47 protein-coding genes, 1 pseudogene and 1 riboswitch (2 of these 49 only partly in view) are annotated in these 57,671 nt (G+C 72.4%); of the genes and pseudogenes, 37 read left to right on the top strand and 11 right to left on the bottom strand.

Annotated elements, in window-relative coordinates:
• The 3 genes from ACLF6P_RS28130 to ACLF6P_RS28140 all read left to right on the top strand — a co-directional run.
• Window positions 1-619, top strand: partial view of a class II aldolase/adducin family protein gene (locus tag ACLF6P_RS28130; RefSeq protein WP_415954132.1) — the 3' portion only. It extends 50 nt beyond the left edge of the window; only the last 619 of its 669 coding nucleotides appear in the window; the start codon falls outside the window, past its left edge; its stop codon occupies window positions 617-619.
• Window positions 620-722: 103 nt separating this feature from the next.
• Window positions 723-1,850 carry an alpha/beta hydrolase gene (locus tag ACLF6P_RS28135; RefSeq protein WP_415954134.1) on the top strand — a complete coding sequence of 376 codons (1,128 nt, stop codon included), beginning with the start codon at window positions 723-725 and terminating at the stop codon, window positions 1,848-1,850.
• Between the two features lie 87 nt (window positions 1,851-1,937).
• Window positions 1,938-3,449: a hypothetical protein gene (locus ACLF6P_RS28140; RefSeq protein WP_415954135.1), complete on the top strand. Its 1,512-nt coding sequence runs from the start codon at window positions 1,938-1,940 to the stop codon at window positions 3,447-3,449.
• A gap of 33 nt (window positions 3,450-3,482) precedes the next feature.
• Here the strand turns inward: ACLF6P_RS28140 and ypfJ are convergent, their stop codons facing one another.
• Window positions 3,483-4,370, bottom strand: coding sequence for a KPN_02809 family neutral zinc metallopeptidase (ypfJ, locus tag ACLF6P_RS28145; RefSeq protein ID WP_415954137.1), 888 nt, complete (start codon window positions 4,368-4,370; stop codon window positions 3,483-3,485).
• A 586-nt stretch (window positions 4,371-4,956) separates the two neighbouring features.
• On the opposite strand from ypfJ, the gene ACLF6P_RS28150 reads away from it, so the two are divergent.
• The 14 genes from ACLF6P_RS28150 (at window position 4,957) to cobI (ending at window position 23,406) form a co-directional block, all read left to right on the top strand.
• Window positions 4,957-6,555, top strand: a complete 1,599-nt coding sequence (locus ACLF6P_RS28150) for an ABC-F family ATP-binding cassette domain-containing protein (RefSeq protein ID WP_415954139.1) — start codon at window positions 4,957-4,959, stop codon at window positions 6,553-6,555.
• A gap of 361 nt (window positions 6,556-6,916) precedes the next feature.
• Window positions 6,917-7,135 (top strand): helix-turn-helix domain-containing protein, encoded by a 219-nt coding sequence (locus ACLF6P_RS28155; protein ID WP_415954140.1) that lies wholly within the window; start codon window positions 6,917-6,919, stop codon window positions 7,133-7,135.
• A gap of 131 nt (window positions 7,136-7,266) precedes the next feature.
• Window positions 7,267-8,070 carry an enoyl-CoA hydratase/isomerase family protein gene (locus ACLF6P_RS28160; protein WP_415954141.1) on the top strand — a complete coding sequence of 268 codons (804 nt, stop codon included), beginning with the start codon at window positions 7,267-7,269 and terminating at the stop codon, window positions 8,068-8,070.
• Between the two features lie 163 nt (window positions 8,071-8,233).
• Complete coding sequence (locus ACLF6P_RS28165) at window positions 8,234-9,064, top strand: DUF6286 domain-containing protein (RefSeq protein ID WP_415954143.1); 831 nt, start codon at window positions 8,234-8,236, stop codon at window positions 9,062-9,064.
• A gap of 3 nt (window positions 9,065-9,067) precedes the next feature.
• A complete protein-coding gene (gene amaP / locus ACLF6P_RS28170; RefSeq protein ID WP_415954145.1) occupies window positions 9,068-9,790 on the top strand; it encodes an alkaline shock response membrane anchor protein AmaP in 723 nt (240 codons plus the stop codon).
• 303 nt (window positions 9,791-10,093) lie between these two features.
• Window positions 10,094-11,470 (top strand): inorganic phosphate transporter, encoded by a 1,377-nt coding sequence (locus ACLF6P_RS28175; protein ID WP_415954147.1) that lies wholly within the window; start codon window positions 10,094-10,096, stop codon window positions 11,468-11,470.
• Between the two features lie 33 nt (window positions 11,471-11,503).
• Window positions 11,504-11,725 carry a hypothetical protein gene (locus tag ACLF6P_RS28180; protein WP_415954149.1) on the top strand — a complete coding sequence of 74 codons (222 nt, stop codon included), beginning with the start codon at window positions 11,504-11,506 and terminating at the stop codon, window positions 11,723-11,725.
• A 161-nt stretch (window positions 11,726-11,886) separates the two neighbouring features.
• Window positions 11,887-12,027: riboswitch (cobalamin riboswitch) on the top strand.
• Window positions 12,028-12,163: 136 nt separating this feature from the next.
• Window positions 12,164-13,186, top strand: coding sequence for a cobalamin biosynthesis protein (locus ACLF6P_RS28185; RefSeq protein WP_415954151.1), 1,023 nt, complete (start codon window positions 12,164-12,166; stop codon window positions 13,184-13,186).
• Window positions 13,183-14,715, top strand: coding sequence for a cobyric acid synthase (locus ACLF6P_RS28190; RefSeq protein ID WP_415954152.1), 1,533 nt, complete (start codon window positions 13,183-13,185; stop codon window positions 14,713-14,715). The genes ACLF6P_RS28185 and ACLF6P_RS28190 overlap by 4 nt, the downstream gene beginning before the upstream one ends.
• Window positions 14,712-18,359, top strand: coding sequence for a cobaltochelatase subunit CobN (gene cobN, locus ACLF6P_RS28195; protein ID WP_415954153.1), 3,648 nt, complete (start codon window positions 14,712-14,714; stop codon window positions 18,357-18,359). Before ACLF6P_RS28190 ends, cobN begins: the two co-directional genes overlap by 4 nt.
• A gap of 109 nt (window positions 18,360-18,468) precedes the next feature.
• Window positions 18,469-20,559 (top strand): putative cobaltochelatase, encoded by a 2,091-nt coding sequence (locus ACLF6P_RS28200; protein WP_415954154.1) that lies wholly within the window; start codon window positions 18,469-18,471, stop codon window positions 20,557-20,559.
• Window positions 20,559-21,167, top strand: a complete 609-nt coding sequence (gene cobO, locus ACLF6P_RS28205) for a cob(I)yrinic acid a,c-diamide adenosyltransferase (protein WP_415954155.1) — start codon at window positions 20,559-20,561, stop codon at window positions 21,165-21,167. Before ACLF6P_RS28200 ends, cobO begins: the two co-directional genes overlap by 1 nt.
• Window positions 21,164-22,630 (top strand): cobyrinate a,c-diamide synthase, encoded by a 1,467-nt coding sequence (locus ACLF6P_RS28210; protein WP_415954157.1) that lies wholly within the window; start codon window positions 21,164-21,166, stop codon window positions 22,628-22,630. Before cobO ends, ACLF6P_RS28210 begins: the two co-directional genes overlap by 4 nt.
• Window positions 22,627-23,406: a precorrin-2 C(20)-methyltransferase gene (gene cobI / locus ACLF6P_RS28215; RefSeq protein WP_415954158.1), complete on the top strand. Its 780-nt coding sequence runs from the start codon at window positions 22,627-22,629 to the stop codon at window positions 23,404-23,406. The genes ACLF6P_RS28210 and cobI overlap by 4 nt, the downstream gene beginning before the upstream one ends.
• Before the next feature lie 44 nt (window positions 23,407-23,450).
• Here the strand turns inward: cobI and ACLF6P_RS28220 are convergent, their stop codons facing one another.
• Complete coding sequence (locus tag ACLF6P_RS28220; protein WP_415954159.1) at window positions 23,451-24,173, bottom strand: ZIP family metal transporter; 723 nt, start codon at window positions 24,171-24,173, stop codon at window positions 23,451-23,453.
• Window positions 24,174-24,325: 152 nt separating this feature from the next.
• On the opposite strand from ACLF6P_RS28220, the gene cobM reads away from it, so the two are divergent.
• From cobM to cobC, 6 genes and pseudogenes are all read left to right on the top strand, one after another.
• Window positions 24,326-25,156 (top strand): precorrin-4 C(11)-methyltransferase, encoded by an 831-nt coding sequence (gene cobM, locus ACLF6P_RS28225; protein WP_415954160.1) that lies wholly within the window; start codon window positions 24,326-24,328, stop codon window positions 25,154-25,156.
• A gap of 54 nt (window positions 25,157-25,210) precedes the next feature.
• Window positions 25,211-26,428: pseudogene (gene cbiE, locus ACLF6P_RS28230) on the top strand (precorrin-6y C5,15-methyltransferase (decarboxylating) subunit CbiE); the annotation flags it as partial.
• A 254-nt stretch (window positions 26,429-26,682) separates the two neighbouring features.
• Complete coding sequence (gene cobJ, locus ACLF6P_RS28235) at window positions 26,683-28,641, top strand: precorrin-3B C(17)-methyltransferase (protein WP_415954162.1); 1,959 nt, start codon at window positions 26,683-26,685, stop codon at window positions 28,639-28,641.
• Entirely contained in the window at window positions 28,638-29,327 is a 690-nt protein-coding gene (locus ACLF6P_RS28240) for a precorrin-8X methylmutase (RefSeq protein ID WP_415954163.1), read from the top strand. The genes cobJ and ACLF6P_RS28240 overlap by 4 nt, the downstream gene beginning before the upstream one ends.
• Window positions 29,324-30,238, top strand: coding sequence for a sirohydrochlorin chelatase (locus tag ACLF6P_RS28245; protein ID WP_415954165.1), 915 nt, complete (start codon window positions 29,324-29,326; stop codon window positions 30,236-30,238). The genes ACLF6P_RS28240 and ACLF6P_RS28245 overlap by 4 nt, the downstream gene beginning before the upstream one ends.
• Window positions 30,222-31,301, top strand: a complete 1,080-nt coding sequence (cobC, locus tag ACLF6P_RS28250) for an Rv2231c family pyridoxal phosphate-dependent protein CobC (RefSeq protein WP_415954166.1) — start codon at window positions 30,222-30,224, stop codon at window positions 31,299-31,301. The genes ACLF6P_RS28245 and cobC overlap by 17 nt, the downstream gene beginning before the upstream one ends.
• 206 nt (window positions 31,302-31,507) lie before the next feature.
• Here cobC and ACLF6P_RS28255 read toward each other — a convergent pair whose 3' ends face one another.
• Both ACLF6P_RS28255 and ACLF6P_RS28260 read right to left on the bottom strand, forming a co-directional pair.
• The gene (locus ACLF6P_RS28255) at window positions 31,508-32,479 is read right to left on the bottom strand and encodes an SCO1860 family LAETG-anchored protein (RefSeq protein ID WP_415954167.1); all 972 of its coding nucleotides are present in this window, start codon (window positions 32,477-32,479) and stop codon (window positions 31,508-31,510) included.
• 350 nt (window positions 32,480-32,829) lie between these two features.
• A complete protein-coding gene (locus ACLF6P_RS28260; protein WP_415954168.1) occupies window positions 32,830-33,924 on the bottom strand; it encodes an amidohydrolase family protein in 1,095 nt (364 codons plus the stop codon).
• A 121-nt stretch (window positions 33,925-34,045) separates the two neighbouring features.
• On the opposite strand from ACLF6P_RS28260, the gene ACLF6P_RS28265 reads away from it, so the two are divergent.
• The 5 genes from ACLF6P_RS28265 to thpD all read left to right on the top strand — a co-directional run bounded on the left by ACLF6P_RS28265 (window position 34,046) and on the right by thpD (window position 38,765).
• Window positions 34,046-35,113 (top strand): pyridoxal-phosphate-dependent aminotransferase family protein, encoded by a 1,068-nt coding sequence (locus tag ACLF6P_RS28265; protein ID WP_415954169.1) that lies wholly within the window; start codon window positions 34,046-34,048, stop codon window positions 35,111-35,113.
• 316 nt (window positions 35,114-35,429) lie between these two features.
• A complete protein-coding gene (gene ectA, locus ACLF6P_RS28270; protein WP_415954170.1) occupies window positions 35,430-35,969 on the top strand; it encodes a diaminobutyrate acetyltransferase in 540 nt (179 codons plus the stop codon).
• A gap of 10 nt (window positions 35,970-35,979) precedes the next feature.
• A complete protein-coding gene (gene ectB, locus ACLF6P_RS28275) occupies window positions 35,980-37,248 on the top strand; it encodes a diaminobutyrate--2-oxoglutarate transaminase (RefSeq protein ID WP_415954172.1) in 1,269 nt (422 codons plus the stop codon).
• A 119-nt stretch (window positions 37,249-37,367) separates the two neighbouring features.
• Window positions 37,368-37,772 (top strand): ectoine synthase, encoded by a 405-nt coding sequence (locus ACLF6P_RS28280; RefSeq protein WP_415954173.1) that lies wholly within the window; start codon window positions 37,368-37,370, stop codon window positions 37,770-37,772.
• 96 nt (window positions 37,773-37,868) lie between these two features.
• A complete protein-coding gene (thpD, locus tag ACLF6P_RS28285) occupies window positions 37,869-38,765 on the top strand; it encodes an ectoine hydroxylase (protein ID WP_415954175.1) in 897 nt (298 codons plus the stop codon).
• Between the two features lie 106 nt (window positions 38,766-38,871).
• On the opposite strand, the gene ACLF6P_RS28290 is transcribed toward thpD, so the two are convergent.
• Window positions 38,872-39,948 (bottom strand): aminotransferase class V-fold PLP-dependent enzyme, encoded by a 1,077-nt coding sequence (locus tag ACLF6P_RS28290; RefSeq protein WP_415954176.1) that lies wholly within the window; start codon window positions 39,946-39,948, stop codon window positions 38,872-38,874.
• A 96-nt stretch (window positions 39,949-40,044) separates the two neighbouring features.
• Complete coding sequence (locus ACLF6P_RS28295) at window positions 40,045-40,755, bottom strand: DsbA family oxidoreductase (RefSeq protein ID WP_415954178.1); 711 nt, start codon at window positions 40,753-40,755, stop codon at window positions 40,045-40,047.
• A gap of 254 nt (window positions 40,756-41,009) precedes the next feature.
• Between ACLF6P_RS28295 and ACLF6P_RS28300 the strand changes: the two genes are divergently transcribed.
• The 5 genes from ACLF6P_RS28300 to ACLF6P_RS28320 all read left to right on the top strand — a co-directional run bounded on the left by ACLF6P_RS28300 (window position 41,010) and on the right by ACLF6P_RS28320 (window position 46,299).
• Window positions 41,010-41,507 (top strand): GNAT family N-acetyltransferase, encoded by a 498-nt coding sequence (locus ACLF6P_RS28300; protein WP_415954304.1) that lies wholly within the window; start codon window positions 41,010-41,012, stop codon window positions 41,505-41,507.
• Between the two features lie 146 nt (window positions 41,508-41,653).
• Window positions 41,654-42,715, top strand: a complete 1,062-nt coding sequence (locus ACLF6P_RS28305) for a hypothetical protein (protein ID WP_415954180.1) — start codon at window positions 41,654-41,656, stop codon at window positions 42,713-42,715.
• Complete coding sequence (locus tag ACLF6P_RS28310; protein ID WP_415954182.1) at window positions 42,712-43,992, top strand: sensor histidine kinase; 1,281 nt, start codon at window positions 42,712-42,714, stop codon at window positions 43,990-43,992. Before ACLF6P_RS28305 ends, ACLF6P_RS28310 begins: the two co-directional genes overlap by 4 nt.
• Entirely contained in the window at window positions 43,989-44,747 is a 759-nt protein-coding gene (locus ACLF6P_RS28315) for a response regulator transcription factor (protein ID WP_415954184.1), read from the top strand. The genes ACLF6P_RS28310 and ACLF6P_RS28315 overlap by 4 nt, the downstream gene beginning before the upstream one ends.
• Window positions 44,748-44,850: 103 nt before the next feature.
• Window positions 44,851-46,299: a peptidoglycan D,D-transpeptidase FtsI family protein gene (locus ACLF6P_RS28320; protein WP_415954186.1), complete on the top strand. Its 1,449-nt coding sequence runs from the start codon at window positions 44,851-44,853 to the stop codon at window positions 46,297-46,299.
• Window positions 46,300-46,440: 141 nt separating this feature from the next.
• On the opposite strand, the gene ACLF6P_RS28325 is transcribed toward ACLF6P_RS28320, so the two are convergent.
• Entirely contained in the window at window positions 46,441-47,022 is a 582-nt protein-coding gene (locus ACLF6P_RS28325; protein WP_415954187.1) for a TIGR03086 family metal-binding protein, read from the bottom strand.
• Between the two features lie 312 nt (window positions 47,023-47,334).
• Between ACLF6P_RS28325 and ACLF6P_RS28330 the strand changes: the two genes are divergently transcribed.
• The 3 genes from ACLF6P_RS28330 to ACLF6P_RS28340 are packed head-to-tail and all read left to right on the top strand — an operon-like array spanning window position 47,335 to window position 49,250.
• Window positions 47,335-48,555 carry an MFS transporter gene (locus tag ACLF6P_RS28330; protein WP_415954189.1) on the top strand — a complete coding sequence of 407 codons (1,221 nt, stop codon included), beginning with the start codon at window positions 47,335-47,337 and terminating at the stop codon, window positions 48,553-48,555.
• Window positions 48,556-48,564: 9 nt separating this feature from the next.
• A complete protein-coding gene (locus ACLF6P_RS28335) occupies window positions 48,565-48,786 on the top strand; it encodes a hypothetical protein (RefSeq protein WP_415954191.1) in 222 nt (73 codons plus the stop codon).
• A gap of 44 nt (window positions 48,787-48,830) precedes the next feature.
• Window positions 48,831-49,250, top strand: coding sequence for a VOC family protein (locus tag ACLF6P_RS28340; RefSeq protein WP_415954193.1), 420 nt, complete (start codon window positions 48,831-48,833; stop codon window positions 49,248-49,250).
• A gap of 179 nt (window positions 49,251-49,429) precedes the next feature.
• Here ACLF6P_RS28340 and ACLF6P_RS28345 read toward each other — a convergent pair whose 3' ends face one another.
• The 4 genes from ACLF6P_RS28345 to ACLF6P_RS28360 form a co-directional block, all read right to left on the bottom strand.
• On the bottom strand, window positions 49,430-50,674 hold the full coding sequence (locus ACLF6P_RS28345) for a TerD family protein (RefSeq protein WP_415954306.1): 1,245 nt from the start codon (window positions 50,672-50,674) through the stop codon (window positions 49,430-49,432).
• Window positions 50,675-50,816: 142 nt separating this feature from the next.
• Complete coding sequence (locus tag ACLF6P_RS28350) at window positions 50,817-52,406, bottom strand: TROVE domain-containing protein (RefSeq protein ID WP_415954195.1); 1,590 nt, start codon at window positions 52,404-52,406, stop codon at window positions 50,817-50,819.
• A 350-nt stretch (window positions 52,407-52,756) separates the two neighbouring features.
• A complete protein-coding gene (locus ACLF6P_RS28355; RefSeq protein ID WP_415954196.1) occupies window positions 52,757-54,193 on the bottom strand; it encodes an alkaline phosphatase PhoX in 1,437 nt (478 codons plus the stop codon).
• A 261-nt stretch (window positions 54,194-54,454) separates the two neighbouring features.
• The gene (locus ACLF6P_RS28360) at window positions 54,455-55,909 is read right to left on the bottom strand and encodes a hypothetical protein (RefSeq protein WP_415954198.1); all 1,455 of its coding nucleotides are present in this window, start codon (window positions 55,907-55,909) and stop codon (window positions 54,455-54,457) included.
• Window positions 55,910-56,157: 248 nt separating this feature from the next.
• Here ACLF6P_RS28360 and ACLF6P_RS28365 point away from each other — a divergent pair, with 248 nt between their 5' ends.
• Window positions 56,158-57,671, top strand: partial view of an endonuclease/exonuclease/phosphatase family protein gene (locus tag ACLF6P_RS28365; RefSeq protein WP_415954199.1) — the 5' portion only. It continues 367 nt past the right edge of the window; the window shows 1,514 of its 1,881 coding nt (coding positions 1-1,514); the start codon lies at window positions 56,158-56,160; its stop codon lies beyond the right edge, outside the window.

The following is a 57,671-nucleotide window of genomic DNA, read 5'->3' on the forward strand; positions in this document are numbered from 1 at the left end:
CGCGACCGCCCGCAGATCCGCCGCCGAGGGCCTCGTGGTCGGCACCTCGGGCAATGTGTCGGTACGCGTGGGAGAACTCGTCCTGGTCACGCCGAGCGGTGTCCCGTACGAGCGGCTCGGGCCGAGGGACGCGGTGGGCGTACGCCTCGACGGGGAGCAGGTCCTCGGCGAGCTCACGCCGACCAGCGAGCTTCCGCTGCACCTCACGGTCCACCGGTCCACGGACGCCCGGGCCGTCGTGCACACGCACGCGGTGCACGCCACGGCCGTCTCGACGCTGGTCGACGAGCTGCCGCCCATCCACTACATGACCGCGGCGCTCGGCGGGGTGGTGCGGGTGGCCCCGTACGCGCTGTACGGCTCGGCCGAACTGGCCGAGAACATACGGCTCGCGCTTCGCGACCGCACCGGCTGTCTGCTGCGGAACCACGGCACGGTCACCTACGGGGCAAGCCTCGACCAGGCCTATGACCGCACCGCCCAACTCGAATGGATGTGCCGGCTCTGGCTGACCGCGAGCTCCGTGCCGGGCCGTTCACCGAGCCTGCTCGCCGAAGACGAGCTGCAGGAAGTGGCGCGGAAGCTGCGGGGCTACGGGCAGCCGCAGCGCGGTACCTGAGCGCACCGCGGCCTTCCGCGCGCACCCTGCGGGCGGGCATCCGGCGCCGCGGGTGCCATGGCTCCCACTGGCCGCACGCCCGGCACGCACCGACACTGGACGAGTGCGCCCCGCCACCGCGACGGCAGCAGCCGTCACCGCCCTGATCAGCGCCGGCGCGGCCGCGCTCGCGGCCGGCCGGCTTGCGAGCGATGCCGCCCTGAGGCTCCCGCCCGGCAAACCGCTGCCCGGCACGACCCCGCTCACCGTGCACGCCACGACCACCCGCCAGGTGGCGCTGACCCGCGCCCTGGCCTCGCAGCGTCCCGGTGTGTTCGGGCTGACCGGCCACGGCTGCCACGCGGTCGTCGGACCGGTCGTCGAGGACGCGCCGCACACCGCGGACACGGTCGTACGGCGGCTCGACCGGGTCACGCACGGCAGTCTCGACGCGGGCGCCAGGGTCTGGCTCACGCCGCAGGTCCACCTCGGCGATCCGGGCAGCGCGCTGGGGCTCGAACACGCCGATGTCGACGTTCCCGGTGAGCTGGGCGGGCTGCCCGCGTGGTTCGTGCCGGCGGAGCGGGACACCTGGGTGATCGCCGTGCACGGGCTCGGCGCCACCCGGGAGCATCCGATGGTGGTGATGGACTTCCTGCACGGCATGCGGATCCCCGTGCTCTCGCTCGCGTACCGGGGTGACGTCGGTGCGCCCCGCTCGCCGGACGGGCTCGCCCATCTCGGCGAGACCGAGTGGCGGGACCTGGACGCGGCGCTGCGGTACGCGGTGCGCTACGGGGCCCGGAGGATCGTGGTGCACGGGTGGTCGACCGGGGCCACGATGGCCCTGCTCGCGCTCCGGCACTCCGCGCTGCGGGACCGGATCAGCGGCCTCGTCCTCGACTCGCCCGTGCTCGACTGGGAGGCCACGGTCCGGGCGCTCGCCGCCGCGGGGCGTACTCCGGGGGTACTGCTGCCGCTCGCGGTGCGGGCCGCGCAAGGGCGTACCGGGGTGCACGGGGACCGGGGCGCGGGGGCCGCCGTACCCGAATCGCTGGACGTTCCGGTCCTCGTCTTCCACGGGCCCGACGACGCCGTCGCCCCCTGGGAGGCGAGCCGCGTCTTCGCCGCCCGCCGACCGGACCTGGTCACGCTGCACACCGTGCCGGACGCTTCGCACGGGGCGATGTGGAATGCGGATCCCGCGGGGTACGAGGAAACGATGCGGCGGTTCCTGACGCCGCTGCTGTAGGGGACGCGAACTCGTGTCGAACCGGGCGAAGGCCCCACAGCGCACCCCCGATTGGGATTTCGCGGGCCGAGCGGGAAGACTGCCCCCGTGACGTCCCGTAACCCGCGCGACTCCAGACTCCGACTCGTCCGCCCGCGCTCCCTCGCGCCCGTCCCCACGGCAGCGCCCCCTCGAGCCCGGCGCAGGCCCGCACCCCGGCCGCCCGAGGGCACCCCGGCCCCCGCGGAGCTGGCCCGGATGGCGCGCGAAGGGCTCGCGGCCGCCGCGCGGATCGCCCGCTGGGCCGGTGGCACCGGCAGCGGAGGTCACCCGAACGTGCTGCGCACCGCCCCCGGCGGCCTGCTCACCGAGGAGAGCACCGAACAGGCCGCCGCCGCACTGGACTTGAGCACGCGACAGGTGCGCGCCGACTGGGACACCGCTCGGCTGGCCGGTCTGATCGAGGTCCACGGGGACAGCGCGCGGGCCGGATGGCGGCTGCGGGCCTGGGACCGGGACGACTCGGCGGTGCTGCGCGGCTGGGTCGCCCTCTTCGACGCCTGGTCCCTGGTGCACCCCGCGCCCGCCGGGCTCGCGCCCGCCGTCGTCTCCGAAGTCATCGAGGCCGTACCGCAGTTGCTGTCGGTGCTGCAGCTCTCCCAGGGGCCGGTGCCACTGTCGCAGCTGCTCGATCTGCTCGGCCAGCGGGTCACCGAACTGCGCGACGAACGCTGCGAGATCCCGTACGGCCCACGGCCCGAGCCGGTCCCGGTCGGGACCGGTCTGGCGCCGCTGCTCGACTGGGCGCTGGGCGGGCTCGCCGCCGTCGGCGCCCTGACCCTGGAGGCCGGTCCCGGCTCCGGTCCCGGCCCCGGTCCCGGCTCCGGCTCCGGCTCCGGCAAGGGGTCCGACTCCGGCAAGGGGCCCGACTCCGACGAGGACTTCGGACCCGGCAAGGGCCTCGAATCCCGGCAGGCCACCATGACGCCGCTCGGCAGCTGGGCGGTCTGGGTCAAGCTCGAACAGATCATCGTGGCCGCGCAGAGCCCCGCAGGGAACATCGAGCAGGGCGCCGAGGACATGCTCCGCGGCTGCGCGCGGCTGCGGCCGGGCGTGGCCCGCGACGAATACCGCGCCTGGCTCGCGGCCCGCCCCGTGGGCAGCGCCGTCAGCGAACTCCTCGACGCGGCAAGGGGCGACGACTCACTGCTGCGCGGGCTCGCCTTCGAGGCCCTGCGCGTGGTCGGCGCACCCGCCGAGGCCGAGGTGCGGGCAGCCGCCGACGAGCTGCTGCTGCGCCCGTACGCGCTGATCTGGCTCGCCGAGCAGGAGGGCTGCGATCCCGAGGACGTGCACAGCGTGCTGACCCGCGAGGAATCGACCTGGCTGTGGGTGGACACGGCGGCGGCGGTCGCCGACCACGGCGAGGCGAGTCTGCTCGTACGGCATCTGGAGGCCGCGGTGCAGCCGACGGTGCCGCAGCTGCTCAGCGAGGTCCGCTCGGCCGGGCACCCCCGTACGGTCCAGGTCCTGGTCGCGCTGGCGGCCGCCCACCCGGATCCCGCGCTCGCCAAGGCGGTGCGCCGCGCGGCCTTCCAGGTCCACACCGGCGGGGCGTGAGCCCGCGCGCGTCAGGAGGCGGCTTCGTCCCGGTCACCTGAACGTGTTGCACTGCGCCATGTCGCCCGTGCGGAACCCCTGGTGGAACCACTGCTGCCGCTGCTCGGCCGAACCGTGCGTCCAGTTCTCCGGCTGCACCCGGCCCTGGAAGCGCTCCTGGATCCGGTCGTCGCCCACGGCCGCGGCCGCGCTGAGGCCGTCGCGGATGTCCGCGTCCGTGAGCGAGGTGATGAGCGGCCGGCCCGTGGCCTCGTCCGGGGTGCTCGTCGCGTGCTTGGCCCATACGCCCGCGTAGCAGTCGGCCTGCAGTTCGACGCGGACCGCGTTGCTGTTCGCGCCGGTCCGCCCGTCCTGGGCGCGTTTCAGCGTCCCGGCCAGGTTCTGCACGTGGTGCCCGTATTCGTGCGCCACCACGTAGGCCTGTGCGAAGGGGCCGCCGCTTGCACCGAACTTCGTCCGCAGCTCGTCGAAGAAGCCCAGGTCGAGATAGACCTTGTGGTCCCCGGGGCAGTAGAAGGGCCCGACCGCCGAGGAAGCCGCGCCGCACGCGGTGTCGACCCGGCTGGTGAAGAACACGGTCTGGGCGGTGCTGTAACGGGCCCGGCGGCGCGGGAACTCCTGGCTCCAGTAGTCCTGCAGGCTGTTCACCACCGCGACCATCCGGCAGTCGTCCTTGGTGTTGGCGTCCTGCCCGGTCCGGCAGGTCTGCTGCACCTGGGCGGCACTCGACGCGCTGTCCGAGGGATCCTCGTTGCCGGAGGCCAGGCCGAGGTTCTCGGGTCCCACCCCGAAGAAGAGCCCCATGATCAGCGCGATGATGCCGGCGAAGCCGCCGCCGACAGCCGCCTTGTTCTTCATCCGGCTGCCGCGGACGTCCCGCACCTGGGAGGTGTCCAGATGGGCGTTGTCGTCGAACTGCACGGGCGCACGCTCCTTCTGCCGCGGAATGCCTCCATCCCGGCCACTTCATCCTGGAACGCTCCGCGGTCGGCGGCGCCAGCTGAGGACCGAACGGGCTACGCCGCCGCCCCGGCCGAGCAGGCCCGTGACACCGGTCACATTTGTGCCGCGTACGGGTCGCACCGGCGTGGCATTCTGCCGGCGGGGGCGCAGGTGCCGGGCGTGTCCCGCCCGGCCCGCACCTGGCCCCCGCCTCACCCTCGCCCCGCCCTCGCACCGGCCGCCACACCGGGCCTCAAAAGCAGTTGCATCCCCCCGTTAGAATTGCCGCATGGCCATTCTCCTCGCGCATTAGGCGGCGTCGACACGTCCCTCAGCCCTGTCCTCGCCGTAGGAGGTGTCCGGCGGATCATGCCGACGACGCGGTGGTCTGGTGCGCCCACCTGCTGCGTTGTCGTCAATCGCCGACGCTCCGCGTCGACTCCCTCCTCCGCCTTGCATCTGGACGCACCAGACCACCGCTCACCAGGCCGTTCAAGGCGCCGCAGTCCTACGCCGGCCTGATCCGCCGGACACCCCCTATCCACCCCGCCCAGGAGTCTGCCCCGTGATCACCGCCACCGGCATCGAGCTGCGCGCCGGCGCCCGCATCCTCATCGAGAACGCCAGCTTCCGTGTCGCCAAGGGCGACCGCATCGGCCTCGTCGGGCGCAACGGCGCCGGCAAGACCACCCTCACCAAGTGCCTGGCCGGCGAGGGCATCCCGGCCGCCGGCAGCATCACCCGCTCCGGCGAGGTGGGCTATCTGCCGCAGGACCCTCGCACCGGCGACCTCGACATCCTCGCCCGCGACCGCATCCTCTCGGCCCGCGGCCTCGACACCCTGATCCGCAGGATGCGCGAGAACGAGCAGCGCATCGCCACCGGCCAGGGCTCCACGCGCGACAAAGCGCTGCGCCAGTACGAGCGCCAGGAGACCGAGTTCCTCACCAAGGGCGGTTACGCCGCCGAGGCCGAGGCCGCGACCATCGCCGCCGCGCTCGGGCTGCCGGACCGGGTGCTCGGCCAGCCGCTGCACACGCTCTCCGGCGGTCAGCGCCGTCGTGTGGAGCTCGCGCGGATCCTGTTCTCGGATGCCGACACCCTGCTCCTCGACGAGCCCACGAACCACCTCGACGCCGACTCGATCGTCTGGCTGCGCGAGTACCTGAAGACCTATCGCGGCGGCTTCATCGTGATCTCCCACGATGTCGAGTTGGTGGAGACCGTGGTCAACAAGGTCTTCTATCTGGACGCCAACCGCTCCCAGATCGATGTCTACAACATGGGCTGGAAGCTGTACCAGCAGCAGCGCGAGGCGGACGAGAAGCGCCGCAGGCGGGAGCGGCAGAACGCCGAGAAGAAGGCCGCGGCCCTCAACTCGCAGGCCGACAAGATGCGCGCCAAGGCCACCAAGACGGTCGCCGCGCAGAACATGGCCCGTCGTGCCGAGCGGCTGCTCTCCGGTCTCGAAGCCGTGCGCCAGTCCGACAAGGTCGCCAAGCTGCGCTTCCCCGACCCCTCGCCCTGCGGCAAGACGCCGCTGACGGCGGAGAGCCTGTCGAAGTCGTACGGCTCGCTGGAGATCTTCACCGATGTCGATCTGGCCATCGACAAGGGCTCCCGGGTCGTCATCCTCGGGCTGAACGGTGCGGGCAAGACGACGCTGCTGCGGCTGCTCGCCGGGGTGGAACAGCCCGACACGGGCGAGGTCACTCCCGGCCACGGCCTCAAGCTCGGCTACTACGCGCAGGAGCACGAGACCCTCGATCCGGAGCGCACCGTCCTGGAGAACATGCGCTCGGCGGCGCCCGACCTCGATCTCGTGCAGGTCCGCAAGACGCTCGGCTCGTTCCTGTTCTCCGGCGACGATGTCGACAAGCCCGCCGGGGTCCTCTCCGGCGGCGAGAAGACCCGGCTCGCGCTCGCGACGCTGGTCGTCTCCTCGGCCAATGTGCTGCTGCTCGACGAGCCCACCAACAACCTGGACCCCGCGAGCCGCGAGGAGATCCTCGGCGCGCTGCGCACGTACCAGGGCGCGGTCGTACTCGTCACGCACGACGAGGGCGCGGTGGAGGCGCTGCAGCCGGAGCGGATCATCCTGCTGCCCGACGGTGTCGAGGACCTGTGGGGCGCGGACTACGCGGACCTGGTGGCGCTGGCGTAGCGCGAGGGCTCGTCCGGAACACGATCGGACGAGCCTGATCCACTTCGTCTGGATCATTCTGCTGACGCGTGATCCTTCGTATGAGTGAGATCGCCTAGTACCGCCGTGTGTGGATCACCGGATCGGGGGTTCGTCCGGCCCTGCGAGGCCCGGGTTGACCTTGTGCGCCTTGACCTGCCGGTTCGTTCACGGCCGCGGGTGATCGCGTGAACCGGGGTCGCCGGAATTGTTCCCTCCGATCGTGAGGAACTGTCGGCAGGCATCAATTCCGGCCGGACGGACCTTGCCGAATGGGTGGCCAGGACGCTCGGGAGGGGTGATCATGAGAAGTCCAGAGCGCACTTCCCATGAGGAGGCACGGGTGGCCGAGACTCTGAAGAAGGGCAGCCGGGTTACCGGCGCCGCGCGCGACAAGCTCGCGGCAGACCTGAAGAAAAAGTACGACTCCGGTGCGAGCATCCGGGCGCTGGCCGAGGAGACCGGCCGCTCGTATGGCTTCGTCCACCGGATGCTCAGCGAGTCCGGGGTCACGCTGCGGGGACGCGGCGGGGCGACCCGGGGCAAGAAGACAACTTCCTGACACTCCCGGCGTCCGCCGGAATGCTCATGGTCTTCGTGGCGGCCACCCGGCCGATCCGATGACCGGCCGGGTGGTTACTGTGCAGTCACTTATCGGTTCGCCGTTCTGACCGCACTCCCTCGGAGACCACAATGAGCACGAACGATTCATCTCCCGCCGTCGTCCTCGACAAGGACGGCGTACGGCTCACCATCGACGGCGCGCTCGCCACGGTGACCCTGGCCAACGCGGCCAAGCGCAACGCCCAAAGTCCCGCACTCTGGCGGGCGTTGACCGAGGCCGGCCGGGCCCTGCCGGGCAGCGTGCGGGTGGTGGTCCTGCGTGGCGAGGGCAAGTCGTTCTCCGCCGGTCTCGACCGGCAGGCCTTCACGCCCGAAGGTTTCGAGGGCGAGCCCTCGTTCCTCGAGATGGCACGCGGCGATGACGCGGAGCTCGATGCGCTCATCGCCGAGTACCAGGAGGCGTTCACGTGGTGGCGGCGCAGCGATGTGCTGAGCATCGCCGCCGTCCAGGGCCATGCGATCGGGGCCGGCTTCCAGCTGGCGCTCGCCTGCGACCTGCGGGTCGCGGCCGAGGACGTCCAGTTCGCCATGCGCGAGACCAGCCTCGGGCTCGTCCCCGATCTGACCGGCACGCATCCGCTGGTCTCGCTCGTCGGCTATGCGCGGGCCCTGGAGATCTGCGTCACCGGCCGTTTCGTGCACGCCGAGGAGGCCGAGCGGATCGGCCTCGCCAACCTCGTCGTGCCCGGCGAGGAGCTCGACGACGCCGTACGCGACCTGGCCGGCGCGCTGCTCGCCGCGCCGCGGGCCGCCGCGGTCGAGACGAAGGCACTCCTGCAGGGCGCGGTCGGCAACTCCTACGAGGAGCAGCGCACCGCGGAGCGGGCCGCCCAGGGGCGGCGGCTGCGGGATCTCGCGGGGCTCGGGGACTGAGCACCTGACGCGCCCTCCCCCGTACCACGACGGCTTGTGCCGCGGGTGCGTCTTCCTGCCGCCGAACGGGTAGAGGCGTTGGCGGGGATGGCTGTTCCCGAAGTGACCGTCCGGGTGCAGCGGCTGCGTCCGGAGAGCGGACGCAGGCGGTGGGGAGGACGCGATGAGCGAAGGACCCGAAGGGGACCGGGCGGCGGCGCCCGGTCCCGGCAGCGAGGGCGGGACGCGGAGGCTGCCCGTACTGGAGAAGGCCGCGGAGCCTGAGGCGCGAGAGGCCGCTGCGGCCGGAGCGCGACAGGCCGCTGCGGCCGTAGCGCGTGAGGCCGGGGCGGCCGTGGTGCCGCTCACCGAGGAGCCGGGCACGCTCGACCAGTCGGCGTCCGCCGCACGCTACGGCCGGTTGCGCTCCCCCGCCCGGGACGGGGACGGCGGCCGCCTCTGGTCGGTGCGCCGGATCCCCGCGGGCGTGCTCGCGCTGCTGCTCGCGGCGGGCGCCGGGCTGCTGCTCTACGACCTCGCGTCGGTGCGGGCCGGGCGGACCGCGATGACCTGGCGCAGGGAACTGGCCGAGCAGCTCGCCAGGCGGCCGCTCGACGACGGCTGGGTGCTCGCCGCCGCCTGGCTCGCGGTGCTGCTCGGCGCCGGTCTGCTCGTGTGCGCGGCCGCCCCCGGCCACCGCTCCGCCCTGCCGATGCGCGACGACAGCGGCGAGGTGCGTGCCTGGCTCGACACCGGGGCGGCCGCCCTCGTGCTGCGTGAGCGTGCGCTGGGGGTCGAGGGCGTCCGGTCGGTACGGGTCCGGGTGCGCCGGTCGAAGGTCGACGTGCGAGCCGTTGCGCCCCTGCACGCACTCGACGACGTACGTGCCGATCTCGATGCCGCGCTCGGTGCCGGCCTCGGGTCGCTCGGCCTGGTGGCGGGTCCCGCCCTGTCCGTGACGGTGGCGCGACCGGGCCGGTCCTGGCGGCCGGGGCCGTTCGCGAAGGGGGCGTGAGCGATGCTGCGGATCGTCAACCGCGTGCTGCTCGGTCTCGTCGGGCTGACGCTGCTGGTCGTCGGTGGCGGTGCGCTGGTCGCCGGTCTCGGCGGGCCGATGCCTTCGTGGTGGTTCCACGAGGCCCGGGGCGACGTACTGCTCACCGCATCGGCGCGCGAGCGGTTTCGCGCGGACACCTGGTGGTGGCCCGCGGTGTTCGGTGCGCTCGGGGTGCTGTTCGGGCTCATGGTGTGGTCGCTCGTGGCCCAGATCCGGCGCAACCGGCTCCGGGAGGTGCTCGTGGAGAGCGGTGAAGGGGAGGGTGCGCTGCTGCGGGCGCGGGCCCTCGCCGGCGTACTGGCCGGTGCGGCCGAGGACCTGGAGGGGGTGCGGCGGGCCGATGTGCTGCTCGTCGGGCGGCGCAACGCGCCGCAGGCCCGCGTCCAGCTCGCTCTCGAAGCCCGGGCGAATCCCCGCGCGAGCCTGCACGCACTGACCCACGACGCCCTTGCGACGGCACGGGACTCGGCCGGGCTCCAACGGCTGCCGGCTCAGGTGCGGATGCGGGCGCAGACACGGGGGCGAACGAAGGTTTCGGGACGGGCGGGGGCGTCGGGGCGGGCGACGGCACGCGTGTGGGCGAGGGTGTCGGGACGGGCGAGGGTGTCGGGACGGGCGACGGCACGCCTGCGGGCGAAGGCCCGGATGCGGGCCGTCCGTACGGGATCCCGAGCAGTCGACTGAGGCAACAGGCGTGACAAGGGCCACGTGCGCCCCATGTCGCAGGGCGGTTCCACCGGGCGCCCGGGCACCGCCCGCGAGGTTCCGGAACGCCCTTTGCTCCAGCGCTCCCAAGGGTTCTTCCGCCGCAGGAGACGCCCAGATCAGCGGGGGTCCGGCGTATCCGTGTGATGACTCTCCGTCGGGTATGCCTTGCATCCCCCGTCAGTTCACTTTCCGTTCACCCGACGACCCTACGTTCATGAAGGCTTCGGCAATCTGTCGTGGTCTGAGCAACCGTCCGCAACCTGAAACGGATCGTCGAATATGGCATCTGATGCCACGCTGCTGCTTGCGATAGTGATCGCCGTAGCTCTCGTGTTCGATTTCACGAACGGTTTCCACGACACCGCCAACGCGATGGCGACGACCATCTCGACCGGCGCCATGAAGCCCAAGGCCGCGGTCGCCATGTCCGCCGTCCTGAATCTCGTCGGAGCCTTCCTCTCCGTCGAGGTCGCCAAGACGATCTCCAAAGGCCTCGTGAACGAGGAGGGGATCCAACCCGAAGTGATCCTCGCGGCGCTCGTCGGCGCCATCCTGTGGAATCTCCTCACCTGGCTGGTCGGCCTGCCCTCCAGCTCCTCGCACGCCCTCATGGGCGGCCTGCTCGGCGCCACCATCGCCTCGATCGGCTTCAGCGGGGTCAACGGCGGCGTCGTCGTCACCAAGGTGCTCCTCCCCGCGATCGCCGCGCCCATCGTGGCCGGTCTCGCCGCGATGTACGCCTCCAAGCTGACGTACCGGCTCGGCAGGAACGTCGACGAGAAGACCTCGGCCAAGGGCTACCGCGCCGGCCAGATCGCCTCCGCGGGCCTCGTCTCGCTGGCCCACGGCACCAACGACGCCCAGAAGACGATGGGCATCATCACCCTGGCCCTGGTCACCGGCGGCGCCCTCGCGCCCGGCTCCAACCCGCCGGTCTGGGTGATCGTCTCCGCCGGCCTGGCGATCGCGCTCGGCACCTACCTGGGCGGCTGGCGCATCATCCGCACCATGGGCAAGGGCCTCACCGACCTGCAGCCGCAGCAGGGCTTCAGCGCCCAGACCTCGGCCGCCACGGTCATCCTCGCCTCCTCCAACCTGGGCTTCTCGCTCTCCACCACGCACGTCTGCTCGGGTGCCGTGATGGGCGCGGGTCTCGGCCGCAAGGGCGGCGTCGTGCGCTGGTCCACCGCGACCCGGATGTTCGTCGCCTGGGGCCTGACCCTGCCGGCCGCCGGTCTGGTCGCCGCGGGCGCCGAGTTCGTGGCCCGCCAGGGCGACTGGGGTGTCGCGGTCGTCGCGAGCTTCCTCGTGGCCTCCTGCCTCGCCATCTGGCTGCTCTCGCGCCGCCAGGTGGTCGACCACACCAACGTCAACGACGTGGACGAGGCCACCGAGCCCGCCACCACCGAGTCGGGCGTCGTGACCACCGCGATCGCCGCGGTGACCCCGCCGCCGACCGTCGCCGCGGAGGCCGCGGAGGCCGCCGCCGAGAACTCCATGGCCGCCGGGGCCGGCAGCACCGTCGCCTCCGGCTCCCCCACGACCGACACCTCCGTCGGCTCCCCCGCCGACGACGATGTGCCCGCATCCCAGGCGGCCGTCCCGGCCCCGAAGCCCGCTGCCGAATCCTCGCAGCCGGCCGGCGCGAGCGTCTGAACCGGCTCGCCCGACAGTTAAGGAATCAGCAGCATGAACATCGACTGGGCAGCTCTGGGCTCCGTCTTCGGCGTCAGCCTCGTGGCCACGGTGGCGCTCGTGGGCCTGTTCACCCTGGGCATCCTCGGCCTCTCCAAGCAGGAGGCGGCCTCCGCACAGGGCGGCTCGGCAGCCCTGGCCCGCGCGGGCGCATACGCCTGCTTCGCACTGTGCGTCGCGGCAATCTCGTACGGAATCTTCCTGATCGTCGCCTGAGGCGGTACCGGGTCTCGCCCGCGGCAGCTCACCGCGCCGCCCGAGGCCGCACCGTCGCGCCCCTTGTCCCGCCCGTTCCGGGCCGGTCAGGGGGCGCTCGCGTGTGCGCCGGTGTGTGTCTGCGCACACTCCTTAGCCGCAGGTCAACGCCGAGTTGACGGGTGTTCTCGGTGCGTGGTGGACTGCCGGAGCCATTACGGCAGCAGCAGAGGAAGCCGGTGTGAATCCGGCGCGGTCCCGCCACTGTGACCGGGGAGTCGTTCCCGGGAGCCAGGAACTCTCGCCGCCGTTTCCTTCGAACCAGGGCGCGGACACCCTGAGTGAGGACATGACGCGATGCCCGGCTGCTCTGTTCCGCCGCTTCGACCGACTGCCGCGGGAAGCACACCGAACGCTTCCCGCCCGAGGATTCTTCGAGGCGTGACGGCGGCCTGATCCGTGGGTGCCGATCGCACATTCGCGTACGGCGCCGTGGCCGGCCTGCTCGGCGATCTGCTCCTCGGCGATCCGCGCCGTGGGCATCCGGTCGCCGCGTTCGGGCGCGCCGCGAGCTCCGTCGAGCGTGTCCTGTGGCGTGACCACAAGGCCGCGGGTGTCCTGCACACCGCCGTCTGCGCCGGTGGTGCGGCCGCCCTCGGCGTGCTCGCCTCCGCCGCCGCACGCCGCTCCCCCACCGCCCCCGCGGCTTCCGTCGCGCTGACCGCCACCGCCACCTGGGCGGTCGTGGGCGGCACTTCACTGGAACGTGAAGCGCGGGCCGTGGCCGCCGCGCTGGACGCCGGTGATGTGGCGGCCGCCAGGGAGCGGCTGCCACATCTGTGCGGCCGTGACCCGCAGGCGCTCGACGAGGCGGCGATCGCACGCGCCGTCGTCGAGTCCGTCGCCGAGAACACCTCCGATGCCGTGGTGGGTGCGCTGGTGTGGGGAGCGGTGGCCGGGGTGCCGGGGCTGCTCGGCTTCCGTGCCGTGAACACGCTCGACGCGATGGTCGGCCACAGATCGCCCCGCTACCGCAACTACGGCTGGGCCTCCGCGCGCCTGGACGACGTGGCGGGCTGGCCCGGCGCCCGGCTCACCGCCGTACTCGCCGTGCTCGCGGGCGGCGATCCACGCGGTGCGCTGCGGGCCTGGCGGCAGGACGCGGGGGCACATCCGAGCCCCAACGCAGGCCCGGTGGAGGCCTCTTTCGCGGGCGCGCTCGGCGTACGACTGGGGGGTGTTCTCTCGTACGGGGGTCGAGTGGAGCACCGTCCGGTGCTGAACGACGCCGGGCGCGCCGTCCAGGTGGCGGATGTCGAACGGGCCGTGCGGCTGGCACGCCGGGTCGACTGGCTGGCGTTCGCCGTGTGTGCGGTGGGCAGTGTGACGGCGGGCCGTGTCAGGGGCCGGGTGCTCGCGCGTACGGCGCGGCACCTGCGTCCGGTGCGACACCTGCGTACAGGAAGAAGAGGACGGTCATGAGCGGTGGGTTGCTGGTCGCGGGGACCACGTCGGATGCCGGCAAGAGCGTGGTCACCGCGGGGATCTGCCGCTGGCTGGTGCGGCAGGGGGTGTCGGTCGCGCCGTTCAAGGCGCAGAACATGTCCCTCAACTCCTTTGTGACGCGCGAAGGCGCGGAGATCGGCCGGGCGCAGGCAATGCAGGCACAGGCCGCGCGCGTGGAGCCGACCGCGCTGATGAACCCGGTGCTCCTCAAGCCCGGCAGCGACCGCTCCAGCCAGGTGGTCCTGATGGGCAGGCCGGTGGGCGAGATGAGCGCGCGCGGCTACCACGGGGGGCGGCAGGAGGCTCTGCTCGGGACCGTCACGGACTGCCTCGAGCAGCTGCGGAGTTCGTACGACGCGGTGATCTGCGAAGGCGCGGGCAGCCCGGCGGAGATCAACCTGCGGCGCACGGACATCGTCAACATGGGGATCGCGCGGGCCGCGCGCTTTCCCGTGGTGGTGGTCGGCGACATCGACCGCGGCGGTGTCTTCGCCTCCTTCTTCGGTACGACGGCGCTGCTCGCCAAGGAGGACCAGGAGCTGGTCGCCGGGTATCTGGTGAACAAGTTCCGCGGGGATGTCTCGCTCCTTCAGCCGGGGCTCGACATGCTCAAGGCTCTCACCGGGCGGGCGACTTACGGCGTCCTGCCGTTCGCGCACGGGCTCGGCATCGACGAGGAGGACGGTCTGCGGGTCTCGCTGCGCGGTGCCGTCAGGGAGTCTCAGGTGGCGCCGCCGGTCGGCGAGGAGCTGCTGCGGATCGCGGTGTGCGCGATCCCGCTGATGTCCAACTTCACCGATGTGGACGCGCTCGCGGCGGAGCCAGGCGTGGTCGTGCGGTTCGTGGACCGGCCCGAGGAGATCGACGATGCGGATCTCGTCGTGATCCCGGGAACTCGCGGGACGGTCGCCGCGTTGGATTGGTTGAGACGGCGGGGATTTGAGCGGGCGCTGAAGCGCAGGGCAGCCGAGGGGCGCCCGATTCTGGGGATCTGTGGCGGGTTCCAGATCCTCGGTGAGCATATTGAGGACGAGATCGAGTCCCGCGCGGGAGCGGTGGACGGACTGGGCTTGCTGCCCGTCCGGGTCCGCTTCCGGCGCGAGAAGACGCTGACGCGTCCGGTGGGCAGGGCACTGGGCGAAAACGTCGAAGGCTACGAGATTCATCACGGGGTCGCCGAAGTGCTCGGCGGTGATGCGTTCATCTCTGATGACATTGGACAGAGTTTGGACGGTTGCCGGGCCGGTGCCGTGTGGGGGACGCACTGGCACGGGTCGCTGGAGAGCGATGCGTTCCGGCGGGCGTTCCTGCGCGCGGTCGCGGCGGATGCCGGCCGGCGCTTCGTGCCGGCCGACGACACGAGCTTCGGTGTGCTGCGCGAGGAGCAGTTGGACCGGCTCGGCGACCTCATCGAGGAGCACGCGGACACCTCCGCGCTGCTCAGGCTGATCGAGACCGGTGCGCCGCCCGGTCTTCCTTTCATCGCTCCGGGGGCACCCTCATGACCGTGCTGCTTCTGTCCACCGCCGATACGGACCTTCTGGCGGCGCGTGCGTCCGACGCGCCGTACGTCATCGGCAATCCGACGCGTGTGGACGTGACCGAGGACCTGCCAGGGCTGCTCGACGGCGCGGACATCGCGGTCGTGCGGCTGCTCGGCGGCAAGCGGGCCTGGGAGGACGGGCTCGCGGCGCTGCGCACGGCCGGGATCCCCACCGTGCTGCTCGGCGGGGAGTCCGTGCCGGACGCGGAGCTGATGGCCGAGTCCTCGGTGCCGGCCGGCGTCGTCGCCGAGGCGCTGCGCTACCTCGTCGAGGGAGGCCCCGGCAACCTCGCGGAGCTCGCGCGCTTCCTGTCCGACACGGTGCTGCTGACCGGTGAGGGCTTCGCCGAGCCGCAGAAGATGCCGGAGTTCGGGCTGCACGGCTCGTACCCGCGGCAGGCGGGGCGGCCGACCGTCGGAGTGCTGTTCTACCGGGCACACGAGCTCTCGGGGAACACGGACTTCGTGGACACGCTGTGCGCGGCGATCGAGGCGAAGGGCGCCAACGCGCTGCCGGTGTACTGCGGTTCACTGCGCGGCGCGGATCCTGCGCTGTACGAGCTGATCGGGCAGGCCGACGCGCTGGTCACCACGGTGCTCGCGGCGGGTGGCGCGCATGCGTCGGAGGCCTCGGCGGGCGGGGACGAGGAGGCCTGGGACATCGGTGCGCTCGCCGAGCTGAACATTCCGGTGCTGCAGGGCCTGTGTCTGACCACCTCGCGTGCCGCGTGGGAGGCCTCGGACGCGGCGCTGTCCCCGATGGACGCGGCGATGCAGGTGGCGATCCCGGAGTTCGACGGGCGGCTTGTCACGGTTCCGTTCTCCTTCAAGGAGCAGGGCCCCGACGACGTGCCGGTGTACGCGGCCGATCCGGAGCGGGCGGCAAGGGTCGCCGGGATCGCGGTGCGCCACGCCCGGCTCCGCCACAAGGCCAATGCCGAGAAGAAGCTCGCCCTGGTCTTCACGGCCTACCCGACCAAGCATTCGCGCGTCGGCAATGCGGTCGGCCTGGACACTCCCGCGTCCGCGGTGCGGGTCCTCGACGCTCTGCGGGAGGCCGGGTACGGGGTCGAGGGGTATCCGGCCGAGGGCGATGAGCTGATCCACCGGCTGATCGAGGCCGGCGGGCATGACGTGGAGTGGCTGACCGAGGACCAGCTGGCGGCCGCGCCCGCGCGGGTGCCGCTCGCCGACTACCAGGCGTGGTTCGACGGGCTCGACCCCGAACTGCGCGAGGGGATGGTGGAGGCCTGGGGCGAGCCGCCCGGTTCGCTGTATGTCGACGGGGACGACATCGTCCTCGCCTCCCTGCAGTTCGGGAACGTCGTGGTGATGATCCAGCCGCCGCGCGGCTTCGGGGAGAACCCGATCGCGATCTACCACGACCCGGACATGCCGCCCTCGCACCACTACATGGCGGCCTACCGCTGGCTGGACCGCACCTTCGGCGCCGATGCGATCGTGCACATGGGCAAGCACGGCACGATGGAGTGGCTGCCGGGCAAGGGGCTCGGCCTGAGCGGAAGCTGCGCGCCGGACGCGGTGCTCGGCGAACTGCCGCTGATCTACCCGTTCATCGTCAACGACCCGGGTGAGGGCACCCAGGCCAAGCGCCGCGGGCACGCCACGGTCGTGGACCATCTGGTGCCGCCGATGGCCCGCGCGGACACCTACGGCGATCTGGCGAAGCTGGAGCAGCTGCTCGACGAGTACGCGCTGGTGAGCGATCTCGACCCGGCGAAGGCACCGGCGGTCCGCGCCCAGATCTGGACGCTGGTGAAGGCCGCCGAACTCCACCACGACCTGCATGTCGACGACCAGCCGGACGACGACGCCTTCGACGAGTTCGTCATGCATATCGACGGCTATCTGTGCGAGATCAAGGACGTGCAGATCAGGGACGGACTGCACATCCTCGGGGGCGGTCCGGTCGGTGAGCCGCGGGTCAATCTGGTGCTCGCGGTCCTTCGCGCCTCCCAGGTGTGGGGCGGCACGGCGAACGCGCTGCCGGGCCTGCGGGCCTGTCTGGCCGCGCACTTCGGCCTGGCGGAGCAGGAGCTGCTGGCCGAGCCCGGGGCCGTGGTCAAGGTCGCGGACGGTCTGACGGCGCTCGTGGACGGTCCGGCGAGGACCGGTTCGGATGCGCTGGACCTTCTGGAGCAGCTGTGCAGGCGGCTCGCGGAAGGCATGGAGGAGCGCTCCTGGGCGGCAGCCGAGGCCGCTGTGCTCGTCCGGGAGATCGTCGGCGTCGAGCTGCCGGATGCCGTCGCGGTGCTGCGGTTCGCCTGCGAGGAGGTCGTACCGCGGCTGGCCCGGACCACGGACGAGATCGGGCACATCCTGCGGGCGCTCGACGGCGGCTATGTCCCGGCGGGCCCGTCGGGCTCTCCGACGCGCGGCCTGGTGAACGTGCTGCCGACGGGCCGGAACTTCTACTCGGTCGACCCCAAGGCGATCCCCTCGCGGCTCTCCTGGGACGTGGGCCAGGCGCTCGCCGACTCGCTGATCGCCCGGTACCACGCGGACACCGGCGACTATCCGAAGTCCGTCGGGCTGACCGTGTGGGGCACGTCCGCGATGCGCACCCAGGGCGATGACATCGCGGAGATCCTGGCGCTGCTCGGCTGCCGGCCGGTCTGGGACGACGCCTCGCGCCGCGTGACCGGCTTCGAGGTCGTGCCCCTGGCCGAACTGGGGCGGCCGCGCATCGATGTGACCGTGCGGATCTCCGGCTTCTTCCGCGATGCGTTCCCGCATGTGGTGGGGCTGATCGACGATGCGGTGCGGGCGGTCGCGGAGCTCGACGAGCCCGCGGAGCAGAACTTCGTACGGGCGCACGCCGATGAGGACGAGGCCGAGCACGGCGACCGGCGCCGGGCCACCGCCCGCATCTTCGGCTCCAAGCCGGGTGCGTACGGGGCGGGGCTGCTGCCGCTGATCGACGCGCGCAACTGGCGCTCGGACGCGGATCTCGCCGAGGTGTACGCGGTCTGGGGCGGTTATGCCTACGGCCGCGGGCTCGACGGGCGGGCCGCGCGCGGCGACATGGAGACGGCGTTCCGGCGGATCGCGGTGGCGGCGAAAAATGTAGACACGCGTGAACATGACATCGCTGATGCAGATGACTACTTCCAGTACCACGGCGGGATGGTCGCCATGGTGCGGCACCTGACCGGAGACTCCCCCGAGGCGTACGTGGGGGACTCGGCGGTGCCGGAGCACGTCAAGACCCGCACGCTCGGCGAGGAGACCCACCGAGTGTTCCGTGCGCGTGTGGTCAACCCGCGGTGGATGGCGGCCATGCGGCGCCACGGCTACAAGGGCGCGTTCGAGATGGCGGCCACCGTGGACTACCTCTTCGGCTACGACGCGACGGCCGGGGTCGTGGACGACTGGATGTACGAGAAGCTGGCGGCCGAGTACGTGTTCTCCGCGGAGAACCAGGAGTTCATGCGCAAGTCCAACCCCTGGGCGCTGCGGGGGATCACGGAGCGGTTGCTCGAGGCGGCGGAGCGGTCGCTGTGGGCGGCGCCCGATCCGGAGACGCTGGAGCGGCTGCGGGCCGTGTATCTGGAGCTCGAGGGTGACCTGGAAGGTGACGCATGAGCGCCGGTGCCCCTCTCGGGGCTTCGCCCCTTGCCCCGTATCGCGCTGAACGCGCTCGTCCTCAAACGCCGGACGGGCTGAAGGTTGGACCGACTGTGGAGGGCACCGTATGAGCACCCCCTACCCGTTCACCGCCCTGGTCGGGCAGGACGACCTGCGGCTTGCGTTGCTGCTCAATGCCGTGTCGCCCGCGATCGGCGGCGTGCTCGTGCGCGGCGAGAAGGGGACCGCCAAGTCCACGGCCGTGCGGGCGCTTTCGGCACTCTTGCCCGAGGTCGAGGTCGTGCCCGGCTGCCGGTTCTCCTGCGCGCCCTCGGCGCCGGATGCGCAGTGTCCGGACGGGCCGCATGACGCGGCGGGTTCCGTCTCGCGGGACGCCCGCATGGTCGAGCTGCCGGTCGGCGCCTCCGAGGACCGGCTCGTCGGTGCGCTGGACATCGAGCGGGCGCTGGCCGAGGGCGTGAAGGCCTTCGAGCCGGGGCTGCTCGCGGACGCGCATCGCGGAATCCTCTATGTCGACGAGGTCAATCTGCTGCACGACCACCTCGTGGACCTGCTGCTGGACGCCGCCGCGATGGGCGCCTCGTACGTGGAGCGGGAAGGCGTGTCCGTACGGCATGCCGCGCGGTTCCTGCTCGTGGGGACCATGAACCCGGAGGAGGGCGAGCTGCGGCCGCAGTTGCTCGACCGGTTCGGACTCACCGTGGAGGTCTCGGCCTCGCGCGAGCCCGACCAGCGGGTCGAGGTCGTCAAGCGGCGACTGGCCTACGACGACGACCCGGCCGCCTTCGCCGCGCGCTGGGCCGAGGACGAGCAGGCGGTACGGGCCCGGATCGTGGCCGCCCGTGCGCTGCTGCCCTCCGTACGGCTGGGCGACGGGGTGCTGCGGCAGATCGCGGCGACGTGTGCGGCCTTCGAGGTGGACGGCATGCGCGCGGACCTCGTGATGGCCCGTACGGCCACCGCGCTGGCCGCCTGGGCGGGCCGCGAGGACGTCACGGCCGAGGACGTACGGCAGGCCGCACTGCTCGCGCTGCCGCACCGGCGGCGGCGCAATCCCTTCGACGCCCCGGGACTCGACGAGGACAAACTCGACGACACCCTGCAGGAGTTCGGACCGGATCCCGCCGAGGGGGACGGCTCGGGCCCGGAAGACGATCCGGACCCCGAGGGGCCGGACGACGGTGGCCCGGACGATGGTGGTGGTCCGGACGGCGGTGGCCGGCCGCCCGAGAACGAGGGCGAGGCCGGCGGCGAGGAGGGCACCCAAGTGCCCCCGCAGTCCTCGGCCTCGGACTCCGGTACGGAGAAGTCCGAGCAGCAGACGCCGTCCGGCGCGGGCGAGCAGAGCCCGGCCTCGGCCGCCGAGCCGTTCCGCGCGAAGCTGCTCAGCGTGCCGGGGACCGGTGCGGGTGCGGCAGGGCGGCGCTCGCGGGCGCGTACCGAGCACGGGCGTACGACCGGCGCCCGGCGTCCCGAAGGGGCGCTGACCAAGCTGCACCTGGCGGCGACCGTGCAGGCCGCCGCACCGCATCAGCGGGCGCGGGGCCGGGCCGGGCGCGGGCTCGTGGTGCGCCGGGACGATCTGCGGCAGGCCGTGCGGGAGGGGCGCGAGGGGAATCTCGTGCTGTTCCTCGTGGACGCCTCGGGGTCGATGGCGGCGCGGCAGCGGATGAGTGCGGTGAAGGGCGCCGTGCTCTCGCTGCTCCTGGACGCCTACCAGCGGCGGGACAAGGTCGGTCTGGTGACGTTCCGTGGCTCCGGTGCGGAGGTCGCGCTGCCGCCGACCTCCTCGGTGGACGCCGCCGCGGCGCGTCTGGAGGCGCTGCCCACCGGGGGACGCACCCCGCTCGCCGAAGGGCTGCTCAGGGCACATGAGGTGCTGCGGGTGGAGCGGTTGCGCGATCCGGTGCGGCGGCCGCTGCTCGTCGTGGTGACCGACGGGCGGGCGACCGGAGGGGCCGAGCCGGTGGCCAGGGCGGCGCGCGCGGCGGGCCTGTTCGCAGCCGAGGACATCGCCTCGGTGACGGTGGACTGCGAGTCGGGGCCGGTGCGGCTCGGGCTCGCCGGGACGCTCGCGCAGGGGCTCGGCGGCACGGTCGTCACCCTGGACGAACTGCGCGCCGACGCGATCGCGGGTCTGGTCAAGGACGTACAGAACAGCCGGCCGAACGGCCGGTACGAGCGGAGGGCCGCCTGATGCCCAAGGGACAGCCGGCCGTCGTGCCGGACGACGGACTCACCACCCGCCAGCGCCGTAACCGGCCGCTGGTCGTGGTGCACACCGGGATCGGCAAGGGGAAGTCGACGGCCGCGTTCGGGCTCGCGCTGCGGGCCTGGAACCAGGGCTGGCCGATCGGGGTGTTCCAGTTCGTCAAATCGGCGAAGTGGAAGGTCGGCGAGGAGAACGCGCTGCGAGTGCTCGGTGCCTGTGGCGAGGGCGGCTCCGTCGACTGGCACAAGATGGGCGAGGGCTGGTCGTGGATCCAGCGGGAGCCCGCCGACGGCGAGATGAGCAATGAGGACAAGGCCCGGGAGGGCTGGGCGCAGGTCAAGCGCGACCTGGCCGCCGAGACGTACAAGTTGTATGTCCTCGACGAGTTCGCGTATCCGATGCACTGGGGGTGGATCGACACCGAGGAGGTCGTCTCCGTGCTGCGGGATCGGCCGGGGACGCAGCATGTCGTCATCACCGGCCGCAACGCACCTGAGGCGCTGGTGGACTTCGCGGATCTCGTGACGGACATGTCGAAGGTCAAGCACCCCATGGACACGGGCCAGAAGGGCCAGAGGGGGATCGAGTGGTGAACCACGCCCCGGGCGCCGTCCCGCGGCTGGTCATCGCCGCGCCCTCCTCGGGCAGCGGCAAGACGACCGTCGCGACCGGCCTGATGGCCGCGTTCGCGGCGGCGGGCCTCGCGGTGTCCCCGCACAAGGTCGGCCCCGACTACATCGACCCCGGATACCACGCCCTCGCGACCGGGCGTCCGGGCCGCAACCTCGATGCGTACCTGTGCGGCCCGCAGCTCGTGGCGCCGCTGTTCGCGCACGGGGCGCGGGGCTGCGATCTCGCCGTGGTCGAGGGTGTGATGGGGCTGTTCGACGGGGCGACCGGGCAGGGTGAGCTGGCATCGACCGCGCAGGTCGCCAAGCTGCTGCGGGCGCCGGTGGTGCTTGTCGTGGACGCCTCCTCGCAGTCGCGGTCCGTGGCGGCGCTGGTGCATGGTTTCGCCTCGTGGGACACGGGGGTGCGGATCGCCGGGGTGATCCTCAACAAGGTCGGCTCGGACCGCCACGAGGAGTTGCTCCGCGAGGCGCTGGACGGCTCCGGTGTGCCGGTGCTCGGTGCGCTGCGCCGGGTCCGTGCGGTGCGGGCGCCGTCGCGGCATCTGGGTCTGGTGCCGGTGGCCGAGCGCTCGGCCGAGGCGGTGGCCTCGGTGGCGGCGCTCGCCGAGCAGGTACGCGAGGGCTGCGATCTGGAGGCGCTGCTGGCCCTCGCCCGTAGTGCGCCGCCGCTGGGCGAGGAGGCATGGTCGCCCGAAGCCGCGCTCGCCGAGGCCGCGGGGGAGCCCGTCCGGCCCGGAGCGGGACGGGAGGCCGGCTCGAAAACGGAACGGGAACTCGGCTCGGGGGCGGGACGGGAGGCCGGCTCGGGGGCGGCTGAAGCCCGGCGTCCCGTCGTGGCGCTTGCCTCCGGGCCCGCTTTCTCCTTCTCGTACGCCGAGCAGGCCGAGCTCCTGACGGCGGCGGGCGCCGAGGTGGTGCCGTTCGATCCGCTGCATGACGAGGAACTGCCGGAGGACACCCGCGGCCTGGTCCTGGGCGGCGGCTTCCCCGAGGTGTACGCACCGGAACTGTCCGCCAACGAGGCGCTGCGCAAGTCCGTCGCGGAGCTCGCGCACGGCGGCGCGCCGGTGGCCGCGGAGTGTGCCGGGCTCCTGTATCTCGCCCGCTCCCTGGACGAGAAGCCGATGTGCGGCGTCCTCGACGCCGAGGCGCGGATGACGGAGCGGCTCACGCTCGGCTACCGGGAGGCGGTCGCGGTCTCCGACAGCGTGCTCGCAGCGGCCGGGACACGGCTGCGGGGGCACGAGTTCCACCGCACCGCCATCGAGCCCGGTGCGGGGGCGGCGCCCGCGTGGGGCATGCATCTGCCCGAGCGGCGGGTCGAGGGTTTTGTTCAGCAGGGGGTGCACGCCAGTTATCTGCACACCCATGCCGCCGCGCTGCCGTCGGCGGCGCGCAGGTTCGTGGAGAGGTGTGCGCAGTGAACAGCACAGTGACGGCCGTCGGTTCGGTCCGCCGCAGTCTGGTCGGGGTCGGAGTGGGCCCGGGCGACCCGGAGTTGGTGACGGTCAAGGGCGTACGGGCGCTGCGCGAGGCCGACGTCGTGGTGGTGCCGGTGATGGCGGCCGCCGATGGTTCGGACGGCGGGGAGCCGGGGCGGGCCGAGGCGACGGTCCTGGAGTACGTGGCGGCCGAGAAGGTCGTCCGTGTCGTGTTCGCGCTCAACGAGCGCTCCGACCGTGCGCGCCGTGAGGCGGCCTGGGACGCGGCGGGCGCGCGGGTCGCCGAACTGCTCGAAGCGCACCCGGTGGTGGCCTTCGCGACGATCGGGGACCCCAATGTGTACTCGACGTTCACGTATCTCGCGCAGACCATCGCAGAGCTCGTGCCGGATGTCGTGGTGGAGACCGTGCCCGGGATCACGGCGATGCAGGACCTCGCGGCCCGCAGCGGAGCGGTGTTGACGGAGGGCACGGAGCCGCTGACGCTGGTGCCGGTGACGGCCGGGTCGGCGGCGCTCAAGGAGGCTCTGGACGGTCCGGGCACCGTGGTGGCGTACAAGTTCGGCCGGCTCGCCCGTGAAGTGGCCGAGGCGCTGCGGGAGTCGGGGCGCACGGAGGGTGCGGTGTGGGGTTCGGCGCTGGGTCTTGCCCAGGAGTCGATCCGGCCGGCGAGCGAGCTGGCCGAGGGACCGCTGCCGTATCTCTCCACGCTGATCGCCCCGGCGCGGCGCGGGGGCGGACGCGGGGGCAAGCTGTGAGCACCACGCTGCACAGGTACGGCTCCGGCCGGGTGGCGGTGCCCTCATTCCGCCGCGCCCACCACGAACCAGATGAACCCCACGCCGGCAAGGGTGCAGAGCACCGTGGTCTTCGTGGAGTGTGTGTGGTGGGCCTCGGGCAGGATCTCCGCCGCGGCGATGTACAGGAGCGCGCCGCCGAAGAAGCCCAGGTAGGAGCCGAGCAGTTCCTGGGGCAGCGTGAACAGGAGCGTGGAGGCCGCGCCGGCCACCGGTGCCACGGCGGCCGCGAAGAGCATGGCGAGGGCCCTGCGGCGGTTGTTCCCGTACAGCCGGGTGACCGTGTAGGTGTTGAAGCCGTCCGCGAAGTCGTGGGCGATGACGGCGAGCGCGACGGTGAGTCCCATCGCGCTGCCCGCCTGGAAGGCGGCGCCGATCGCGATGCCGTCCATGAGGCTGTGCACGACCATCGCGGAGGCGGCGCCGAGACCGACCCGGGGGACTCGTTCGCCGTCCGCGCCGTGGGCGGCCTGCCGCAGGGCCAGGGCCCGTTCGAGGAGATGGGCGGTGAGGAAGCCGCCCACGAAGAGCAGCAGCGCCTGCGGTACGCCCCAGACCTCCCGGCCCGCCGCGTGCAGCGCCTCGGGCAGCAGGTCGAGGCCCACGACGCCGAGCATCAGACCGCCGGCCAGGCCGAGTACGAGGTGGCGGCGGTCGGTGACGCGTTGCGCCGTCCACCCGCCGACCAGCGTCATCAGGAACGCGCCGAGCGCGACGAACACCGCCATGCGCCCTTGCTAGCCGATGGCGCGCGCCGGGGCGCGCACGGCTCGCCGCGAGCGGCCGAGGCGTCCCCGGAAGGGTTGCACCCCCGCCGGACACCGGGCTGCCCGACGGCCCTCACCTCTCCCCCACCGAACACCCTGGAAGGACACCGCCCATGGCAACCGAGGACGCTCCCGTGACCGGCAGGGTCACCTTCGTCGGCGCGGGGCCCGGCGCCGCCGATCTGCTGACGTTCCGGGCGGCGCGTGCCATCGCCGAGGCGGACATCGTGATCTGGGCGGCGAGCCTCGTGCAGGCCGAAGTCCTTGAGCACGCGCGCGCGGACGCCGAGGTACTCGACTCGGCGGCGATGTCCCTGGAGGACGTCGTCGCGGTGTACGAGCGGGCCGGGCGCGAGGGGTTGCGCGTCGCCAGGATCCACTCCGGCGATCCCGCGCTGTGGGGCGGCACCCAGGAGCAGTTCGACCGGTGCACGGCGCTGGGCCTGGAGACCGAGATCGTGCCCGGTGTGTCCGCGTTCTCCGCGGTGGCCGCGCTCGCCGGGCGTGAGCTGACCATCCCCGAGGTGGCCCAGTCGGTGGTCCTGACGCGGCTCGGCGGCGGGAAGACGCCGATGCCGCCGGGCGAGGAGGTACGGGAGTTCGCGAAGCACGGCACGACGATGGCGGTGTTCCTCTCGGCCGCCCGCTCGGGCCAGTTGGTGCGTGAGCTGCTCGAAGGCGGCTATCCGACCTCGACGCCGGTGGTCGTCGCCTACCAGGCGACGTGGCCGGAGGAACTGGTGGTGCGCTGCACGGTCGGCACGCTCGAGGAGACGGTCAAGGAGCACAAGCTGTGGAAGCACACGCTGTTCCTGGTCGGGCCCGCCCTCGACGCCTCGGGCACCCGCTCGCACCTGTACCACCCCGGGCACTTCCACGGATACCGCAAGGCCGACCCCGAGGCCCGCAGGTCGCTGCGGGCACAGCGGGCGGCCGGGTCATGACGCGCCGTCTGCCGGGAGCCGCGTCATGAAGCGGCGTACACGAGGAGCCGGCTCATGAGGATCGCGGTCATCGGGGTCGGCGCGGGCGGCGCACCGCTGGACGCCCGCGCCCGGGAGCTGCTGGCCACGGCGAGCCTCGCCGTCGGCGGCAGGCGGCACCTGGACGCGGTCCCGCTGGGCCCGGAGGTGGAGCACGTCGTGCTCGGGCCGCTCGCCCCCGCGCTCGACCTGGTGGCCGAGCGGCTCGACGACGAGCGGGCGCGTGTCGTGGTGCTCGCCTCCGGCGATCCGGGGTTCTTCGGGATCGTACGGGCGCTGGCGGAGCGTTTCGGTCCGGCCGCCCTGGAGATACGGCCCGGGGTGTCCTCGGTGGCGGCCGCGTTCGCGGAGGCGGGGCTGCCCTGGGACGACGCCGTGGCGGTGAGCGCGCACGGGCGCGACCTGCGGACCGCGGTCAACGTCTGCCGGGCGCACCCCAAGACGGCGGTGCTCACCGGGCCGGGGGCCGGTCCGCGTGAGCTCGGCGCGGAGCTGGCGCAGGCCTGCCCGGGCCGCGTGTTCCTGGTCGCGAGCGCGCTCGGCGATCCCGGGCGGCAGCAGGTCGTACGAGTCACGCCCGCGCAGGCCGCCGAACGCGAGTGGGATGCGGTGAGCGTGGTGCTGTGCCTCGACGAGACGCGGGCGCTCTCTGCCGTGCGCACGGTGGCGGGGCCCCGGAACACGCCGGAGCGCTGGGCGCTGACGGAGGACGCGTTCACGCATCGCGATTCGATGATCACCAAGTTCGAGGTGCGGGCGCTCGCGCTGGCCCGGCTGGGGCCGCGGACCGGTGATCTCGTCTGGGACGTGGGCGCGGGATCCGGCTCGGTGGCGATCGAATGCGCCCGGTTCGGTGCGGCGGCGGTCGCGGTGGAGAAGACTGCGGACGGCGTCGAGCGGATCCGGGCGAATGCCGCGGCGCACGGCGTGGACGTCCAGGCCGTGCACGGTTCGGCGCCCACGGTGCTGTCCTCGCTGGCCGATCCCGATGCGGTGTTCATCGGGGGCGGCGGCCGTGAGCTGCCGGAGATCGTCCGCGGCTGTGCCCGCAGGGCGCGGCGCACCGTGGTCGTGGCGCTGGCCGCGCTGGACCGGGTGCCGCAGGTCCGCGAGGCGCTGTCCGGTTTCGCGGTCGACGGAGTGCTGCTCCAGTCGTCCCGCCTCGCACCGCTGCCCGGGGATGTGACCCGGCTCGCCGCGGCGAATCCGGTGTTCCTGCTGTGGGGCGACCGGATCGAACCCGGCGGGGGCGGGGGCGAGGGTGGTGCGGCTCGGGCGCGGACGGCGCCGGAGGGCCGGCAGGAACAGGCGGGTCCGGACGTTCGGCAAGTGCAGGCGGGTTCGGAGGGTCGGCAGGAGGCGCCTGCGCGGGAGATGCCCGCACGCGGCGCGGCTGCTGTGCATGGAGCGGCTGTGCAGGACGTGCGGGTGGAAAGGGCGGCGGCGCGATCGGAAGCGCCGGCGTATCGGCAAGGAGGAGACCTCAGGTGATCGGCATTGTTTCCGCGACGGCCGCGGGAGCCGCGGCGGGTGAGCGGCTCGCCGCGGCCTGGCCCGGGCGGGTCCGGGTGTACGAGGAGTCCCCGGGCCCCGCCGTGCGGCGGGCGTTCGGTGAATGCGAGCAGCTGGTGTGCTTCCTCGCCACGGGCGCGACGGTACGCCTGCTCGCCCCGCTGCTCGCGGACAAGCACACCGATCCGGGTGTGGTCTGCGTGGACGAGGCGGGCCGCTTCGCCGTCTCGCTGCTCGGCGGGCACGCGGGCGGGGCGAACGCGCTGGCCCAGGAGGTGGCCGAGGTGCTGGGCGCGCAGCCCGTGGTGACCACGGCGACGGACGCCGTCGGCCTGCCCGGGCTCGACACCCTCGGCCTTCCCGTGGAGGGCGATGTGGCCGGGGTGAGCCGGTCCGTCCTGGACGGCGAACCCGTCGTATTCCAGGCGGACTTCCCGTGGCCGCTGCCCGCCCTGCCGCCGCATGTGCAGCCGGCCTCACCGGATCCGAGCAGCGAAACCCACATGCCGGACGCCGCGGCCGAGGGCGAGGGCGCCGGATCCGGGAGCGACGGGTCCGCGGAGGCTCGTCTCGTGCTGACCGACCGCGCGGTCCATGTCGCCCCGCGCCAAGCCGTGTTGCGCCCGCCGTCGCTCGTCGTCGGTGTCGGCGCCTCCAAGGGGGCGCCGGCGGACGAGGTGTTCGGGCTCATCACCGATGCGCTCGCCGAGGCCGGGCTCAGCGCCCGCTCGCTGGCCCGTCTCGCCACCGTGGACGCCAAGGCGGACGAGCCCGGGATCGTGGCGGCGGCCGAGCGGTTCGGCGTGCCCGTCGTCACGTACGGAGCCGAGGAACTTGCCGCCATCCCCGTGCCGCACCCCTCCGAGGCTCCCCTCGCCGCCGTCGGCACTCCCTCCGTCGCCGAGGCCGCGGCGCTCGCCGAAGGCGCCCGACTCCTCGTGCCGAAGCGGAAATCGGCACCCGAGGGCCGCCCCGCCATGGCCACCTGCGCGATCGCACGGCTCGCCCCGCGCGGACGGCTCGCCGTGGTCGGGCTCGGCCCCGGCGCCCGCGATCTGCTCACCCCGCGCGCCAGGGAGGAACTGCGCGGCGCCGCCGTCCTCGTGGGGCTCGACCAGTACGTCGACCAGATCCGCGATCTGCTCAGGCCCGGCACCACCGTCCTGGAGTCCGGGCTCGGCGCCGAGGAGGAGCGGGCCCGTACCGCGGTCGAGGAGGCACGCAAGGGACGGACCGTGGCACTGATCGGCTCGGGCGACGCAGGCGTCTACGCGATGGCCTCGCCCGCCCTCGCGGAGGCCGGCGAGGACATCGACATCGTCGGGGTGCCGGGCGTCACCGCGGCGCTCGCCGCCGGTGCCCTGCTCGGGGCGCCGCTCGGGCACGACCATGTCTCGATCAGCCTCTCCGATCTGCACACTCCGTGGGAGGTGATCGAGCGCCGGGTCCGCGCGGCGGCCGAGGCGGATCTCGTGGTCACCTTCTACAACCCGCGCAGCCGGGGCCGCGACTGGCAGCTGCCGAAGGCGCTCGGCCTGCTCGCGGAGCACCGAACACCGCGCACGCCGGTGGGAGTCGTACGCAACGCCTCACGCCCGGACGAATCCGTACGGCTGACGAGTCTGGCCGGACTCGACCCGGCGAGCGTCGACATGATGACCGTGGTCACGGTCGGCAACACCGCCACGCGCGAGATCGCCGGACGCATGGTGACACCGCGCGGTTATCGCTGGCAGCAGGACCCCGGCGCGGCAGGCACCGAGGGCCCGGGCAGTGACCAGTCCAAGGACAGCCAGCCGGACGACGGCCAGCTCGACAGCGGCCGGTCCGACAGCGGCCAGCTGGACAGCGGCCGGTCCGACAGCGGCCAGCTGGACAGCGGCCGGTCCGAGAGTGACCGTTCGACTGCCGAAGCGACGGAGGCCGGCCGATGAGCGCCTTCGACGCGACCGCCGAGCGGGTCGTGCACCCGATCGAGCAGGAGTCGTTCCGCAGGCTGCGCGCCCGCCTCGACACCTCGCACTTCCCGCCCCTGACCAGGGCGGTCGTGGAACGGGTCATCCACTCGGCGGCCGACCTCGACTATGCGGACGACCTGGTGACCGACGAGTCCGCGCTCGTCCGCGCGCATGCGGCACTGCACGAAGGCGCACCCGTGGTGGTCGACGTGGAGATGGTCGCGGCGGGCATCACCAAGCGGGAGACGGTCTGCCGGCTCGCGGAGGCCAGGTCGGCTCCGGGGCTGACCCGGTCGGCGCACGCCGTCCGGCTCGCCTACGAGCAGGTCGGCCCGGGGGCGCTGTGGGTGATCGGCTGTGCGCCCACCGCGCTCGAGGAGCTGCTCACGCTCGATGCCGAACCGGCCCTGGTGATCGGCCTGCCCGTCGGGTTCGTCGGGGCGGCCGAGTCCAAGGAGGCGCTGCGCGAGAGCGGTCTTCCCGCCGTCAGCAACATCTCGGAGAAGGGCGGTTCCGCGGTGGCCGCCGCGGCGCTCAACGCGCTCCTGTACCAGCCGCCGAACACCCTGCACGACCAGCACCCGCCCCAGCCGGAGCGCACCGGGCACCACCGGCACCCACAGCCCCCAGAGCACGACCCCCGTAAGAAGGAGACCCCGTGAGTACCACCCCTCCCGCCCTGCTCGTCGCAGGCCATGGCACCCGCGACGAAGGCGGAGCCGAGGCCTTCCGCGCGTTCGTACGGGAGCTGGGCCGCCGCAACCCGGAACTGCCCGTCGCGGGCGGCTTCATCGAGCTCTCGCCGCCGCCGCTCGGCGACGCGGTGACGGAACTGGTGGAGCAGCAGGTGCGCCGCTTCGCGGCGGTGCCGCTGATGCTGGTGTCCGCCGGGCACGCCAAGGGCGACATACCGGCGGCGCTGGCCCGTGAGAAGGAGCGGCACCCGGGCATCTCGTACACCTACGGCCGCCCGCTCGGCCCGCACCCCTCGCTGCTCTCGGTCCTGGAACGGCGCGTGGACGAGGCGCGCGGCGACTGGGCCCGCGAGGACGTCACGGTGCTCCTGGTCGGCCGCGGTTCGACGGACCCCGATGCCAATGCCGAGGTGTACAAGGCGGCCCGGCTGTTCTGGGAGGGCCGTGGCTACGCGGGCGTCGAGACCGCCTTCGTCTCGCTCGCGGCGCCCGATGTGCCCAGCGGCCTCGACCGGTGCGTGAACCTGGGTGCGCGGCGGGTGGTCGTGCTGCCGTACTTCCTGTTCACCGGGATCCTCCCGGACCGGGTGCGGCAGCAGGCCGAGGACTGGACCGCCGCGCAGACCGGGACCGAGGTGCGGTGCGCCGACGTCATCGGCCCCGAGGAGGAGCTGCTCGAGCTGGTGATGGAGCGCTACCGGGAGGCGCTGCGCGGCGATCTGCGGATGAACTGCGACTCCTGTGTGTACCGGGTGGCGCTGCCGGGCTTCGAGGACAAGGTGGGCATGCCGCAGCAGCCGCACTTCCACCCCGACGACGACGGGCATCACCATCACCATGGCAGCGGACACCACCACGGCCATGCACACAGCCACTGAGGCGCCCGCCGGGGCCCCGGGCCCCGATGACGCCTACGACCTCCGACATCACGGTGATGCCGAGGTGCGCGATGATGCCGCGCTCACCGATCTCGCCGTCAACGTACGTACGGGCACGCCTCCGCGGTGGCTGCGCGAGGAGATGGCCGGGGCGCTCGGCTCGCTGGCCGCCTATCCGGACGGCCGGGCGGCCCGCGCCGCGGTCGCGGCCCGGCACGGGGTGGCCCCGGAGCGGGTGCTGCTGACCGCGGGAGCGGCGGAGGCCTTCGTACTGCTCGCCCGGGCCCTGGACGTACGGCATCCGGTGGTGGTGCATCCGCAGTTCACCGAGCCGGAGGCCGCGCTGCGGGATGCGGGGCACGAGGTGGGGCGGGTCCTGCTTGCGGCCGGTGACGGCTTCCGGCTCGATGCCTCGGCCGTGCCCGAGTCGGCGGATCTGGTCGTCCTCGGCAATCCGACGAACCCGACCTCCGTGCTGCACCCCGCCCGTGCCGTGGCCGCACTGGCCCGGCCGGGCCGGATCCTCGTGGTGGACGAGGCGTTCATGGACGCGGTGCCCGGTGAGCGTGAGTCCCTGGCGGGGCGCACGGATGTGCCCGGGCTCGTGGTCCTGCGCAGCCTCACGAAGACGTGGGGGCTGGCGGGGCTGCGGATCGGGTACGTGCTCGCGGATCCGGCGGTGATCACGCGGCTGGAGCGGGCACAGCCGCTGTGGCCGGTGTCGACGCCGGCGCTGGCGGCGGCGGAGGCCTGTATGCGGCCCGCGGCGCTCGCGGAGGCCGAGCGGGCGGCCCGGGCGTACGCCGAGGACCGGGCGTATCTGCTGGCGGGGTTGCGGGAGTTCGCGGAGGTGTCGGTGGCCGGGGAGGCGACCGGGCCGTTCGTGCTGCTGCGGATCGAGCAGGCGGACCAGGTCCGTGCGCGGCTGCGGGACGCGGGCTTCGCCGTGCGCCGCGGGGACACGTTCCCGGGGCTCGGCCCCGAGTGGCTGCGGATCGCGGTACGGGACCGGGCGACCACGGACCGGTTCCTGGCGGCACTCCCTGCGGCGGGCGTGCGCTGAGGTCGGCGCCCGGCTGAGGCGTGGCTGCGCGGAGTCGGGCAGGTGCCGAGTCCGGCACGCGCGGAGTCCGGCACGCGCGGAGTCCGGCATGCGCCGAGGTCGGCCCACACTCGGTCCGGTATGCGCCGAGGCGCGCGCGTGTGCGCCGAGCGGTGAGGGGCGGGACGGCACAGGGAGTTCCGCCCCGCCCCTCACCGGGTCCTTCCTCAGCCGCGGCCGCGTGCCCGGGACAGGACGATGGCCCCGCCGCCCAGGCCGAGCAGCAGTACAGCGCCGCCCGCGATGAGCGGTGTGGCGGTGCTTCCGCCGGTCGCGGCCAGGTCCTGCTGCTGCGGTTCGGCGGCCGACTGCGCCGTCACGCCCGAGGTCCTGCCCTCGTCGTCCGACGTGCCGTCCTGAGCCGTGCTGCTGCTGTCCTCCGTCTCACCGGTCGGCTGCTCGGTGCCCGGGGGCGCGCCCTTCGGGGACTCGCAGGAGGCCTCCGCCAGGGTGATCGCGCCCTCGACCTCGGCCACGTTGAGGTCCAGCGGGTCGACGGAGACCTCGAGTTCGAGGGCGGCGGCCGCGGCGGTCGTGGAGGTGGTGTGCGTCTTCGAGAGCGTCAGCGTCACCTTGCCGATCTTCGGCACGTCGACCTCGGTCACCCCGCCCGAGGAGAGCGTGACCTTCTTGCCGAGCACGGTCACCGCGCCCAGCACGTTCGCCTCGGCCACCGGTCGGCTGCCCGCCTCGCAGACCGCCTTCGAGCTGACCTTCTCCACCTTGATCAGGGAGAGCAACGGCAGCCCCGGGACATGGACCCTGGCCTGCGCGAGATTGCTGGAGGCCTCGGCCCTGTCCCGGTCGGCGGTGGCCTTCGCCGTGGCCACGTCGGCGCGCAGCAGATGGACCGGCCCGCCCTGCTCGACCCCGTCGAGCCGTACGGTGAGCGCGGTCTTCTCGGCGGTCGCGGGCGCCTGGACCGCGTTGAGACTCGCTTCGAGGGGGACGTGCACGGTCTTGTCGAGCAGTCCGACGTCGAGCCGGGTGCGGAGCACGGCCGCGCTCGCCTTGCCCTCGTCGCCCGTGGCATGGGCGGGTACGGCGGCGGCGAGGGCCACGGGACCGGTGGCCAGGAGGCTGGCCGCGGTCGTCGCGGCGAGCCTGCGTGCGGGCATGCGGAAGGTCTTGCTGTTCACGGTGGTGGAACCCCCAGGGAGACATGGGAGCCGTCGGCGCACGCGGAACTTCCGGGACATGCGCCGCGCCGACGGCCTCGACACCGAGGAGTTTTACGTACGGAGAGTGAACCGGCAGCAGCGTGGCGTGAGTTCACTCGTACGTGGCGTTTCCGACCCTGGGTTCGATTTCAGGGGCGTATCAAAGGCGTGGGCGCGCTCCGCGCGTCACCCGTGTCACCCGTGTCACCGACACGGCCCGAACAGCGAGCGAATACGCCGGTCGACGCGCCCGCGTACGCCTTGGAGTGCCCAACGAGCAGCACACTCCGATGGTCACGTTCCGTCAACGCGATGCGATACGGCGGGTCTCAGCCCACCACAACCCCGTTGAGCACCACCCGCCGCGGAGCAGCAAGCACCCGTACGTCCGCCCGCGGGTCCGCCTCGTAGACCACCAGGTCGCCGGGCGCCCCCTCGGCGAGGCCGGGGCGGCCGAGCCACTCGCGGGCGCCCCAGGTGGCCGCGGACAGCGCGTCGACGGCGGGGATGCCGGCGGTCACGAACTCCTCGACCTCGGCGCCCGCGAGCCCGTGCGCCAGCGATCCGCCCGCGTCGGTGCCGACGAACACGGGCACCCCGGCGTCGTAGGCCGCCCGTACGGTGTCGTAGCGCCGCTCGTGGAGGCGCCGCATGTGGTCGGCCCAGATGGGGAACTTGCTGTCGCCCTGCTCGGCGAGTTTCGGGAACGTGGCGATGTTCACCAGCGTGGGCACGATCGCCACGCCGCGCTCGGCGAAAAGCGGGATGGTCTCCTCGGTGAGGCCCGTCGCGTGCTCGATGCAGTCGATGCCCGCCTCCACGAGGTCAACCAGGGAGTCCTCGGCGAAGCAGTGGGCGGTGACCCGGGCGCCGAGCCGGTGCGCCTCGGCGATGGCATCGCGCAGTGCGGAGGCGGGCCAGCAGGCGCCGAGGTCGCCGGAGGAGCGGTCGAGCCAGTCGCCGACGAGCTTGACCCAGCCGTCGCCGCGCTCGGCCTCCTGGGCGACGTACGCGACAAGGTCCTCGGGCTCGATCTCGTGGGCGTAGTTGCGGATGTAGCGGCGGGTGCGGGCGATGTGCCGCCCGGCCCTGATGATCTTCGGCAGGTCCTCGCGCTCGTCGATCCAGCGGGTGTCGGAGGGCGATCCCGCATCGCGGATGAGCAGGGTGCCGGCCTCTCGGTCGGTGAGCGCCTGTTCCTCGGAGACCTCGTCGGGGACCGGCCCGTGGGCGTCGAGCCCGACATGGCAGTGCGCGTCGACCAGGCCGGGCAGCGCCCAGCCCTCGACGGTGGTCACCTCGTGATCGCCGACGGGCCGCTCGTAGGAGATCCTTCCCCCGATCACCCACAGCTCGTCCCGCACGTCCTCGGGCCCGACGAGGACCCGCCCCTTCACCCGCAGCACTGTCGCCTGATCGCTCATGTACGCAGCGTAGAACCCACTGGGTACGCTCGGACCGGCATCCCCTTGCCGACTCTGTATCCGCCACGCAGCAGGCGCCGCGGCCCGTCGGCCGCCGCCCCGTCCACCGGAGAGCACCACCATGACGCGCGAGACGCACCCCTTCCTCGACCTGGCGCCGATGAGCGCCGCCGAGTTCGCCGCGATCGAGGACAAGGTGGCGCGGCTGCTGCGCACCCGGCAGGACGTGGTGATCATGCAGGGCGAGGCGCTGCTCCCCCTGGAGGCCTGCATCCGCTCGGCCGCCAGGCCCGGCACGGTGGCCCTGAACGTGATCACCGGTCCGTACGGGCAGACCTTCGGCAACTGGCTGCGCGACTGCGGCGCCGAGGTGATCGATCTCGCCGTGCCCTTCCACACGGCGGTGACGCCCGCGCAGATCAAGCAGACCCTGGCCGACCGCCCGGAGATCGACTTCGTCTCCCTCGTGCACGCGGAGGCCGCGACCGGCAACACCAATCCGGTCGCGGAGATCGGTGCGGTGGTACGGGAGCACGGAGCGCTGTTCTACGTGGACGCCGTCGCCTCGGTGGGCGCGGAGCCGCTGCTGCCCGACGCCTGGGGCGTGGACCTGTGCGTGATCGGTGCGCAGAAGGCCATGGGCGGGCCCGCGGGTGTGTCGGCGGTCTCGGTGAGCGAGCGGGCGTGGCAGCGGTTCGCGGAGAATCCGCGGGCGCCGCGGCGCTCCTACCTCTCGCTCCTCGACTGGAAGGAGCGCTGGCTCGACGGCGGCCGCAAGGCGCTGCCGCATGCTCCGGCGCAGCTGGAGATGCTGGCGCTCGGTGCGTGCGTGGACCGGATCGAGGCCGATCCGCAGGGCGGCCCGGACGCGGTGATGGCACGGCATGCGCAGGCCGCGCGCGCGGTGCGTGCGGGTGCGGCCGCCGCGGGGCTTGCGCCGTATGTGCACGAGGCGAGGGACGCGGCCCCGGTGGCCACCACCCTGCGCACGCCGGAGGGCGTGGACGCCTCGGCGGTGGTGGCGGAGGCGCTGGCTGTGGATCCGGCGCTGCCGTTGGCTGCGGGCGGCGGGGCGCTCGCGCGGGAGATGATCCGCGTCAACCACTACGGGCCCGATGCCCGTGATGCGGTCGTGGAGCGTGTGCTCGCCGTGCTGGGGGACGCGGTGCACAAGGTGCGCAAGTCCTGAAAGCGGCAGCATTAAACAGCCCTTTGGGGTGCGCGAATTGAATTTAGAATTCGCTAAAACGGGAAGCACGCAGACGCGTAGCTTCCCGTTTTGCTTCTGCCCGCTTTCCCGGAACCTAAACACGGAGGTTTCAACGACACCTCAGCTCCGTGATGGACTTGTGACCGACTCCACACCGCGCCCGCTTTGCCCCGTAAGACCCCCACAAAATGGGGCATCTCGCCGGGCCTCGCCCGCGCGTATAACAGATCGCGCCGGTTTGCGTAACCCCTGAGCCCCGTGCGATTTCAATTTCCTCTCGGTAAATTCGGTATACATGACCACTGCACAGGAATTCCGGCTCGACAGCCCCGCTGTGAAGGACGGGGCAGCACTGTGGCGTATCGCCCGTGACTCGAAGACGCTCGATCTGAACTCGTCGTACAGCTATCTGCTCTGGTGCCGTGATTTCGCCGGCACTTCGGTGGTGGCCCGGGACGAGCACGGCGAACCGGCGGGCTTCATCACCGCGTACGTCCGCCCCGAGCGCCCGCAGACGCTGCTCGTCTGGCAGGTCGCCGTGGACTCCGCGCACCGCGGCCGCGGCCTGGCCTCGACGCTCCTGGACGGACTCGTCCGCAGGGTCGCCGCCTCGCACGGGATACGTCGGCTCGAGACCACCATCACGCCGGGGAACACCGCCTCCGAGCGGCTGTTCACCTCCTTCGCCGAGCGCCACGGCGCCACGGTGGAGAACGAGGTGCTCTTCAGCGCCGAGGAGTTTCCCGACGGCAGTGCCCATGACCCCGAAGTGCTTTACCGCATCGGCCCCCTGCGGGCCGAATCCGCTGACGCCGACGCCGGCGACCTCTCCTGAAGGAGTACCTGTGACCATCACCCAGCCCGACCTCAGTGTCTTCGAGACCCTCGAGTCGGAGGTGCGCAGCTACTGCCGCGGCTGGCCCACCGTCTTCGACCGCGCCCAGGGCAGCAAGATGTACGACGAGGACGGCCACGAGTACCTCGACTTCTTCGCCGGCGCCGGATCGCTCAACTACGGGCACAACAACCCGGTCCTCAAACGCGCGCTGATCGACTATCTGGAGCGCGACGGGGTCGTCCACGGCCTCGACATGTCGACCTCCGCCAAGCGCGCCTTCCTGGAGACCTTCCAGGAGACGGTCCTGCGCCCGCGTGACCTGCCGTACAAGGTCATGTTCCCCGGCCCGACGGGCACCAACGCCGTGGAGTCGGCGCTGAAGCTGGCCCGCAAGGTCAAGGGCCGCGAGTCGATCGTCTCGTTCACGAACGCCTTCCACGGCATGTCGCTCGGCTCGCTCGCCGTGACCGGCAACGCCTTCAAGCGGGCCGGTGCCGGTATCCCGCTGGTGCACGGCACCCCGATGCCCTTCGACAACTACCTCGACGGGCAGACCCCGGACTTCATCTGGTTCGAGAGCCTCCTGGAGAACTCCGGCTCGGGCCTCAACCACCCCGCCGCCGTAATCGTCGAGACGGTGCAGGGCGAGGGCGGCATCAACGTGGCGCGCGCCGAGTGGCTGCGCAAGCTCGCGGACGTCTGCAAGCGCTGGGACATGCTCCTGATCGTCGACGACATCCAGATGGGCTGCGGCCGCACCGGCGGCTTCTTCTCCTTCGAGGAGGCCGGCATCGTCCCGGACATCGTCACGGTGTCCAAGTCGATCTCCGGCTACGGCCTTCCCATGTCGCTCTGCCTGTTCAAGCCGGAGCTCGACCTGTGGGAGCCGGGCGAGCACAACGGCACCTTCCGCGGCAACAACCCCGCCTTCGTCACGGCCGCCGCCGCTCTCAGCGCGTACTGGGCGGACGGCGAGATGGAGAAGCAGACCCTCGCCCGCGGCGAGCAGGTCGAGCAGGCCATGAGCGCGATCCGCGCCGAGCACCCCGAGGCCACCCGCGAGTACCGCGGCCGCGGTCTGGTGTGGGGCCTGGAGATGACCAAGCCCGAGGACGCCTCGAAGGTCGCCCGCCGCGCCTTCGAACTGGGGCTCCTGATCGAGACCTCCGGCCCGGAGGGCGAGGTCGTCAAGCTGCTTCCGGCGCTCACCATCACCGCCCAGGAGCTCGACGAGGGCCTGCGCATCCTGGCCCGCGCCATCCGCGAGACGGTCTGAGCAACTCGGTCGGCCGCTCGCAGCGACCCACTCGGCCGCTCCGAAGCCACCCCGTGGCCGCTCCCGTCCGTACGGAGCGGCCACGCCCGTGTACACGTAACAGAGAAGGAAGCCCCACCGTGATCGTCCGCTCGTTCCAGGAGATCGAAGGCACCGACCGGCATGTGAAGTCCGCGTCCGGCACCTGGGAGTCCAAGCGCATCGTGCTCGCCAAGGAGCGCGTGGGCTTCTCACTGCACGAGACCACCCTGTATGCAGGTACCACCACCTCGATGTGGTACGCGAACCACATCGAGGCCGTCGTCTGCATCGAGGGCGAGGCCGAACTGACCAATGACGAGACCGGCGAGAAGCACACCATCACGCCCGGCGTGATGTACCTGCTCGACGGGCACGAGAAGCACACCATGCGGATCAAGCAGGACTTCCGCTGTCTGTGCGTCTTCAACCCGCCGGTCACCGGCCGCGAGGACCACGACGAGAACGGGGTCTACCCCCTGCTCACCGAGCCCGATCCCGTCTGATCCAGCGGCAGCGCACGAACCGCACCAAGCGGTAACTCCCGAACCGCACCAAGGGACCTCATGAGGAACCGTACGTAAGGAGAGGAAGGCACCACCATGACCACCGCACCCGAACGGACCGACCTGTACCCCACCCGCGGCAAGACCGAGGTGCTGACCGAGCGGAAGGACCCGGTCGTGTGGTCCTCGCCGGGGGCGCCGGGGCCGATGTCGCAGGAGGAGCTGGCAGGGTTCGAGCGGGACGGGTTCCACGCGATCGAGCAGCTCATCACGCCCGACGAGGTCGGCGTGTACGCGGGTGAGCTGCAGCGTCTGATGTCGGATCCGGAGATCCGCGCCGACGCGCGCTCGATCGTGGAGCCGAGGTCGCAGGAGATCCGCTCGGTCTTCGAGGTCCACCGGATCAGCGAGCTGTTCGCGCGCCTGGTGCGCGACGAGCGCGTCGTCGGGCGGGCACGCCAGATCCTGGGCTCGGACGTCTACGTCCACCAGTCGCGGATCAACGTGAAGCCGGGCTTCGGCGCCACCGGATTCTACTGGCACTCGGACTTCGAGACGTGGCACGCCGAGGACGGTCTGCCGAACATGCGAACCGTGTCGGTCTCGATCGCGCTGACCGAGAACTACGACACCAACGGCGGGCTCATGATCATGCCGGGCTCGCACAAGACGTTCCTCGGCTGCTCGGGTGAGACGCCCAAGGACAACTACAAGAAGTCGCTGCAGATGCAGGACGCGGGCACGCCCTCCGACGAGACGCTGACCCGGTTCGCCGACGCGCACGGCATCCGGCTGTTCACCGGCAAGGCCGGCTCGGCGACGTGGTTCGACTGCAACGCGATGCACGGTTCGGGCGACAACATCACGCCGTACCCGCGCTCGAACGTCTTCATCGTGTTCAACAGCGTGGAGAACACGGCCGAGGAGCCCTTCGCGGCTCCGATCCGCCGCCCCGAGTTCATCGGGGCGCGGGACTTCACTCCGGTTCGGTGAGGACTCCGGTGAAGTAGGGCCTGCGCACACGGCCGGGCGGCACGTTCCCCTCTCCGGGGGCGTGTCGCCCGGCCGTTTCTGCGTGCGGGCGCCGGGTGGTGCGTTCTCAGCCGAGGAGCTCCAGGAGCCGGTCGACGTCCTGAGCGGAGTTGTACAGGTGGAAGGCGGCCCTCAGGTTCCCGGCCCGGTCGGAGACCTCGACACCCGCCGCGCTGAGCTGCGGCTGCCGCCGCCCGAGCCCGGGAACGGCCACGATGGCCGAGCCGGGCGCGTCGACCGGCGTGTGGCCGAGCGCGGCGAGACCCGCGCGGCAGCGTTCGGCGAGCGCCACGTCGTGGGCGTGCACCGCGGAGACACCGAGCTGCTCGATGACCTCGAGTCCGTGCCGGGCGGCCACGTACGAGTGGAGGCTGGGGCTGATGTCGAAGCGCCGGGCGGAGGCGGCGAACTCGGCGACCGGGCCGTAGCAGCTGTCCCAGGGCTGTTCGCCCGCCACCCAGCCTGCGAGCAGCGGGTTGAGCGAGGCGAAGAGCCCCGGGTCCTCTGGGGCGATGAAGAAGACGATGCCGCGGGGGCAGAGCAGCCACTTGTACGCGACGGCCACGACGTAGTCCGCATCGGCGACCGGCAGCCAGCCCGCCGACTGCGAGGCGTCCACGAGGGTTCGGGCGCCGTGGGCGCGGGCCGCGGCGGTGATCGCGGCCAGTTCGGCGATCCGGCCGTCGGCGGACTGGACGGAGCTCACGGCGACGAGCGCGGTGTCCTCCCGCACCTCCTCGGCGAGGGCTTCGAGGGCGACCGTGCGGATCTTCAGATCGCTCCGCATGTGGAAGGGGTTGACGAGGGAGGCGAAGTCGCCTTCGGCGACCAGGACTTCGGCCCCCTCGGGCAGCGATGCGGCGATCACCGCCACGTACTCGGTGACCGAGGATCCCAGAGCGACCCGTTCCACGGGCACCCCGGCGATCCGGGCGAAAGCGGCACGGCTTGCTTCCATGTCGGCCCACATGTCCGTCGGGCGCCCGGCGGCGGAGGCGGCGACCGCTTCCTGCAGCGCGTGCACCGCGGGCTGCGGGAGCAGGCCGAAACTTGCGGTGTTGAGGTGGGTGGTGACCGGGGCGAAGAGGCTGGGTGCGAGGGTCTGCATGCCCCCACTCTGCGCGTCGCTCAACTCCCCGTCCATTGCGGAGTTTTGCAGGTCATACCCAAGCAATGCTTATGCATGGGCGCCCACCAGCGACGATACGGCCGGGTGGGCGCCCTTTCGCCTTCCGGGAACTCAGGCCTGCGGGACCGCGCAGCCCTCCGGACCGCAGGCGTCCGCGTCGTCCTGGCCGATGACGGCGAGCGGTGGACGTTCGCCCCAGGCCTGCTGCAGGGCCTGCGTGAAGACCTCGGCGGGCTGGCCGCCGGAGATGCCGTACCTGCGGTCGAGGACGAAGAACGGCACGCCGCTCGCGCCGAGTTCGGCGGCCTCGCGCTCGTCGGCGCGTACGGCATCGGCGTAGGCGCCCTCGTCGGCGAGCACCTCGCGTGCCTCGGTCTCGTCGAGGCCGGCCTCGACGGCGAGGGCAAGCAGGACCTCGGGGTCGTAGACGGAGCGCTCCTCGGCGAAGTTGGCGCGGTAGGCGAGGTCGAGCAGCGCGTCCTGGCGCCCGCGGTCCTTCGCGAGGTGCAGGAGGCGGTGGATGTCGAAGGTGTTGCCGTGATCGCGGCCCTCGGTCAGATAGCCGAGGCCCTCGTCGTGCGCGTTGGCGGCGACGTGCTCCTCCATGGCGCGGGCCTCGTCGAGGCTGCGGCCGTACTTCTTCGCGAGCAAGTCGATCACGGGAGCGGTCTCGCCCTTGGCCCGGTTCGGGTCGAGCTCGAAGGAACGGTGCACGATCTCGACGTCGTCGCGGTGTGCGAAGGCGGCCAGGCCGTCCTCGAAGCGCTTCTTGCCGATGTAGCACCAGGGGCAGGCGATGTCGCTCCAGATCTCCACGCGCATGGGTGATTCTCCAGGTCAGGGGTTGCTCGGGTCATGGCTCGGGTCATGTGGATGAACGTTGAACCACTGCGGTTCATTCCCTGCCGGATGCCCGCGGCGACGAGCCTGCCGGGCTTCGGAGCCGTTCGGTAGGGTGAACGGCGTCCTCGCAGGTGAATCGCCGTGCTCCGGCGGGCACGCTGCGGTAGCAGATGATCAAGGACGCGCTGCCCGGCGCGCGCGACCGTGGCTGCCCTCGCCATCCGGAGGCTCCGATGTTCACCGACGCCACCGAGCCCCTGGGCGAGACCGCCCTGCGCCCGGTCCACCCCAGCGATCTGCCCGTCTTCTTCCGCCAGCACAACGACCCCGAGTCGATGCGCACCGCCGCCTTCGTCTCTCCCAGGTCCGGCGACTGGGACCTCTTCGAGGCGCACTGGAAGCGGATCACCTCAGGCCCCGATGTCGTACGCACGGTCCTGCTCGACGGCGATGTGGTCGGCAGTACGGCGGTGTACGGGGAGCCCGGGGACCTGCAGGTCACGTACTGGATCGACCGTGCCTACTGGGGCCGCGGGCTCGCCACGGCCGCACTGCGCGCCGTGATCGCCGAGGTCACCGAGCGCCCGCTGCACGCCAGGGCCGCGGCCGACAACCTGGGCTCGATCCGGGTCCTGGAGAAGTGCGGCTTCGTGCGGACCGGTCACGAGCGCGGGTTCGCGCACGCGCGTGGTGCGGAGATCGAGGAAGTGGTGCTCCGCCTGGACGGGTGAGCGCAGCCCGTCGTCCCGTGCGTCTCCCGGGCCCGTCGTCCCGTGCGTCTCCCGGGCCCGTCGTCCCGGGCGTCTCCCCCGCGCGGCGGAGGCGGATCGTCTGCGGGCAGGACGGCGGCGCGGCGCCCGGACGGGACGCTGGTGCCATGACGACCTCACAGCTCAACGCCGATTCCGCGCCCGCGCCCGCACCCGGACGCGCCGCCAAGGCGCTGCGCATCCTCGCGATCGCCGCATGCGCCCCGTACCTCTCGCTCAAGGTGAGCTGGATCCTCGGCGGCCGGACCGGCATCCCCGAGGGCAGCGCCCTGCTCGACCACCCCACCACGATGGTGATCGCCAACACGGCCACCGTCCTGATGGACGCCTGTGTGATCGTGCTGGCCCTGCTGCTCACGCAGGCCTGGGGGCTGCGGGTCAGGGCCTGGCTGCTCGTGCTGCCGATGTGGGCGGCGACCGGGCTGCTCGTGCCGATCATGGCCGGGTTCCCGGTGCAGCTGCTGATCCAGCTCCTCGGCGGCAGTGTGCGCACCCAGTCCGCCGACGAACCCTTCCTCGACTCCTGGGTGTTCTCCGTGGTGTACGGCGGGTTCATCCTCCAGGGCCTGGCCCTCGGCGGCCTGTTCGTGGGCTATGCCCGCCGACGCTGGGGCCACGTATGGCGCGGCCGCCTGGCCGAGCTGACGCCCGGCCGCAAGGGTGCCGCCGTCGCGGCCGCCGTCTTCGCCGTGCTGCCGGTGAGCACCCACCTGATGTGGGCCTTCGGCGCCACCACGGGCCTGAGCACCGCGATGGTCGACGACCGCGCCGGCGACTTCCACGCCCTCGAGGCGCTGAACGCCCTCTACCCGCTCGCCGCCGTCACCGGCGCACTCCTGCTCGCCTTCCGCCTCGCCCCCGGGCTCGGGCTGCGGCTCCCGCTCGCCCTGGTCTGGGTGGGCTCGGCCGCCACGGCCTGCTGGGGCGGCTGGCTGCTGCTCGCGGCGCTCACGACCGCGGACACGTCCGAAGGCCCCACGGCCCTGATGCTGCTCACCTACGCTGGGTCCGTGATCACCGGGGTGCTCGTGCTGCTGACCGGGGCGCACCATGCCCGGCGGCGGATGCCGCGGACCGCCGTACGGGACGGGGCGCCGGCGGTACGGGACGGGGCGCCGGAAACCCCCGCGCCGAGCAAGGCCCCCGCACACACCGGGTCCGCCCTGTGACCCTTCGCACACTCACCGGGGCGCTGCTCGGCCGCCGGGCCCGGCTGCGCTGGGTCCATCTGGTCCTGGGCGGCGCCCTGCTGATGCCGTTCTGGCTGGTGGCCACCGTCATCGTGGGCCCGCTCCTGGGCGAGCGGTCCGTGCTCGGCGGCTCCCTCACGGCCCAGCTCGCGGCGTACGCCCTGGCGCTCCCGCTGGCCGCGGTCGTGGGTCTCTTCCCCTTCGTACGGCCGCTGTCGGTGGCCATGGCGCGGGCGCTGTGCGGGGTGGACGGGGAGCGTTTCGCGGACGGTCCGGGGCACGGCGCGGCCACGCGGCGGCGTACGTCGGGCTGGTTCACGCTGCATGTGGGCGTGGGCGGGCTGCTCAGCGGGGCCATGCTCGCGCTGCCGCCGTTCGCGGTCACCGTGATCCTGCTGCCGTTCTCGGGCTCCGTACGCGAGTGGCTGGCGTTGCCCGCGGCGCTCGACGGGACCTGGGCGCGGGTGCTCGCGCCGTTCGCCGGGCTCGTGATGCTGATGCTCCTCGCGCTCGGCGCCAGCACCGCCGGGGCACTGCTCGCCCGGTGTGCGCCGCTGCTGCTCGGCCCCACCCCGGCCGACCGGCTCGCGGCCGCCGAGGAGCGCGCGGCGGAACTCGCGGTACGCAACCGGCTCGCCCGTGAGCTGCACGACTCGGTGGGTCATGCGCTGAGCGCCGTCTCGCTGCAGGCGGGCGCCGCGCGCCGGGTGCTCGACAGCGATCCCGGATTCGTACGCGAGGCGCTCGCGGCCATCGAGGACACGACACGGCGTACGGTCGGCGAACTCGACGCGGTGCTCGGTCTGCTGCGCGAGGGCGATGCCGCCACGAGGGCCCCCGCGCCCACACTCGCCCGCGACCTTCCGGGGCTCCTCGAACGCACCCGGGCCACGGGCACCCACGTCGCGGCCACGGTGGCCGTCGATCCGGCGGCGCTGCCCGCGCTGCTCTCGCGCGAGGCGTACCGGATCGTGCAGGAAGGCCTGGGCAATGCGCTGCGGCACGCCGCGGACGCGCCCGTGGAGCTGCGGATCGCCGCGGCAGGTGAGGAAGTGGAGATCGTGTTGGAGAACCCAGTGTCCCGGGCCGCCCAGGCCGCGTCCGCCCGCACGGGCGGCGGTCACGGCCTGAAGGGCATCGCCGACCGGGCCCGGCTGCTCGGCGGATCCGCGAGCGCGGGCCCCCAGGACGGGCCCGAGGGCGAGCTGTGGCGCCTCGAGGTACGGCTGCCGCTGACGGCGGACGGTGCCCGATGAGCGAACCCGCCACCCCGGACGGCCCCGCCATCCCGGGCGCCCCCGACACAGCCGACGATCCCGGCACCGCGGGCGATCCCGATACCGCGGGCGATCCCGGCGCCACGCCCCCGATCCGTATCGTGCTCGCCGACGACGAGCGCATGGTGCGCACCGCGCTGCGCGCGATCCTCGGCGCCGAGGCGGACATGGAGGTCGTCGGCGAGGCGGCGACCGGCGCCGAGGCGGTGTCCGTGGTGCGTGCCCTGCGTCCCGACCTGGTGCTCATGGACGTGCGGATGCCCGAGATCGACGGCATCCGCGCCACCGAGCAGCTGATCGGTTCGATGGCACAGCCGCCGCGGATCGTCGTCGTGACGACCTTCGAGAACGACTCCTACGTCTACGACGCCCTGCGCGCCGGAGCCTCCGGCTTCCTCCTCAAACGCGCCGATGCCGATCAGCTGGTGCGGGCGGTACGCACGGTGGCGGGCGGCGACTCGCTCCTGTTCCCCGCGGCCGTACGCGGCCTCGCGGCCGAACACGCGCACCGCGACCGGCCACGGCCGCCGTGGGTGGCGCGGCTCACGGACCGCGAGGCCGAGGTGCTGCGCCGGATGGCGACCGGTCTGAACAACGCCGAGATCGCCGGGCAACTGGGCGTGGGGCCCGCCACGGTCAAGACGCACGTGGCCGCGGTGCTGGCCAAGACGGGTGCGCGGGACCGCACCCAGGCGGTGATCGCGGCGTACGAGGCGGGGTTCGTCGGGACCTGATCATCCGGATCGCCCGGTTCATCCGGCCGCGGAAGATGAAGGTTCCCTGTGAATCCCGCCACCGGCGGAACGATCCGCTCCGGACGGTTCGTCCTTGAGAGTGATGAACAAGACGATCAGGCGCATCTCGGTCTTCACCCTGCTCCTCGTCCTGTCCCTCCTGGTGAGGGCGACGTGGGTGCAGTATTACGACGCCCGAGCCCTCGCCGACAGCAAGCACAACCGGCGCGCCACCATCGAGAAGTACGCCTACCCGATGGGCGGCATCATCGTGGGCGGCGAGGACATCACCGGCTCCACCCGCACCGCGGGCGGCGACCTCGCGTACCAGCGCACGTACAAGCACGGGAAGCTGTACGCGGCGGTCACCGGCTACAGCTCGCAGGTCTACGGCGCGACCCAGCTGGAGGGCATCTACGAGGACGTCCTCGACGGCACGGACACCCGCCTGAAGAACCCGCTCGACACCCTGACGAACAAGCGGGCCGATCCGGGTGACGTGATCACGACCATCGATCCGGCGGTGCAGAAGGCCGGGTACGAGGCGCTCGGCGACAAGAAGGGCGCCGCGGTCGCCCTCGACCCGCAGACCGGCGAGATCCTCGCGATGGTCTCGACGCCGTCGTACGATCCCTCGAAGATCGCCGGGTCCACGGACGGTGAGGCCTGGCAGCAGCTCACCGAGGACGAGGACAAGCCGCTGGTCAACCGGGCGATCCGGCAGCCGCTGCCGCCCGGCTCCACGTTCAAGCTGGTCGTCGCGGCGGCCGCGCTCGAGGACGGCCTGTACTCCTCGGTGGACGAGCGGACCGACAGCCCGTGGCCCTACAGGCTGCCCGGCAGCACGGCGACGCTCACCGCCGAGAACAAGTCCGCGCCCTGCAAGGACGCGGACATCCGCACCGCGCTGCAGTACTCCTGCAACAACGTCTTCGGCAAGATGGCCGTCGACCTCGGCCAGGACAAGGTCAGGGCGATGGCCGAGAAGTTCGGCTTCGGCGACCAGGAGCAGGACGTCCCCGTGCGCGCCCTGCCGAGCGTGTACCCGACCGGGATGGACGAGGCGCAGACCGCACTGACCGGCATCGGCCAGTTCGACGTCCAGGCCACCCCGCTGCAGATGGCCATGGTCACGGCGGCGATCGCGAACGGCGGCGAGCTCGTCGATCCGCACATGGTCTCCGAGGTGCAGGACGCCGACGGCTCGGTGCTGCAGAGCTTCGAGGACCCCGGCAGCGAACGGATCCTCAGCGCATCGGTGGCCGAGCAGCTGCAGTCCGCGATGCAGACGGTCGTCGACGAGGGCACCGGCAGCAATGCGCGGATCCCGGGCGCGACGGTCGGCGGCAAGACCGGTACGGCCCAGCACGGCGAGAACAACGAGGCCACCCCGTACGCCTGGTTCACCTCGTATGCGAAGGGCGGCGACGGCAAGGAGGTCGCGGTGGCGGTGCTCATCGAGGACTCCGGTGCCGCGCGCTCCGAGGTCGGCGGCAACCGGCTCGCGGCGCCGGTCGCGAAGGCGATGATGGAGGCGGCGCTGCAGGGCTGAGACGGGGGCGCCGGGCTCGGCGCTCCTGGTGGGCCTGGCGGCGGGGGCGCCATGTGTGGCGCTCCCGGTGGGCCTGGCGGCGGGGCGCCATGGGGTCGGCACTCCCGCCGCCAGGCCCCCCTGGGCCCCTCGCAGCACCCCTCAGTCGGCGACCCAGCCCGGATCGCGGCCGGAGAGTCCAAGGACGCGGTCCAGGAGAGGCGCGGAGGCGGGAACCGGGACGATCGGGCCGAAGATACCCTCGCGTTCGACGCCCTCCGGTGTGGCAGCCACCAGCTCGTACGCGATCTGCAGCGAGGCCGCGTCGGGCTCGTAGGGCAGGCCCGTGGCGCGGGCCAGGTCCCAGCCGTGCAGGACGAGTTCGTCCATCGCGACCTGCGCCGCGACCGGCGCCGGCAGGTCGACGCCGCCCACCTTGGTGAAACCCTCCCAGGCGGCCGGGTCGCGCCAGGCCTCCGCGAGCGCGTCCAGGTTCTTCGCCAGCTCCGCGCGCCAGCCGGGGCCGATGTCCGAGCCCGCCACATCGGGTGCGCTGTCGGCGGCGGGCCCGAGGTCCTTGCGCGCCGCGTCCCGGAACGCCGCGGCGAGCCCGATGAGATGGCCGAGCAGATTCCGTACGGCGAGCTCCGGGCAGGGCGTCGGCAGCTCGAATTGCGCCTCGGTGACCCGGTCGGCGAGCTCGGCGACGAGCCGGGTCTGGGCGGTGAAGTCGATGTCGGGCATGAGGCTCCTCAGGTCTACGGGCCGGTCGCTCTGCTCCACCAGTTCGGCGCTCCGCCGCAGCGGGTCGGCGGTCCGCCGCAGCGGGTCCGCGCTCCGCGCCGACGGTGACCGGCGTCGTAGGGGAGACCGGAGCCGGACCGGAAACTCATCGGTCCGAGGCCGGTCCAGGCCACTCGAAGCCGCTCAAGGCCGGCCTGAGGCCGCCCCGAGCCCGGGTCCGAGAGGTCTGAGGCCGGTCGAAGGCCGATCTGAGGCCGCGAATACGGCATCTGCCTTACGGCCCCGGCACGCACCCCCACGAACCTGTCCGCCATGACATGGACAACCGGCCGAGTCCTGCGCGACCGCAACGCCACCCTCTACCTCGGCGGCGTCCTGGTCTCCGGCTTCGGCTCCTCCGCGATGTGGCTGGTCAGCGGGGTGTGGGTGAAGGACCTCACCGGTTCGAACTCGCTTGCCGCCCTGGCCGGCTTCGCCCTGTGGCTCCCGGTCCTCGCCGGGCCCCTGCTGGGCACCCTGGCCGACCGGGTACCGCGTCGCCCCCTCCTGGTCCTGACGAACCTCGGCCTCGCGGCCCTCCTCATGTCCCTGCTCGCCGTCGACTCGGCGGAGCGGATCTGGCTCCTGTTCGCCGTACTCCTCGTCTATGGCGCCGCGGGGGTCGTGCACGACGCGGCGGAGGCGGCGCTCGTCGCCTCCGCCGTCGGCAAGGAGCTGCTCGGCGATTTCAACGGCCTGCGGATGACCGCCAACGAGGGCATGAAGCTCCTCGCCCCGCTCGCGGGCGCGGGCCTCTTCGCCGCGTACGGCGGCACACGGGTGGCGCTCCTCGACGCGCTCACCTTCGCGGCGGCGGCCGGGCTCTACACCCTGCTGCGGATCCGCGAGGAACCGCCCGCCCCGCCCACGGAGGGCTGGTGGCGGCGCAGCGCCGAGGGCGCACGCCATCTGTGGAAGCGGCCCGAACTGCGGCTGCTGACCCTGGCGGGCGGTTTCACGATGCTGCTTGCAGGCGTGAACGGCGCCCTGATCTTCGCGGTGGTCGACGAGGGACTCGACCGCTCCCCCGCCTCCGTCGGCGTGCTGTACGCGGTGCAGGGCGCCGGATCCGTCGCGGTGGGCCTCGTCTCGGGGCCGCTGCTGCGCCGCCTCGGCGAACGGGGCTTCGCGGCGGCCGGCCTGGGCCTGTTCTCGGTCGCGGTGGCGCTGCGGGCACTGCCGTACGACACAGCGGCCCTGGCCGCGAGCGCGGCGATCGGGATCGGACTGCCGGCCGTTCTGATCGCCGCACTCACGGCGGTGCAGAAGCAGACCCCTGACGAACTGCTCGGCAGGGCGGCGGCGAGCGCCAACACCCTGGTGTTCGCACCGAACGCACTGGCGCTCGGGGCCGGAGCGGGCCTGGTCGCCCTCGTCGATCACCGGCTGCTGCTCGTGGCGCTCGGCCTGGCGGGCCTGGCCGCCGTACCCTCCCTGCTGCGCGGGCCCCGGACACCCGAAATCCGTTGTACGCGCCCGCGCATCGCGCCCTAGGCTCCGCGCATGCCACGACCTCATGGATTCCGATACGAGCAGCAGAGCGACGGCAGCGTGACGATCACGCACCATGGACGGTCCGCCACGAAGCTGCGCGGTGCGCGGGCCCAGAAGTTCCTGGCCGAAGTGGGCTCCGGGGACGAGCAGTTGGTGATGGCCCGCTGGACCGGGGCGTACAAGATAGGCAACGAGCGCGTCGCCCGCAACCATCCGCGCAACCGGCGCTGACCTCGGCCGAGGCGCGCGGATGGTCACGGGCTAGGGTGACCGGCATGTTCTCGATGGTGCAGAACGTGGCGATCGACTGTGCGGATGCCCATGCCCTGGCGCGCTTCTGGAGCGAGGTGACGGGCTGTCCACTCGATCCGGACGCCGCGCCCGGCGATACGGCCGCTCAGATCCCCATACCCGAGGGCCCGTTCCTGTACTTCAACCAGGTCCCGGAGCCGAAGACCGTCAAGAACCGTGTCCACCTGTGCCTGCGCCCCTCCTCCTCCCGCGAGCCGGAGATCGAGCGCCTCATCGCCCTCGGCGCCACCTGGATCGCCGACCGCCGCGAGCCGGACGGCTCGGGCTGGGCCGTCCTCGCGGACCCCGAGGGCAACGAGTTCTGCGTGCTGCGCAGCACATCGGACCGGGCCGCACAGGCATCCGGCACTTCCGACACCTCCGCCACTCCGCAGACGGACTGACCTGCCGGGCGAACCCTTCGTCGGGTTCGCCCCGTCGGCCGCCGCAAGCCGACGCGAAGAGGCGGCCACGCGCGCCACGTGACCGCCCCTTGCCCGGCTGCCCGGCTGCCCGGCTGTCCGGCTGTCCGGCTGTCCGGCTGTCCGGCTGTCCGGCTGTCCGGCTGTCCGGCGACGAGCCGCTACAGCGCCTGCGCCGCCGGCTTGACCATGCCGCGTACCGTCCGCGATTTCACGAAGTCGCCCATCGCCGTCATCTCCCACTCGCCCGAGAACTGGCGGATGAGCTTGGCCATCATGACGCCCGTCTGCGGTTGGGCGTTCGTGAGGTCGAAGCGGACCAGTTCCTGGTCCGTGGCCGCGTCGATCAGGCGGCAGTAGGCCTGTGCGACCTCGGTGAACTTCTGGCCCGAGAAGGAGTTGACCGTGAAGACCAGGCCCGAGACCTCCTGCGGGAGGCGGCCCAGGTCGACGACGATGACCTCGTCGTCGCCGCCGCCCTCGCCCGTGAGGTTGTCACCGGAGTGCTTGATCGCACCGCCCAGGATCGAGAGCTTGCCGAAGTAGCAGCTGTCGATCTGCTTGCGGTCGGGGCCGTACGCGATCACCGAGGCGTCGAGGTCGATGTCCTTGCCGCGGTGGGCGGGCTCCCAACCGAGGCCCATCTTCACCTGGGACAGGAGCGGGCGGCCGCCCTTGACCAGGGACACGGTCTGGTTCTTCTGGAGGTTGACGCGCCCCTTGTCCAGGTTGATCTTCCCGGTGCCCGGGGCGGGGGCGGCGGGAGCCGCCGGGGGCGCGGCGGGCGGAGGCGTCTGGGCGGCCGCGGGCGGCGTCTGGGCCCAGGCGCGCGGATCCGGTGCCGCCGCGGCGGGCGGGGCCGGGGGCGCGGGCGGGGCCGCAGGTGCGGCCGGGGCGGGGGTGGCGGCCGTTTCCTCGTCCACCGACACACCGAAGTCCGTCGCGATCCCGGCGAGACCGTTGGCATAGCCCTGGCCCACCGCACGGGCCTTCCAGGCCCCGTTGCGCCGGTACACCTCGACGACCACCAGGGCCGTCTCGGCGCCGAGCTGCGGCGGGGTGAAGGTGGCGAGGACGCTGCCGTCGTCGGCATTGCGGATCGTGGCGGTGGGCTCGATGCCCTGGAAGGTCTGGCCCGCGGCATCGGGGCTCGCGGTCACGACGATCTTCTCGATGCCCGCCGGTACCGCGGCCGTGTCCACGGTGACCTTGTCGGGCGCGGTGCCGCCGCCCGACTGGTAGGTGACACCGGGGCCGGTGGGCTGGTTGAAGAAGATGAAGTCGTCGTCGGAGCGCACCTTGCCGTCGGCGGTGAGCAGCAGGCCCGAAACGTCGAGCCGCACCGGGGCGGCGACGTCCACCGACACGCGGACGGCGGAAAGCGGAATGTTCGAGCCAGGGGTCATAGCGGTCATGTCCGGGGTAACGATCGAGCCGGCTTTGCCGTTCCCTTACCTACGGACTTTCCTCCGTCCACCCACGGATTTCCTCCGTCCGCCGCCCGGCTTGCACCGGACGGCGGACCGAGGAGGCGGCGCGTTCACCCGCTCACGCGGCCCGCTCCCACGGCCAGTCCGCGTCCCGCCCCCGTTCGAGGAGCGGCACCATCCGGAACGCCGCGTCCGTCAGGCCGCCGAAGGTGTGGCGGTGCGGCGTCCCCGAGGGGCCGTGGCCCGCGCGGTATCCGGCGAGGTTCCAGGTGTAGACCGGCACATCCGCCGGCACCTGGGCCGTCGGATCGCCGTGGGCGCTGTACGTGTACTGCTCGTCGGTGACGATCAGGACCCGGTCGTGCCCGCGGTAGAACCGCCGGACGGCCGCGGTGGTGTCGGTGCCGCCCAGGTTGCCGAAGCGGTCGAGGATCTTGAGCACCGACTCGCCCGGCTTGAAGCTCACCGGCGCGCTGCCCGAACCGAACTGCACCAGATCCGCCCGCTCGGCCCGCAGCGCGAGCGCGGCGCCGAACACGGCGGCGCCGTCGGCCCGGCTGAGCCGGGAGCGGTCCGACATCTTCGAGTGGAACATCGAACCGGACCGGTCCACGAGGACCAGCGTGCGGCCGGGGAGCGCCGGCACCTGGCCCAGCGAGTGCCCGAGCGCCTGCTCCAGCGGGTACGACCAGCGCAGCGAGGGTGCGTGCCGGTACGCGGCCAGGTACCGGAACGGGAACTGCCGCGAGCGGCGTACCTGCTCCGGATCCGCGATCTTCGCGGCGACCCGCGCGGCGACCTTGTCCGAGACGCCCGCCTCGTCGAAGTTCCGCAGGTTGCGGACGAGCGCCATGGCGCCCATCGACGGGATCACGGCCTCCCAGGCGGCCTTGTCCATCGGCCCCTGCAGCCAGCCCGCGAGCGCCTCCCAGGTGAGGCCTGCCGCGGCGAGCCGCGCGGGCCCGTCGGGCCCGGTGACCACGGCGCGCCGCTCGCCGACGGGCAGCTCCATCAGCGCGCGGTGCGCGGCGAGGACCGGGAGGGACTCGGGCGCCACCGCGGTCTCGGGGCGGTGCCGGCGGTCGAGCGCGTACCGGAACAGGTCGCCCTGCCACGGCTTGTCCGGATCGGGCGTCGCGTGCACGAGGTTGAGGATGTCGCCGAAGCGGTAGCCCTTGCCCGGGGTGTCGTACTTGAGCAGGGACGTGCCGTGGTAGAGCCGCCGTACCGCGTCCGCGATACCGCGCTTGACGGGCTTGGGCACGGCGCGTCCGTACACCGAGGTCCAGTAGGCGAGCAGTTCGCCGGGCTCGTCGGGCCGCTGCAGGACCGAGGCGACGACCGAGCGGTTCGAGGGCCCGTCCGCGGCGCCCGCGTCGAGCCGCGCCTTCACGTACTCGGCGGCACCGACCAGCGAGGCGGTGCGCATATTGCCCTCGCCCCGCAGCCAGCCGAGCAGGCCCGCGGTCCAGCCCGGATCCTCGACGGCCAGCTCGCGCACGAGGCGCGCGAAGCGCTCGTCGCGGTCCGCGCCCGACTCGTAGAAGGTGCGCTGGGAGACGAGATTCGCGACGGCGAGCAGGAAGAGTTCGGAGCGCGCCTCCCTTTCGAAGCCACTGCCGCCCTCGAAGGTCCGCAGGGTGCGGCCGGTCGAGGTGACACGAGAAAGGCTGCTCGCCCGGATGGACCTGATGTTGAAACGCGCCATGAGAATTCCCCCGAATTCGCTGCTGTACGGAATGGGCACACGAGAGTTTCGGGGGCTTACGGCAAGGGGGTGCCCGAGGTCGAAGTCGACGACGGTGACGTTCAGATGCTCTGACCGATTGAGCTACACCGACCCGGAGTCGATGACGGGACTCGAACCCGCAACCCTCTGATCAAGGAAGTAACCGCTGCCTGCGCACCGGGCACGCCCCTTGCCGAACAGCCTCCCGAGATCAATGCGGCCTGCGGCGCGGGTTCTTTGAGAGAGAAGTAGCCGCCGGCCTTCGCACCGGGAGGTGCATCGCGTGAGTTCACCTTAGGGAGTGCCCGGGCAGGGAATCCAAGGGTTTTTCAGCTACGGCGCCAGGGACCGGTGATGGCCACCATGATGCCGGGTTCCTGGATGTTCGCGTACAGGGTCTTTCCGTCGGGCGAGAACACCACGCCGGTGAACTCGCTGAACTCCGGCTCCGCCGCGGAGCCGATGTTCAGGTCGTTGCGTGCGATCGGATACGTACACCCGCTGTCGGTCGCACCGAAGAGGTGCTGGATGCCGTCGCCGTCCTCGGCGATGATCAGGCCGCCGTACGGGGAGACGGTGATGTTGTCGGGGCCGTCGTAGGCGCCGTCCTCGCCGGGCCGGGTGTTCACCCCGATCAGGACCTTGAGGGTGAGGGTGCGCCGGCGCGGGTTGTAGAACCAGACCTGGCCGTCGTGCGGCTTGCCGGGGCTGTCGTCACGGGCGTACGAGGCGACGATGTAGGCGCCGCCGTCGCCCCACCACATGCCTTCGAGCTTGCGGGCGCGGGTGATCTCGCCGTCCGCGAACTGCTCGCGGACCGGGGTCTCCTGGGCGTCGCGCTCGGGCACGTCGACCCAGTCGACTCCGTACACCGTGCCGGTCTTCGTGGCGCGCGCGAGGTCGTCGACGAAGTTGCCGCCGGAGTCGAAGCACCTCGGCGCCTGCAGGATGCCCGCGTCGTCGGCGAGCGTGCGCAGGCGGCCGCGGCCGTGCTCGAAGCCGTGCGGCGGCAGCCAGCGGAAGAAGAGCCCGTTGGGCTTCTTGTCGTCCTCGGTGAGGTAGGCGTGACCGGTCCTCGGGTCGATGACGACGGCCTCGTGCTCGAAGCGGCCGAAGAACTTGAGCGGCTTGGGGTCGCGGTTGGCACGGGTGTCGTGGGGGTCGACCTCGAAGACGTAGCCGTGGTCCTTGGTCATACCGTTCTCGCCGGCCTTGTCGGAGTTCTCCTCGCAGGTCAGCCAGGTACCCCACGGGGTGCGTCCGCCCGCGCAGTTGTCGGAGGTGCCCGCGATGCCCACCCACTCCGACACCTCGCCACCGCGCCGGACTTCGACGACGGTGCAGCCGCCGGCCGCGGCCGGGTCGTAGACGAGGCCGTCGATGAGCGGTACGGGGTGCTCGTAGTCGGAGCGGGGACCGCCCATCTCGTGGTTGTTCACGAGCAGCGTGGTGCCGCGCGGGCCTTCGAAGGCGGCGGTGCCGTCGTGGTCGGCGGGCGTGTACTCACCGCTCTCCAGCTTCGTCTTCCCGGCATGCGTGATGATCTTGTACGTGAATCCCTCGGGCAGCGCGAGAATGCCGTCGGGGTCGGGGACGAGGGGACCGTAGCCGGGCTCGTGGGGGCGTCGGCCGTGACCGGCGCCGGGCCTGTCCTGGGCGGCGAGGGCTCCGTCGGCGGTGGCGAGCACGCCCGCGGTGCCGGCGAGCGCGATGCCCGCGCCGCTGAGGGCGGAGCTGCGGGCGAAGTCCCTGCGGGTGAGCGGCATTCTGTCTCCTGACGGCACGGTGTGGGTGCGGGGAAGCCCGCGTGCGCGACGCGGGGCGGGTGCGGGGCCGAGAGTTCCGGCCGCGCATAAACGGGGGTTGAACACCGTCCGACGACTGCAGTCCCGCTTCCGTGAACCCCTCCGACCGGGTCGCCGTGCACTTCCGTTCGCGCCGCGACCCGGAAACCCGGACGTCACCCCCGCCCGGGCCTCAGATCCTGTTTCCGAACCCCCGCCTGCGCCCCGACGCCCGGCAGGCTCTCACGCCCGCGAGCGTGCCTTGAACGCCGCCTTGCGGGCCTCCTTCGCCACCCGCTTGTCCGGGTGCAGCCGCCCCATCGCCTCCAGGACATCGGCCGTGGCCGGGTGCTCCACCCGCCAGGCCGTGTCGAAGAATCCGGCGTGCTGGGAGGCGAGGCCCTCGACGAGGGACTGGAGTTCCTCCGAGTTGCCCTCCGCCGCCAGCTGCGCGGCCAGGGTGTCGATGGTCAGCCAGAAGATCATCGACGGGTCGGGCGCGGGTACATCGGAGAAGCCGTGCTCGGTGAGCCACACCCGGGCGAGGCCCCCCAGCTCGGGGTCGTCGAGCACGTCCCGCAGGGCGGGCTCGGCCGACGGGCCCGTCAGGGAGAGCGCCTGCTGGCAGCGCAGGCGCCGCAGCGGCCCCTCCTCGTCGGTGCCGCGCGCGGCCGCCAACAACTCCCGTGCGGCTGCCACGGGTTCGCGCCCGGCGAGCCACAGCTCCGTCTCCGCCTGCGCGGAGGTCTGCGGGAACTGCGCCGTCGCGTCGAGCAGCACGTCCGCGCCCTTGTCCGCCAGGTCGCCGACCGCCGGCGCCTCCACCCCGGCGTCCAGCATCCGCGCCCGGATCCCGTACAGCCCCAGCGGGGTGAGCCGGACCATGCCGTAGCGGCTGATGTCCTCGTCCTCGGGACTCTCGGGCAGCTCGGCGACCTCGTCGTCGGCCTCCGCCATCAGCTCCTCGTCCACCGGCCGGAATTCGACCAGGCCGATGGGTTCGAGCATCCGGAACTGGTCGTCGAGCCGCATCATCGCGTCCGAGACCTGCTCCAGGATGTCGTCGGTGGGCTCCCCCATGTCGTCCGGCACGATCATGGACGCGGCGAGCGCGGGCAGCGGTACCGCCTCCTCGCCAGGGCCGTCCTCTCCGACGGTCAGCAGGTACAGGTTGCCGAGCACCCCTTCGAGGAACTCCGCCTCCGCCTCGGGGTCCCAGCCGAGCGAGGAGAGATCGATCTCTCCGCCTTCGCTGAGCGCGTCCACGAGGTCGTCGATGTCGGGCACGCTCGCGTCCGCGAGGACCGTGTCGAGGGCGCCCTGCCAGATCGCGAGGACATCGGCGGGGCTTTTGGCGGTGATCAGCGCGAGTTCCTCGCCGGCCGCGGCCGTGCCCTCCGTCGCCTCGTCGCCGTCGGTGACCGTCACGAGCCCGGTGTCGACGGCCACCCGCCAGGCCTCGCTCGCGTACGCGGGTCCGTCCTCGTCGTCCACCGCGTAGCCGAGCAGTTCGGCCGCGGCGGGCAGTTGCTCGTCGACGAGTTCGCCGCCCGCGCCCACCCGGGTCTCGGGCCCGGCCCAGCGGGCGAGCCGTACCGCGCGGGCGAGCAGCGGGGCGGCCAGCGCGGCGCGCGCGAGCTCCGCTTCGGGGGCGAGGCGCGCCGGCGGCAGGGTGGTGCGGTCGGGCGTCGTGCTCATGTGCTGGCTCTCCTCGAACGGGTCTCCGCGGCGGCGGGCTGCGGGCGGCACCAAGCGTAGACGGATTTGCAGGCGAACCGGCCGGTTCATGGACTCTTCGGCTCTCATCCACCTCCGGAGCCTTGACAACTCCCCTGCTCACGCAAGAGATTGACGCGCGTAGATCACCGCACGGTCCCGCGCAGCCGCCCGCCCGGCGCGCTACGCGCGTCAACCAGAGCACTCCTCACCCTCATCCGGAGAGTCCTATGCCTGCTCGCTCCGCCCGTCCCGTCCGTCCTGCCCAACCCGTCCGTTCTGCCCGTTCACAAGCCGGACCGAGAACCGCCGCCGTCGTCGCCGCCGCGCTCGCCGCCGGTCTGCTCACCGCAGGCAGCGCGGACGCCGACTCCGACGCCGCCCCGGTCCGTATCCACGACATCCAGGGCACGACCCGTCTCTCCCCGCTGGCCGGTCAGCAGGTCAGCGAGGTCGAGGGCATCGTCACCGGTGTCCGCGCGTACGGTTCGCGCGGTTTCTGGTTCCAGGACCCGAACCCGGACGCCGACCCCGCGACCAGCGAGGGCATCTTCGTCTACACGGGATCCGCGCCCACGGTGCAGGTGGGGGACGCGGTACGGGTCTCGGGCACCGTCACCGAGTACGTGCCCGGCGGCAAGGGCTCCGGCAACCAGTCGCTGACGCAGATAACCAGACCCACGATCACCGTGGTCTCCTCCGGCAACGAGCTGCCCGCCGCGCACGTCATCCGCGGCTGGAAGGTCCCGTACCGCTACGCGCCCGCCGGCGACCCGGCCGACGGCAACAGCATCAACGGGCTGGCGCTGCGGCCGCGTTCGTACGCCTTGGACTACTACGAGTCCCTGGAGGGCATGAACGTGGCGGTCGGCGACTCGCGGGTGGTCGGCGCCTCCAACCGGTACCACGAGCTGTGGGTGACGGTGAAGCCGTGGGAGAACCCGACCTGGCGCGGCGGCACGCGCTACGGCTCGTACACCTCGCAGAACGGCGGCCGGCTGAAGATCCAGCAGCTGGCACCGGTCTCCCAGCACCCCTTCCCGACCGCCGATGTCGGCGACCGGCTGACCGGCCGTACCGAAGGGCCGCTCGACTTCAACGGATACGGCGGTTACACGCTGACCGCCCGCACCCTGCCCGTCGTCGAGCAGCGCGGCCTGGAGCGTGAGCGCACCCGGCCCCAGGACGAGGACGAGCTCGCGATCGCCTCGTACAACGTGGAGAACCTGGACCCGAAGGACCCGCAGGAAAAGTTCGACGCGCTCGCCGCGGCGGTCGTGGAGAACCTGGCGAGCCCCGACATCCTGGCCCTGGAGGAGATCCAGGACGACAGCGGGCCGACGGACGACGGAACGGTGTCGGACGGTGAGACGCTGCGGAAGTTCACCGCGGCGATCGAGGCGGCGGGCGGTCCGTCGTACGAGTGGCGTTCGATCGCCCCCGAGGACAAGACGGACGGCGGCCAGCCCGGCGGCAACATCCGGGTGGCCTTCCTCTACAACCCGCAGCGGGTCTCCTTCACGGACCGCCCGGGCGGCGATGCGACGACGGGCACCGAGGTCGTGAAGCGGAGGGGACGCGCGGCCCTGACCCTGTCCCCCGGCCGCATCGACCCGCAGAACGCGGCCTGGGAGGACAGCCGCAAGCCGCTCGCCGGCGAGTTCAGCTTCCGCGGGCGCACGGTCTTCGTCATCGCCAACCACTTCGGCTCCAAGGGCGGCGACGAGTCGCTGAACTCGCACCA

This window comes from Streptomyces lothianensis, assembly GCF_047779955.1.
Lineage (GTDB): Bacteria > Actinomycetota > Actinomycetes > Streptomycetales > Streptomycetaceae > Streptomyces.

Bases quoted from the DNA above. Each gene is read 5' to 3' on its own strand.
- ACLF6P_RS28160 (WP_415954141.1), top strand. From the start codon at position 7,267: ATGAGCACGAACGATTCATCTCCCGCCGTCGTCCTCGACAAGGACGGC.
- ACLF6P_RS28165 (WP_415954143.1), top strand. From the start codon at position 8,234: ATGAGCGAAGGACCCGAAGGGGACCGGGCGGCGGCGCCCGGTCCCGGC.
- amaP (WP_415954145.1), top strand. From the start codon at position 9,068: ATGCTGCGGATCGTCAACCGCGTGCTGCTCGGTCTCGTCGGGCTGACG.
- ACLF6P_RS28175 (WP_415954147.1), top strand. From the start codon at position 10,094: ATGGCATCTGATGCCACGCTGCTGCTTGCGATAGTGATCGCCGTAGCT.
- ACLF6P_RS28180 (WP_415954149.1), top strand. From the start codon at position 11,504: ATGAACATCGACTGGGCAGCTCTGGGCTCCGTCTTCGGCGTCAGCCTC.
- ACLF6P_RS28190 (WP_415954152.1), top strand. From the start codon at position 13,183: ATGAGCGGTGGGTTGCTGGTCGCGGGGACCACGTCGGATGCCGGCAAG.
- cobN (WP_415954153.1), top strand. From the start codon at position 14,712: ATGACCGTGCTGCTTCTGTCCACCGCCGATACGGACCTTCTGGCGGCG.
- ACLF6P_RS28200 (WP_415954154.1), top strand. From the start codon at position 18,469: ATGAGCACCCCCTACCCGTTCACCGCCCTGGTCGGGCAGGACGACCTG.
- cobO (WP_415954155.1), top strand. From the start codon at position 20,559: ATGCCCAAGGGACAGCCGGCCGTCGTGCCGGACGACGGACTCACCACC.
- ACLF6P_RS28220 (WP_415954159.1), bottom strand. From the start codon at position 24,173: ATGGCGGTGTTCGTCGCGCTCGGCGCGTTCCTGATGACGCTGGTCGGC.
- cobM (WP_415954160.1), top strand. From the start codon at position 24,326: ATGGCAACCGAGGACGCTCCCGTGACCGGCAGGGTCACCTTCGTCGGC.
- ACLF6P_RS28240 (WP_415954163.1), top strand. From the start codon at position 28,638: ATGAGCGCCTTCGACGCGACCGCCGAGCGGGTCGTGCACCCGATCGAG.
- cobC (WP_415954166.1), top strand. From the start codon at position 30,222: ATGCACACAGCCACTGAGGCGCCCGCCGGGGCCCCGGGCCCCGATGAC.
- ACLF6P_RS28260 (WP_415954168.1), bottom strand. From the start codon at position 33,924: ATGAGCGATCAGGCGACAGTGCTGCGGGTGAAGGGGCGGGTCCTCGTC.
- ACLF6P_RS28265 (WP_415954169.1), top strand. From the start codon at position 34,046: ATGACGCGCGAGACGCACCCCTTCCTCGACCTGGCGCCGATGAGCGCC.
- ectA (WP_415954170.1), top strand. From the start codon at position 35,430: ATGACCACTGCACAGGAATTCCGGCTCGACAGCCCCGCTGTGAAGGAC.
- thpD (WP_415954175.1), top strand. From the start codon at position 37,869: ATGACCACCGCACCCGAACGGACCGACCTGTACCCCACCCGCGGCAAG.
- ACLF6P_RS28290 (WP_415954176.1), bottom strand. From the start codon at position 39,948: ATGGACGGGGAGTTGAGCGACGCGCAGAGTGGGGGCATGCAGACCCTC.
- ACLF6P_RS28295 (WP_415954178.1), bottom strand. From the start codon at position 40,755: ATGCGCGTGGAGATCTGGAGCGACATCGCCTGCCCCTGGTGCTACATC.
- ACLF6P_RS28300 (WP_415954304.1), top strand. From the start codon at position 41,010: ATGTTCACCGACGCCACCGAGCCCCTGGGCGAGACCGCCCTGCGCCCG.
- ACLF6P_RS28305 (WP_415954180.1), top strand. From the start codon at position 41,654: ATGACGACCTCACAGCTCAACGCCGATTCCGCGCCCGCGCCCGCACCC.
- ACLF6P_RS28315 (WP_415954184.1), top strand. From the start codon at position 43,989: ATGAGCGAACCCGCCACCCCGGACGGCCCCGCCATCCCGGGCGCCCCC.
- ACLF6P_RS28320 (WP_415954186.1), top strand. From the start codon at position 44,851: ATGAACAAGACGATCAGGCGCATCTCGGTCTTCACCCTGCTCCTCGTC.
- ACLF6P_RS28325 (WP_415954187.1), bottom strand. From the start codon at position 47,022: ATGCCCGACATCGACTTCACCGCCCAGACCCGGCTCGTCGCCGAGCTC.
- ACLF6P_RS28330 (WP_415954189.1), top strand. From the start codon at position 47,335: ATGACATGGACAACCGGCCGAGTCCTGCGCGACCGCAACGCCACCCTC.
- ACLF6P_RS28335 (WP_415954191.1), top strand. From the start codon at position 48,565: ATGCCACGACCTCATGGATTCCGATACGAGCAGCAGAGCGACGGCAGC.
- ACLF6P_RS28340 (WP_415954193.1), top strand. From the start codon at position 48,831: ATGTTCTCGATGGTGCAGAACGTGGCGATCGACTGTGCGGATGCCCAT.
- ACLF6P_RS28345 (WP_415954306.1), bottom strand. From the start codon at position 50,674: ATGACCCCTGGCTCGAACATTCCGCTTTCCGCCGTCCGCGTGTCGGTG.
- ACLF6P_RS28350 (WP_415954195.1), bottom strand. From the start codon at position 52,406: ATGGCGCGTTTCAACATCAGGTCCATCCGGGCGAGCAGCCTTTCTCGT.
- ACLF6P_RS28355 (WP_415954196.1), bottom strand. From the start codon at position 54,193: ATGCCGCTCACCCGCAGGGACTTCGCCCGCAGCTCCGCCCTCAGCGGC.
- ACLF6P_RS28360 (WP_415954198.1), bottom strand. From the start codon at position 55,909: ATGAGCACGACGCCCGACCGCACCACCCTGCCGCCGGCGCGCCTCGCC.